Source organism: Cellulophaga baltica, assembly GCF_900102165.1.
In the GTDB taxonomy this organism is placed as follows: domain Bacteria; phylum Bacteroidota; class Bacteroidia; order Flavobacteriales; family Flavobacteriaceae; genus Cellulophaga; species Cellulophaga baltica.
This window is the reverse complement of sequence record NZ_FNBD01000002.1, coordinates 466,807-523,904: the sequence shown is the minus strand read 5'-3', so window position 1 is coordinate 523,904 and position 57,098 is coordinate 466,807. Positions and strand designations below refer to the sequence as shown.

Genomic DNA, 57,098 nt, shown 5'->3' with positions numbered 1-57,098 from the left:
TGGCGCTTCTTTAATGCCTTGTAGAAATGAAAATAATTCCACCCCGATACCATCAGATGTAGCTAAATGGGCAATCTCAAAAGTTTCCCAATTATCACCAAATACATCAATACACATTTGTCCAATGGCCGTATCTGTTTCTTTATCAACGGTAGAGGGTTCCATAATTACATACCAGCCCATGACTTCCGTATAAAAGCTAACGGCTTTTTTAATATCAGGAACGGTAATGCCTATATGTGAAAACGATTTTGGATATTCTTTTTTAGTTGTCATAAGATTAATTTTAATGCAAAATAAATCTATATTTGCCTTAAATACAATAACTTACCTAAAAGTTGCTTAGTTACCCAAACGAGTAAATTGCTGATTTATAGTTATTTAATCTATGTTAAATGAATGCTAATTATTGTCCGCTAGATTATACCATGAATTTAATTGGTACCAAATGGAAGCCAATTGTGTTGTTCCATTTGTTAGAAGGAGCAGAGCGGTCTGGAGTTTTACAGAAGAAAGTTCCTGGAATTTCTAATAAAATGTTTACGCAAACGGTTAGAGAATTGGAAAGAGATGGGTTAATTTCTAGAGAAATATATCCAGTTGTGCCCCCTAAGGTAGAATATGCTTTAACTGCAAGGGGAAAATCACTAGAAGCTATTTTAAAAAGCTTAGATCAATGGGGCTTAGAAGATAAGAAGGGTATCTAATACGTACCTATAATGGTTCAACCCGTTATTAAACCATTATAGATCGTCTAAAATTTAATGGTCTAAGGTAATTGTAAGTTCCTCTTTAACAACTCCTTTTCCGCCAGCCATTAGTTGGGTAATTTTACCTTTTTCAATAGTTAGGTTTACCTTAATTAAACTAGGGGATGGGTGTTTCATAAAATGGCCTTGTAGAATATTGTAGCGTTCTTGGGGTAGTTGCATGACATCATGCAGATAACAAGCCAAAGGCCCTGCAGCCATCCCCGTAGCCGCTTCTTCAGGGATGCCATAACTAGGCGCAAACATTCTGGTGGTGGCGTGACTATTACGATCAGAGGTGTCTACTGTAAAGGCGTAATACCCTATCGCCTCTAGTTCTTCACTCAACCCTTTGATGAGCTCAAAATCTGGTTGTAAATTTTTAAGAAGTTCCGGGTTTTTGATGGGGATAATAACAAAAGAATTTCCAGTATGTACCAGTTGTATGGAGGTATTGGGTAGTAACTCTGATTTTTTGAGCTTTAAAGAATTTAGGATGCGTGCTTCGTAGGTTTCTAAGGAGGTATATTTTGGTGCTAATTGTTCCATGAAGGCATCTTCTCCTATAATTTTTATTTTTCGAGGTCCGTCTATAGTCTCTTTTGAGGAATTTGCGTCTTGTAATAATCCTTTTTGCTTCAAATATGAAAACGCAGCAACCGTTGCATGTCCGCAATGCGCAATCTGTTTGGTGGGTGTATAGAAATCTAATTTAAAGGCCTCTGAGGCAGATTTGGATACAAATGCTGTTTCAGATAATCCTACTTTCTTAGCTATTTCTAATTTGTTTTCAGGGTTGAGGTGGTCCGCATGAAGTACAACGCCCGCAGGGTTGCCTCCTTCGTTATTGGCTGTAAAAGCATTAATGATTTGTACGGTGATCGTTTTTGAAGTGTCCATATAGGTATATTTTAAGGATATAGCTAAGAGACGTAGGCTTTCTTAAAAAGACGTAGTTACTCAGTCTTTTTTTCAAAATTTAACAAAGTCCCCTTAGGATCCGTTTCAAGATTGGGGCAATCCAATAATTCTTTCTTTAGGATTTGTTTCGCTTTCTGTACTCGAGACTTTGTGCCAGAATAGGAAATATTTAACTGTTCTGCGACTTCTTTTTGAGAGTAATCTTGAAAAGCAGTTAAGAGGATTACTTCTTGGTGTACTTTTGAAAGTGATGCTATTTTCTGATTGATACAATTGCTTAAACTGGAATACCCAAAACTATCGACATCGTTTTCCGGAAGCTCTAAATTTGTTAGGCTCAGGTGTGATTTTTTTGATTTTCTAAAATGATCGATGAGGATATTTCTAGCAATTTGATATACCCAACTTGTCAGTTTAGACGTATGCTTTAGTTGGTGAATTTTTATTTGCACTTTTAAAAACACCTCTTGATGCAGGTCTTTGGTAAGATCCTCGTCTTTTAATTGAGAAAACATAAAAGCAAATAATTCCTCGTTAAGATCATCCCAAATTATACTTATGTCGTCTTTCACGGTGGCTTATTTAGCTTAGTTTTTAACCTGAGAAGTTCTGTTTACTTCAGTTAAAGATAAGTAATTGTTCTTCCCTAAAGTCATATAATATACAGGATATAGAAAAGCCATAATCGAAAGTGCCAGTAAAAATTTCAATTCGATATGCAAGAAGGCTTTGGTGGCTAAGAAAATTAATACAGATCCTATAATTAGTGGCATTATGAAACTACCATATTTAAAACCTGATAACCGAAGTGTTTTGGTTTCATTCGCTTTTATGGTAACCGTTAATTTTTGACTGGTACGCGTATTTATTTTAGCAATAACATCATAGCTACCTGGAGTAAGTTCTAGATCTAAGGTTTTACCATTTGCTATTTCCCCTTGCTTTGTGCCATCAATATAGAGTTCTATGAGTCTTGCTTTATTGTTCCATTCAGAAATACGTTGTACGTGTAACTTTGCCATATCTTTTGTAAAATGAGAAATACCTTCTCCGAAGATACTAGAAAAATGAAGAAAGGAAAGGCGACTAAAAAAAAATTATATACGTTCTGCGTATACCATATAATACCTAGGGGTAAATTTTCTAAGTAAAGGCCTAAAGCCTATTTTATTTACAGGATTCGTAAATTTAATACGGTCTACAATTTTCCAACCTGCTTTTTCCAAAAGCCAATCAAACTGCCAATCTTCAAATTCATGATAATGACGGTCCCATGTATCTGTCTTACTTTGGTAGGCCGGTGAAAACCATAAACGCATAGGAATACTAGCCACTAATTTATCGGCTTTTATCTCTCGTAATACATTGAAAGGAGCTATTAAGTGTTCAAAAATCTCGAAAGCAGTTACTACTTCAGCATCAGAGGCAGTTACAGAGGAGAAGTCTAGATCTAAATCTTCTCCTTTTGTATTGGCAATTTTATAGCCATGTTCTACCATGATTTTCGAAAACGGATTCGCTACACCTAGATCAAGAATAGGCTGCGATGTGGAAACATGCTTTTTTAAAAAGTTTAAAGTATGTTCAAATCGCTTGTTCGGAAAGGTGTTTTCGTACATGTAAAAAAAGGCTGTTAGTGTCTGTAAACAATGGCGTTTATATTCATTCCTGCGCCAACGCTTGCAAATATAACAACATCTCCTTTTTCAATCGACTGATTTTCTATTTTTCCGTGTCTTACCATGTCAAATAAAGTAGGGATGGTAGCTACAGAGCTGTTTCCGTTTTCCCTAATATTCATAGGCATAATTCCTTCTGGCATTTGCATCCCATAAGATTTATAAAAGCGTTTTACAATGGCTTCATCCATTTTTTCATTCGCTTGGTGTATGAATATTTTTTTAACATCGGTAATCTCTAGTCCGCTACTATCCAAACAATCTCTCATAGCTTGCGGTACATTAGTTACAGCAAATTCATAAATCTTACGACCATGCATTTTAATGTAGTTGGTACCTGTCGTATTTTCTTTGGAATAAGAAGGGCCAAAAAATAAGTAGTTTGCTTCCTCATAAGCGTAAGTGGCAGAAGCATGTGCTAATATTTCGCCATTCTTATCAGAGGCTTCAATAATTGTAGCTCCTGCACCATCGGCATAAATCATAGAATCACGATCATAATCATCTACAATACGTGAAAGGGTTTCAGCGCCAATTACCAAACATTTTTTGGCAATACCACTTTTGATAAATGCGTTAGCTTGTATTACACCCTCTATCCATCCTGGACAACCAAAAAGAAGATCATAGGCAACACATTTTGGATTCTTTATTTTTAAATGATGCTTTACACGGGTTGCCAAACTAGGCAAGGTATCCCCTTGAGATGTACCGTGTTTTACATCGCCAAAATTATGAGCGAAGATGATGTAATCTAAAGTTTCTTTATCTATTCCTGCATCAGCAATTGCTTTTTCAGCAGCAAAAAAGGCAATGTCAGAAGTATTTAAATCTTCGGTAACATAGCGCCTCTCTTCAATACCTGTTATTGCTTTGAATTTTTCAATGATTACTTCATTGGAATGTCCAAAAGCGGTTCCGTCCGTATTTAAAAAATTGTGGTTGTTAAAGCTACTATTTGCTGTTAAAACAGGTGGTATATATGATCCTGTTCCTGTAATTCCGATTTTCATTTTTTTGGTATTCATTTAATCTGCACCAAGTTACTAAAATTTCGATTAGTTGCTATGCATGCATAGTAAAAATAATGATGTTCAACAGTAATGTTTGCATACATTGAGTACAGAAAAAAAGCCTCTTCATGATGTTGAAGAGGCTTTAAGTATTGATTTTATTGGTGTTTTTACGCTTCCATATAGGCTTCAATAGGAGCGCAAGTACAAATTAAATTACGATCTCCATATGCATCGTCAACACGTCTAACCGATGGCCAGAACTTATTATCAGAGACAAACTCTAATGGGAACGCAGCTTTCTCTCTGCTGTATGGAAATTTCCATGCATCTGCGGTAACCATTTTTAAAGTATGTGGAGCATTTTTAAGTACGTTATCTGCATCATCACCAGAAGCTTCATTAATTTCTTTTCGAATAGAAATCATCGCATTACAAAAACGATCTAATTCTGCTAAACCTTCGCTTTCAGTAGGCTCTATCATAACTGTTCCTGCTACAGGAAAAGATACAGTAGGTGCATGAAAACCATAATCCATTAGACGTTTAGCAATATCCGTAACTTCAATTCCATTTTGTTTAAATGGTCTGCAGTCTAATATCATTTCATGTGCTGCTCTACCTTTTTCACCAGTATATAAAACTTCGTAATTACCACTTAAACGATGTTTGATATAGTTAGCGTTTAGAATGGCAATTTCTGTAGAATGTCTTAAGCCTTGTTCTCCAAGCATTTTTATATAGCCGTAAGAAATTAAGCATACCAAAGAGCTACCCCAAGGAGCAGCAGAAATAGCACTAATGGCTTTTTCGCCTCCTGTTTTAATGACAGGGTTGCCTGGTAAAAAGGGTACTAATTGTTCTGCAACGCAGATAGGCCCAACTCCTGGTCCGCCACCACCATGAGGTATAGCAAAGGTTTTGTGTAAATTTAAGTGGCAAACGTCGGCACCAATCGTAGCAGGATTTGTTAATCCTACTTGTGCATTCATGTTGGCACCATCCATATATACTTGTCCGCCGTTATCGTGAATAAGTTTTGTAATATGTTTTATAGAAGATTCAAAAACACCATGCGTAGAAGGGTATGTAACCATTAAGGCTGCAAGATTATCAGCATGTTTCGCTACTTTTTCTTCTAGATCTGCAACATCAATATTTCCTTTTTCATCGGTTTTGGTAACCACGACTTTCATACCGGCCATGACCGCAGAAGCAGGATTTGTACCGTGTGCAGAAGCAGGAATTAAACAAATGTTTCTGTGGGTCTCATTACGCGATTCATGGTACGCACGGATTACCATTAATCCGGCATATTCTCCTTGTGCACCAGAATTTGGCTGTAAAGAGGTACCTGCAAAACCAGTAATCACATTTAAGTCGGCTTCCAATGCTTTTAACATGGTTTGGTAGCCTTCCGCTTGATCTACTGGAACAAATGGGTGAATGTTGCCCCACTGCGCTGAACTTAAAGGTAGCATTTCTGAAGCAGCATTTAATTTCATGGTGCAAGATCCTAAAGAAATCATCGAATGATTTAAAGCTAAATCTTTACGCTCCAATTTTTTAATGTATCGCATCATTTCAGTTTCTGAATGGTACGAATTAAACACTGCATTTTCTAGGTAAGGAGATGTTCTTTGAGAAGCATTTGCTATGGCAGAAACCTCTTTTAAAGCGTTAATAGCAATAACATCTTTGCCTAAAGCTTCGGCAAATATTTCAACAACTTTTTGAAGGTCTTCTAGAGAGGTAGCTTCGTTTATAGCAATAGAAATGGTTTGATCATCACTATATAAAAAGTTGACTTCATTTTTCTCCGCAACAGGCTTCACTAAAGTCGCATCTGCTTTAACGGTAATGGTATCAAAATAAGAAGTATTTATTTGGTATACGCCTAATTGCTCTAGCGCATCGGCTAGTGTCGCTGCCGAGGTATGCACTTGTGTAGCAATATACTTGATCCCTTTTGGGCCGTGGTATACCGCATACATCCCTGCCATAACTGCTAGTAAAACTTGAGCCGTACAGATATTAGACGTCGCTTTATCGCGTTTAATATGTTGCTCTCTAGTTTGCAATGCCATACGTAATGCAGGATTGCCATCGGTATCTTTAGTAACGCCTATAATACGTCCAGGAATGCTTCTTTTATAAACTTCTTTTGTCGCAAAAAAGGCAGCATGTGGCCCACCATATCCTAAAGGAATTCCAAAACGCTGTGTGGTACCTACCACCACATCGGCACCAAATTCTCCTGGAGGTGTTAACAATGCCAAACTTAAAATATCTGCAGCAACTGCAACTTTAATATCTTGTTCTTTTGCTTGGGCTACAAAACTAGAATAATCATTTACTTGTCCATGCTTACCAGGGTATTGTAAAATAGCACCGTAAAAGTCCGTGCCAAATTCAAAAGTTTCATGGTTGCCAATTACTAATTCTATGTCTAAAGGAATAGCTCTTGTTTTTAGCAGCGAAAGTGTTTGAGGTAAGATTTCTTCGGAGACAAAAAACTTAACCACATTGTTTTTCTTTTGGTCTCTACTTCTTACTTCATACAACATGGTCATTGCCTCTGCCGCAGCGGTGCTCTCATCTAAGAGTGATGCATTTGCCAACTCCATTCCTGTTAAATCACAGATCATGGTTTGGAAGTTAAGTAACGCTTCCAATCTACCTTGAGCGATTTCGGCTTGGTACGGCGTGTATGCGGTATACCATCCTGGATTCTCAAGAATATTTCTTTTAATTACAGAAGGCGTTAAACTCTCATGATATCCTAAACCGATATACGTGGTAAATACTTTGTTTTTTTCAGAAAGATTCTGAATGTGTTCTAAAAACTTATGCTCACTCATAGGCGCATCAAGCGCAAGTGGCGTTTTTAAACGAATATCATTCGGAATGGTTTCGTAAATTAATTGTTCTAGGTTTTCAACACCAACCGTTTTAAACATGTGCTGGAGGTCTTCTTCTCTGATGCCAATATGGCGCGATGCAAACACGTCTGTCTTCATTAATTATGCAGTTTTTCTTAGAATTAGTCACAACAAAAATAACGATTAATTTACTCAAAATAGGGAATTTAGAACGTCCGTTGGCTAAAGTTTTTAACTAAAAAGAGAGGTTATAAACAGTTTGTTTATTTTTGTTCAATGAAGTTTCTTAAGCGACTTTTTGATTTTTATCTAGATGCCAGTATCCACGTTGCATTTGCCGTGTTTGCTTTAATGGAGGTGACCGCTATTTTGTTGAACATTTCCATAGATCGTCACTTGAAGTTTTTTGTGTTTTTTGGGACAATGACTGCCTACAATTTTGTAAAGTATGGTGTCGAAGCAAAGAAATATGTTTTAGTAGCCAATAGATATCATAAGAACATTCAGTTTTTTAGTATCATCGCGTTACTTATTGCGGGGTATAGCGCTTTCTATTTAAATGCAAATGAGTGGTACTTAATGGTGGTATTGTTCTTTTTAACAGGGCTTTATGCCGTGCCCTTGTTGCCACATACTAAAAATTTAAGAAGTTTAGCCGGACTCAAAATATTTATTGTAGCGGTTGTTTGGGCAGGGATTACGGTAGTGTTGCCTAGTTTTGAAAAGCCAAATGTAATTCCTTGGGATGTGGCTATAGAAACCATACAGCGTATTTTACTCGTATTGGTTTTACTCGTGCCTTTTGAAATTCGGGATTTAAAATATGACGATGTGGCTTTAAAAACCTTACCACAGCGCTTTGGAGTTCATAAAACCTTAACATTCGGAGGTTTTTCTGCGATAATACTTTATAGCTTAACCTTTTTAAAAGAAGTTTTGACCCCTTTAGATGCCATATCGAAGGGGATTCTTTTTTTAATACTAGGACACATTATGTTGTATACCAAAAAGAATCAAAGCAAATATTACGCATCTTTTTGGATAGAAGCGATTCCGATTTTCTGGTGGATTTCACTACTCTTAATAGCAAAATTACTTTAAGATACCGTTTCCTTTAATTTATTTTTCATCTCTTCTTTTTCCTTCTCAGACAAATTACTAAGCTTCGCTTTATCACATAAAGAGGTAAGCATAGTATTTTTTTTAGAGTGAACAGAACAGGCTTTACAAATAAGAATATGAAATTTAAGCTTTACCTTTTCGTAAAAAGTAGCTTCATCATATTGGGCTTTGTTGCAGATAACTGCAGCTTTATCACAAGAAATCATATATTGAACCAATTTTGATTAAGGCAATCCATCAAGGCCGTTCTTGACCTATGTATCATTACCCAAAGATTTGACGGATTAATTTCCAATTCATTACAAATATCTTCAGTACTTATTCCTTGAATTGTTTTCATTTTAAAAACTTGCCCTTGTTTTTTTGGTAATTTGCTGATGCAATTATGGATAGCAGCACCCAATTCTTCATTTTCAATACCGTCATTTTCTAAAATGCTATACGGATCTGCTACTTGTTCTTCTAGCCAATCACCATCGCTATCTACACTAGAATTGTAGGTCATTCGTACTTCGGCTTTGCCTTTGTTCGAATTAATTTTTCGATAATGATCAATGACTTTTCGTTTAAGGATAGAGATGAGCCAAGTGCGCTCAGCAGCTTCTCCTTTAAAATTTTTAGCAGATTTTAATCCGGCTAAAAAAGTTTCTTGTACAATGTCTTTGGCTATTTCGGCATCACTAACACGAATTACGGCGTAGTTAAACAAGTAATCTGCATATTGATCAACCCATGTGTCTGGATGCAATGAATGTGAAGTCATAAACTTTTTTAGTGGTTTCAAATTTACCTAATTTTTTTAACAACAAAATAGTGTACTTTTAACTTTAAACAATATTTATGAAATACACAGTTTTTTTATTCTTTTTAGCGTTCATTAATTATAGTTGTTCGCAAATAAAATCAAAACCTATCACAGAAGTTTCACAAGACGAACTTAAAACTATTGTCTTAGTAGATGTAAGAACTCCAGAAGAGTTTAACGCAGGGCACTTAGAGCATGCACTAAATATAAATTGGTTTGATGCTAATTTTCAGACACAGATAACAGAGCAGATTGCTAAGGATAAAACGGTTTATGTGTATTGTAAAGTTGGCGGTCGTAGTACCAAAGCAGCAGACAAGTTAACAGCTTTAGGGTATACGGTGGTAAATTTAGAAGGTGGGTATGATACCTATAAGAAGGCTAAGCACTAGCTTATATTAAATCCTTTAGAGCACTTTCTATCGTGGTATATTTAAATTTGAATCCTGCATCGGTTAGTTTTTGAGGAAGTACATTTCTGCTTTTTAAAATTAATTCTGTTTCGGTCTGTATAATTTTTGCTCCTATTTCTAATAGAAATTTAGGTAAGGGAATGCCAAAGGGTATGTTTAGTTGCTTGCGAATGCTTTTCATTAAAATAGCATTGGTAACAGTTTCTGGTGCAACACAGTTCACGACGCCTGTTAAGTTGTCGTTTTCTATAATAAAGTTGATGCTTTCCAGAAAGTCAGCACAATGTATCCAACTAAATTGCTGATTTCCTTTTCCTTGTGTTCCTCCAAACCCAATTTTTGCAAGTTTTACAATGGGCACTAAAGCCCCGCCATGGGTCGCCAAGACAATAGAAGTGCGTAAGGCTACTTTCCGCGTGTTTGGTGTCGTACTCTCATAAAATGCTTCTTCCCAAGCTTTAGCAACAGCTACAGAGAATCCTGTTCCAATTTCTCCTGTTTCTTCTGTCATTTGTTGGGTAAGAGCGTGCCGGTATATGGTAGCTGTAGAAGAATTGATCCACACTTTTGGAGGGCATGGACTTTGCGCAATTGCGTCTCCTAATATTCTCGTGGCAGCTACTCTAGAGTCTAAAATTAGTTTCTTATTTTTTGGGGTGTACCGGCAATCTACAGAGCGTCCCGCCATATTAATGAGTACCTCGCAAGAAGCAAATTCTTCTTTCCAAGGACCCAGTGTTTTGCCATCCCAAGTTACATAGCGACAGCCATTTTTGGTTTCGGTAGCACCTCGGGTAAGAATAACAATAGCAGTAAATTTTGACGCAAAATAGGTGGCAATCTCTTTTCCTAGAAAACCAGAACCGCCAGCAATAATCAATTTTTTCATGGATAATTTATTTCGTACAGGTGATGATATAATAACCGAAGCTGCGCATATGTAAACCAGATAATAAAGCAAAGAATGATCCTTTTAAATTGTGATAGCTTTCTTTTTTTAAGTGCTTGTTTTGGAATAAACTTTGTAAAGCAAAACCAATAATAGCAAAAGGTACATGAAGCACAGAAGGGGCAACTCTAAAGGAAGCATCTTCGACTTCAACCTTAGAAAAACCTTGATCTTTTAATTCTTGAACAATCGTAGTTAGTGTTCCCAGTCTTTCTAAACTCCAGTGGTTGCATAGTTTTTGGTAGGCATATTTCCCACCGTGACATAGATCTTCTTCATTAATTTTCAAAAAGGCATCTGCAATCACCAGTTTTCCATGTGGTTTTAAAATACGATACGCTTCTTTAAAAGATTGGCTGCTGTGCCCAGAGTGGCAAAGGCTTTCTATGGCGGTGGCAGCATCAAAAAAATTGGAAGGGAAGGATGTGTGGTTGTAATTTTCTTTAAGGATAATGCCCTTCATTTTTTTTAGCAACTGATTTCCTTTCGCCACCTGAAAATTGGATAAGGTGACTCCAAAGGCTGTTAGTTTGGGATGTTTTTTTAGCGCATATCGCATCGTGCCGCCCATACCGCAGCCTAAATCTGCAAGCGTATGTGATGCATTCGTAAGTGCTAATTTTTTAAGTACCTGATGGTTCATTTCGTTCAGCATGGCATCTCTTTTAAAGGGGTTGGTTTTAAAAGGGATAAAATAGCCAAAATGCATGTTGTAATCTGTACTCCAAAACTTATAATCTGCCGTGGCACCATTATAAAAACGGACCATCTCCATGCTGTTTTGCGTTGTTTTAGGTGTTGTAATATCTGCTATTTGTAGTAGTGAGGTTTCCATAGAGGTGCTTTTAAAGATTAAAAAATTGCATACAGTTTACGATTAATAACCAAGTAAATACGACAGCAAAAAGCGTAAAAAGGCCGTTCATGAAATACCCGCCAATTCTAAAGAGTGCTTTTTTAGGAATTTCATACATAGGGTAGTACGCAACTTGCGTGGCTACTTTTCCGATCCAATAGGCGGCAATTAATCCCGTAATGGCAATAGCTAGGTTACTTCCGTTTTGTAATTCTTGGGTTAATAAAATAGCAATCAACCCAAAAGAAAAATTAAGTCCTTGAATATACCTGCCATAGGTTTTTGCAATTTCTTGGTTTAAGGGCTTTAATTGTTTTACATCCGTATACCAATCAAATACTTTATGGCGTATGTAAGGGTAAATTAATGCCGTAAATATTTGGCCTAAGCCTCCAATAATAATGAGCCAATTTGGAACGTTATATTTCATAATTTATATATTTAGAACTTTCAGAAAACACTGAAAGTATAGTTTAAATTTTTTTTAGTTAAGGTTTTCAGTAGCTTCTTCGGTTTCGGAGCTGGCTAAAAGAAACATTTCATTTTTCAGCGTTTTTGTGATGTATACAAAGTAGCCCGCTAAAGCCATAGGAATTACAGCTAAATAGATCCATATTAAAAGTTCGTTAGGATTTATATTGCTGTTGGAGAAGATAAGGAGTAAGAGGAGGTAAGGAATTACATAAGACCAATACGTTCGAATAGCTTTATGAACTAAGCCATTTTTATTCATTTTATAGGTTAGATACAGGGCTATAATTACCTGAATTATTCCTAAAATAAATTGAGCTATTAATCCTCCGAAAATGGTAATGTAAAGTAGGACTGTTATGATAAAACTCCATCTATTAATGGTATGTAGGATTTTCATAATCTATGTATTTAGAACTTTCAGAAAATAATGAAAGTTTAGATTAAATTTTTTATTTAAAAATTTTGAATATTGATTTTGTTAACCAGTTTTGATTTTGGTTCACTAATTTGTTCAACATCATATCTGCAGTATCTGCCAAATCGTGTAAAGCCTTAGTTTGTTTAATTAGCTCTCTAGTTTTTTCAGTACCGTCATCTTTAATCGTAGAAACTTCTTTAAGTGTTTTTATAACAGGTTGAATTTCTCTGCGGCTACGTTCTTTTGCAATAACACGGGCCAATTCTTGTACATCTTTCTCTGTCGTAAAATATTCTTTACGCTCTCCAGGTACCAATTCTTTCGTGACAATTCCCCAATCTATCAACTGTCGTACATTCATGCTTGTATTGCCTCTAGAAATCTGAAGCTCTTCCATGATCTCTTCTGTAGATAAGGGTTTTGTAGAAATAAAAAGCAAAGCTTGTATCTGCGCCATGGCTTTATTAATGCCCCAAAGCGTACCAAGGCTACCCCAAGTACTAATGAATTTATCTTTTGCCTCTTTGTATTCCATGAAACAAAGATATACATTATTTTTAAACTTTCAATGATTTGTGAAAGTTTATTTATAGAAAGGCTATTTCCGGTATTATGAGGTGGTTATGTACTAATTCCTAAGCTTAGGTCGTTCTATTTTAGAATTTAATAGCGAATATCCCTTAAAACAGGGTATTGTAGTCAAAAACAAGCTATTAACTTGCATTCCATTAAAAGTAACGAAACAAGCTACATGTCAAATCCTTTTAAGAAAATTACAACAAATGCAGAGACTTCTAAAAGTGCCATGCATACGCGAGGGCAACAAACCGAAACGAGCACAAGTTCCGAGAGTTGTAAAACTTGTGGCGCACCACGGCCAAAAAAAACCAATTTGGTAACCTGTGATTATTGTAGGCAACCTTTTATGGCACATGTTGATTTTTTTAAAGAAGACTCTTAAACTATGGCAAGCAAAGAAGAACTAATACAACGTTGGGATTCCTTTTTACAAAAAATAGAAGTCCGTTTTAATGAATCTTTAGGGCATGCAGAAGAAGCCTGTCATGAACAATTAGTAGCGACCACTTATGAATATGACACTGTGATGCGTTCTTGGAGCGGTATGAAAGCACAAGTGCATGTATTGATAGAGAAAATTGATGAGGTTTGGGCCGGAAAAGTAGCGCCAGAAATGGAAGCTTTGGGCGATTTTGCGCATGACGAAGGAAATAAAGCCTATGATTTAAGCCATAAGCTGCTGTATTCTTTAGAAGATTTTCAACGCAAATTGGAAGGAGAACTTTCGCAAAAATTCTATGATCATGCCATACAAGTCGCTAATAAAAAAGCATCCTGTAGCCAGTGCAATGCTGATTTAGAGATTAAAAAAGACATTTTCAGGGCACAATATATTTCTTGTACATTTTGTAATACGGTAAATACAATTGCCCCAGAGACTAAGTTTATAAAAATAGGTTGGGGTATTGTAGATCATATAGCGGCATTGAAAACTACAGCTCAATATAAGGCCATGACTGCAGCAGAAGAAGCTATTAGGGCATATAGAGGCAAAGCACCAGACTCTTATTGGACAGATTATTACACAGTTTACAACACCTATTGGAGTGCCTATTTTACAGAACGGATGGCTCTGAATACAGATTTGAAAGAAAGATATGATTCAGACATGGCACGGAAACATAAGGAATTTGAAAATTTTAAAGAAATACAAACCAAATAAATACTAAAATTATGGAAGCAATAAACGGAGTAACTTTTGAAGATTGGGGTGCAGCCAGCGGTAATATCGCTATGGGAATGAGCGCCGAAGAGGTCTGTGAAATATTAGGAATAGAACTTCCTGTATGGCAAAAAACAAATGAAGAGTGGGGTGGCAAATTAGGCGATTTAATGGCGCAGGATATGTCTATCGCTACTACCTATGGTGGGTATTTTACAAATCCGAAAGTAGGGAAGTTTGCAGGGATAAAATCAGACGTACCTTCGTTAGCTTCGCTCTTAGAAAAAGTACCAGATTTTGACGCCTACCAGAAAATATTCAACCATCAGTCGGCAGCTTCTGAGCATGGCCATGATCCTGTCTCTGCCTTAGAGCAATATGGTTTTAATCTGCAAGAATGGTCACAGATAAGCATGCATTATTCTACGTGGTCTAATGAGTATTTAAACCCCAATGGTGCGGAATATGAGCAACGATTCAGAGAAATATCTGCTATTATGGATAAATGGAGTCAGTACTGGAAAGAAAACTTTAAGGAGGATGCTGTTGATTTAGGTGGCGATATTGATTTTTAAACACGAATAAAACAACAAGTATGGATTTTAAAAAGCAAATGCGTTCAGTTATTCAATGGGAAGATCCCAAAGATTACCAACTGTTTTTCAAATTCACCGATAGGGGTGATGAGCTAAAAAATGCCTCTAAATTAATTCTACAACCGGGACAAGGGTGTATTTTTACCTACGAAGGTATAATTGAAGGATTTTTTGAAACGGAAGGTATTTACGATTTAAAAACATCGAATACTCCTTTTTGGACCACCATTAAAAAGTTTATGAACGCTTTTGAAAGTGAACATAAAACAGGACTTTGGTTTTACAGAAAGGCGGAGCTATTAAATGTGCGTTGGGGAACAAGAATTCCAATCACCTATAATGATCCTGTCTATAGTTTTCCTGTAAAGCTTAGAGCTTATGGCAATTATTCCCTGCGGATTACCAATGCAAAGGAATTTTTTATCAACATTTTAGCGGGCCAGACAGATTATTTTGTAGACCAATTGCAAGAAGTATTTCTATCGCGTATTACACAGCCCATTTCATCTTACTTAGCCAATGCTAAGTTCTCTTACGCAGAAATAGATGGACATATAGAAACCATTGCGCAACAGGCACAACTAAAAACAACTGAAATCTTTGAAAAGCTAGGTTTTCAATTAACAGATTTTAGAATAGAAGGCACTTCGTTTGATCCAGAGACCAACAAACGGATTAGTGAAATTAGTGATGTGCAAGCCGATGTTAATGCGGCAAGCATAGCGGGAATAGATTTTGCAGAACTGCAAAGGTTGCGAGCCATGCGTGATGTTGCCAAGAATGAGGGAATGGCAGGAGCTAGTATGGGAATGCTTACCGGTATGGAAATGGGAAAAGCAATGAGCGGTACTACTGCTGCTCCGCAAGAGGCGCCTAAAAATAATATCAAAATAAAGCTTAAAGAACTCAAGGAACTTTTTGAAGAAGACTTAATTTCAGAAGAAGAGTTTCAAGCCAAGAAGCAACAATTATTAGATCAATTATAAACAGATGAAACAGCTATTCTTATTTCTTTTTATCACACCATTTGCTATGGCGCAAGCTACTTTTGTTCCTGTAGAAAAAGAGCGTTTAGATACTTGGCTTACAGAAGCCAAAGAAAATGGCGAGGTAGATATAAAACAGTTGGAAAAATTAGATGCAGAATATGCGGATGTTTTAACAACACCTGCAAGTACCAATCGTATTTTTGATTATGGACGTATTCTTACCATAGCATTACAACCTGGTTTGGCATCGGCGAGTGAAAAAGAACTTTCTGGAGCAGGTCAAAAAATTATTGACGAAGCAGAGAAGGCATACAGAAATGCCATTAGCAATTGCGATTGCCATGGTCGTGCAAATATTATGTTGGGCCTGTTATACAATCAACAGGGTAAATATTATATTTCTGAACCTTATTTAGAAAAAGGCTTGGAATTAGAAGAAGGCGGTGAAGACTGGATGATTGCCGCTAATCAATATCTATTAGCGGGTGCCTATACCTATAATACCGCTGAAGAAAAATATGTAAAGGTGTATGAGCTTTTTAAAAAATATGCTAAAACGGTCACCAAAGATGCCGCCTATTATCAAAAAATGGCGGGTTTATATGTGAGCTATTATGAATAATCAACAACAACCAAGGATGAACTCATTTAAGAAAACACTTTTTGTGTGTGGTATTTTTGCAGCATTAACCTCCTGCAATTTTAATAAATCGGTCCGTAAGGATTTAGTAACAGGAATTACCACCAAAGGAGATGGCCTCTCTGCAGAAAAGGTATATGTTACCATTAATGATGAAAAAGTGAGTGATAACGAGTTCTACTACGGCCAGAATATCTACACCATCTTTGAAAACATGAGTGGTTTCATGGTAGAAAACAATAGGTATCACCCACAAATGGAAGTGGTATTAATCTCTAAAGCAGGAGATACGATTATGCATGAAGCTAATTTATTCCAACAAAATCCGGGTTTTGGTGCTGAGATGAAAACCTTGCAAGGTAATATGCTTTTGGCTAGGCCTATTTATTCTTCAGAAGACTATACGTTACATTATAAGATCTCGGATGAGCATGGTGAGGGGGTATTTAATTCAACCCTTCAGTTTGATCTTCTTCATGATCCGGCTATAAAGGTGGATAAGAAGGGATTAGATTACAAAGAAGGCTATTTATTGTCTTTGACCAAAAATGCGGTTATCACAGATAGTAAAGTAGCTTTTGAGGAACTTATTTTGATGGATTTTCAGGATGTGTCTGGATATACTAGAGTAGATGGCGCTGTAGCATTAGGTTTAAAAATTAAGGTTACCGATGCTAATGATACAATGATTCTAAATATGGAAGATGTATTTGGCGAGAGTACACTTAGTGAAGAACAAATAAAAAGTGGCTTAGGGGCGCAGCTCAAAATTACGAAAGGCGCATTGAAAAACCCCGTTACTTTTAAAGTAACTATTTGGGATAAAAATAGTAATGCTCGTTTAGATGCAGAAACAGAACTGATTGTAGAGTAGGTTGGGTTTTATTTCAACTAACCGCTGAGGTCCTTGTAATAATGCTTGTCACTTCGAGTGAATTATTTTGGAGCGTTAGTGGAGCAATAATTAGTATCGAGAAGCTTTCTGTGCTTTAAAAAGTTCTCGATACAACGTTTGCTCCGTTTCACTTTTCACTACTCGAACGTACTATACCGCTACAGCACACAATCTTTAAAAATGGTCTCTAATTCTTGCTCAGGATCTGCGGTTAAACCAGAGTGGGTTATAGAACTTTGGATGATGGTACTACGGGAGGCGGTTAACCAACGGAATCGATCCGTGATATCTAATTTTCCTATAGCGCCACCAGTAGCTTCGCCTTTACAGACCAAATCCCATCCTTTTAAATAGGCGTTCAGAGCCTCAAAATCTTTCTCGCATACAAAGCTGCCTAGTTTTTTCTGGTCTATATGGTATTTCATCTTTAAGAACTTTTTAGGTCTAGAGAATACAATGACGCCCACGTTAAAAAATTCTTCGCGCTCTACTTTGGGTACGATGCGTATTATGGCATACTCATACTTCGCTCTATCTTGCATCTTCAGCTTCTTTAACTAATGAATCTATAAGGGCAAGTTTAGCTTTAAAATAGTCTAAATACGCCGCTCGCATTTGAGTGGGAGTAAGGTCATCACTCTCGCTTTCCAACCATTCTTCAGGGATTAAAGCTATAATCTCTTGCAGCTTTTCAGCTGTGAATGCTTTTGTTATAAGTAGTGCCGCTTCTTTTAATTGCGTAGCACGGTCTAGCAGTACGTGGTCTTTTATAAGCGGAAATGTACGCGTAAGATGATTTTTATAGGTATTCCAATTATGGTGAAAATAGAAACTAGCCCCATTATCAATAATCCATAATTCATTATTCCAATCTAAAAGATTAGGGTTTTTTGCGGTACGGTCAATATTACTCATCAGGCTATCTAGCAATACTACTTTAGAAGCCGTTAATCCATCTACTTTAGAAACTAAAGGATCAAAGGTAATGGCGCTAGATAAAAAATGAAGTCCTAGATTAAGGCCTACGCTAAATTTTAAGAGGTCTTGAATCTCTTCATCCGGTTCGGTTTTACTAAAGGTATCGTCTAGATGCATAAATACCAATTCGGGCATTTTTAAGCCTAGGGTACGGGCCAGTTCGCCGCCCATGAGTTCTGCAATTAAAGCTTTTTTACCTTGGCCAGCACCTCTAAATTTAAGTACATAGAGGAAACCATCGTCTGCTTTTACAATAGCAGGCATAGAGCCGCCCTCGCGTAGTGGCTTTATGTATTGCACCACATTTACCGTCCGAATATCAATCTTATTCATAGGAGCGAAGATAAAAAAAAGTTCCTGCAGGTTATGAGGTTGTGTTTGTTTATTCTGATACTATTTCAATAACTCCAGTAATGCTGCACACCTCTTTAACCGTATTGTAAATGGTGCCATGCTTTTCAATATTTTTTTTCAGCAAGCTAAGATTCAAGTGTTCCTCGTTGCTGTGAATGGTTAACACATATTGAATCTCATCCATCCGTGGTGGTTTCTCTAAACGGGTAGCTTCAATAGTTATTGCTGCGCTTGTATAGGTAAACCCCATAAGCAATGAAAAACGTTCTACATTTTTTAGCATACAAGCCGATAGTGATCCTAAAAATAACTCGGCAGGGTTGGGTAAGGTGGTTGCGGTAGCCGCTGTAATCCCAAAAGCTACTGTAGCTTGTTTAATTTGTATCGTAGCACCTTGTTTAGCAACAGAAGTGGCTGAAGTAGCATAATTCATGATTATTTTTTAGTATGAGTTTACGCATTTTCAAGCATCAGTATGGAATAAACTTTAAGTTTAGTCTCGCAATACGGTATATGGGATATATCTCTTCTAATGTCTACTAGTTGAGAAATAATTAATAAAGGCTTCACATGCACCTCCAAAGCCTTTATTGTTCTCAGTTTGATAAATTGTTATTCTAAAATAGTTACCCCTTTTTCTATCCCACTATCCAAACCCGTATTAAAATCTTCAGTACTTAAAAAGGGTACCTTATTCTCTTGAGCAGGACCTATTCCAATTCCTTCAAAAACAGTCCCAAAAGTGTCTGTATATACCTGATTTGATAAATTTATATACGTACCGTTTGGTAATCTATGGGTAAGAATGGAAGAAAATATTCCCATAGTATGCTCACCAACAATAGTTACATTAGGCAAATCTTTTAGTGACAAAACAAAAATTTCTGCAGCGCTAGCCGTAAACGGACTCGTAAGTAAAACTATTTCTCCAGAGAACTGATAGTCTCCTTTAGGGTTTAATGTAATGGCTTGCTCCTCTATAAAACCTGTTCTACTTTTAGATTTTATAGTAAAAATAGGACGTGAAATACTTGTAAATCGTGAGGCTATTTCTAAGGCGATACCATCAAAGCCACCACCATTAAATCTTAGATCTATTATGATCTTATCAATGTTAGCTTGCTGAATATCATTCATTACCTGATCCATCACATGGTTTACAGCTGTTATTTCGTCCTCTACGGGTGCATAGCCACCCATATTTGCGATATTGAAGTATCCTATTTCATCCGTGACAAGTCCCCAAAACATATTGCCATTGGGATCGCTATTAAAGGTATCGTCTAAATATTTTGAATGGATAATTGGCACCCGTGATCTAATCGCAGTGAGTAATTCAGGAAAGGTTTGGCTTTGAAGCTCTGCGGTTAAATGTGCATTCATATGTTCAAGAATGCGTGCTTCACCAGAAGTAATATTTACTTCTTGATTAAAGATCCCGATATGAAAATCGTTTAAGGGCTGTACCATTTGTTCTAAAACTGGGTATAAATTTTCGGAAGTTACTGTAGGAAGTAAAGACAAATTAGCTTCCCAGTTTACGCCTCTTAAATCAAAAAAAGCATAATAGTCATTAAATAGATTCCAAAAATGCTCGGCATTAATTTTAGGATCTACTGAGAAGTCAATACTGGTACTATCAAATACCGTAGTGGTATCCGTAAGTTTATAAAAATAGACTTTATCTATAAATAGATCTGAAGTACCAACGAGCTGATCTCCTTCTTCTGTAAACACCAGATTTGCATAATTTTCTGGCAATACATTAGCGTCTATAAGAACATTTCCTGCAGCAGAAACACCATATAATTTGTTCGTACCTTCAACAGACTCTAATACATACCCCTTTGAAGGAGCATGCCAGTAAACAGGTTGGTTTTCGGGTTTTTGTGGTGTATTCTGACTTTTAGAACAACTGGTAAAAACTACCATTAACACTAAAACTTGGAAATAGATTTTTTTGTTTGACATCACTTTAAATTTTAAGTTCAGGTCAAATAGAAAGGATCCTAGTATACGCTTAGTTTTGATTTGTTAGATTATAATAAATCGGTACTCATCCATATTTCTCCTTATAGGTTTTAGGGGTCATATTTGTACTATTCTTAAAAGCTTTGTAGAAGGTCGTTTTTGAAGAATATCCAGCTTCAAGTCCAATCGCCTCAATACTATACTTGTCAAAGGTAGCATCGCACAACATTTTTTTTACCTCCGTAATTCTATATTGATTTATAATACTTGAAAAGTTATCATCACTGTTGGTAGTAATAACCTGTGATAGATACCCTGCGCTAATATCCAATTGTTGTGCAACAGATTCTCTTGTAATGTTTGGGTTTCTATAGATATGTTCTTCTTTGAAAAGTGCCTCAAATTTCTCAAAAATGGTCTGCGTAGAAACGGAAGGTTCAGTGTTGGCTACACTAGCTTCTTGATTACGGAGTATCTTATTAATCTCGCTGGCTTGGTGCAGCATTTTATACTTATATATTATGGTGTAAGAAATCCAAAATAAAGAAAAAGAACCTGCAATAAGAAGAACTAAACCATAATACTTGTTAATCTCATGAGGGAATATGCCACGTATAAAATCTACCATAATCCAAAATATAATGATCAGACTTAAAACAAGGTGTAAGTTCCGGATGGCTTTATTTGCTTGTTTTGAAGGCGAATTTTTTAAGATGAAGAATAACCAAAGCATTAAAAAAGCAATGTATATATAAATTAATTTACTTTCAAACATAAATAGATTATGCCTTAACCTTAAGATAGCGGCACTTTTAAAAGTAAATAATCGAAAATCTCTTTCCAGGCAATCAATGGTATTTAGAAGTAGGGAGAAAATGAATGGAAGGTAGAGCAATTTTAATTCCTTATAAGAAGAAAGTTTGTTGTCTATACTTTTTATACTAAATAGGAACAGAAAAACAGGAGCTAATAGAATCCATTCAATATTGCAAATGATATTTAGTTTTTGATGGGTACGGAAATAATCAAATTCTGGTAGTATTAATTTTACTAGCAGCATACAAATTGTCAGTACCGTAAATCCAAGGTATTTATTGGTATTACTTTTAAAAGAAGGCTTCATCAGTATAGAAAAGCCAAGTAAGAAGCCAATGATGATGATACCACTAAAAACAGTCAGAATAATTTCCATTAAATTTTGTGCTATACAGATGGTAATTAAGTGTGGGATAAACCTTGTTATGAACCTTAAAAGTAAGCAACTTCAGGTTAGCACCAAATTCATATTACATATAGTTAACTGCTATAATCTATATATAAAGGCGATTATTTTATAAACAATGCAATTATGTTCTATATTAGCACTTGTATTTGTCGTTTAAATGCGATATTAGGAAGTGCTTATTGCTCCTTTAAACTTATACTTTCTTAAAGAGAATATGTTGAGGATGCTATATTTTTCACACTTTCTACACTGTTGATAATCAGGGTTATAAAATTATGATGAGAACAAAAAAATAACAATTTTAAAATTAATTATGAGAAACAATTTAAGTATTAAACCATCTACGCTTTTAAAAGGTATTATGCTATCGGTTATAATAACCATTACCTCAAGTTGCGCAAAAGAAGAGGAGCCTAGTGCAGTTTCTACGGCAGATTTATCTATAGCAACACTTGTAGCAAAAGTAAATTCTGAAACGTACAAGGCACATAATTTTAATGACGGACAGTTAGACCCTTTCACCGAAGATCAAGGATTTACAGGCACGGATATTTATGGGGAAGGTATGAGTTTTCAAAAAGATTTTACTGGAGGAAAAAGGCTTAAACTTGTCTGGAAAGAATCTGAATATGATGGTAGCCGCAGAGAGCGTGGCCATGAAATTAAATTAGGGGTAAATAATAATGATGAGATTTACACTGGATTTTATCTTTTTATTCCTTCTGGGCAAAACAATAATTTGCTTAACAAAAACACGATTGTTTGGCAGTTGTATAATTGGAATACGGATGGGTGTAGTAATTGGACAGCGCATCTTGAGCTAAAAGGAAACGCGCTTTACCTTAGCTACCGTAATGCTTGTGTGAGCCCTACAGTAGTTAAAATTCTTGATGCTATAGAAACGGATAAAGAATTGGCATTTCAAATTAGAGCGGTACTTTCAGGGACGAATCACGGAACCCTTGCCGTACTATTGGATGGCGAAATTATAGCAGATCTAAAAAATATTAATCTTGGTTTCGGCAGCTTTGATGCAAATGACAATGCAGAAACTTCTGTAGCTGGCGTAAAAATGGGCATGTATTGTTTTGACACGGCTAATTATTCATTAGATGAAACACGAATTTTATACCTTGATAATGTAAGTTCATCAGCCCGTAGTGGTTCTGTCGCAAACAGTCTAGATAAGGTAGACCCTAGAAAGTAGTAGGTAACAAATAGTTCTAGTTCATGATGATTAGCATAGCGCTATTGTTCTTATACAATAGCGCTATTATATTTTATCTCTTGGACTACTTCTTATAATATGCCAGAGCGAAATTTATATGCGAGTCTTTATGATCAAGATAATCGCTATGGCTTTGAGTTATTTTAATATCTGGGATAATACTATCACCAAATTTCCACCAGGTAATTGAGTTACATCTTGCTCCAAATTTATAATTGAAAAACTTAAACGGAGTTTAAACTTGATGGTTCTTCTTTCCATCGTTTGTATTGGCAACTATCTTATGTATGCAGCATGGTTTTGGTTTCCATTAAAATTTTGTAAAGTTTTCTGACTTAATTGAGTTCCAATCTTCTTTTACAATACTAAAATATACATCATTCCTACTTTCTCCGTTGGGAGCGATGTAGTTATTTCTAAAAACACCCTCTTTTTGCGCTCCAAGTTTTAGAATTGCTCTTTGCGATCTTAAATTTTCTTCGTCTGCGCTAAATTGAATTCTTCTAAACCCAATGTTTTCAAATCCGAATTTCAGTAATTCATATTTACATGCTTTGTTTAGTCCGGTTCCTTGAAACTCTGTTCCGTACCAAGTCCATCCAATTTCACACTTTTTACTCCCTTTGTTTATATATCCAAACCGGGTACTTCCTGCAACTCGGCCACTTTGCTTATCAATGATCAGGAAAGGGTAACAAATTCCGTTTGCTTTGTCCTTAGCCGTATCTGCTAAATAGCGGTCAAATTCCTCTTCATTTTTCATAGTCATTCCCATAAATTCCCAGATGCTTTTTTCGAATATTATTTCCTTTAACTCTTGGTTTCTTAAATCGTCCAGTGGGAGCAGGAGAACGCGGGCATTTTCTAGTTGAATCTTTGTATTTAACAGCTCAGTATTCATTTACTTTTTAAAGTTTTGCAATATCTAAAAATAGGGATAAAGTTTTAGAGGTGTAGCCGTTAGGGTTACTTTATGAGGTGGTTTCACCTCAATTCTTTGTTCCAAGGCATTATTTATATTCACCGTCTGTGTACTTTAGTACGTTATATTTTAATTCGCTATTTTCTTGATAGGTACATTCATTATTTTCATTAGTGTAATATGTTTCTGTACTAATTTTATTTTTAGCGAGTATGTCAAAGTAACCATTGCTTTGGCTAGTTTTCATAATTAAAATTACGTGTTTATCTACATAATCTGTTGAACAATTAAACTGCACATCTTCTGGATCCCATTGCCCATCGGTTTCTTCAACCACATAATTGCTTAATACCTTTTTTAAAGTATTAGGGTTTCTAACATATAATGATAATGTAGTTTTATATGGATTAGGTTTACTACTGCCCACGTATTCAAGCCTGACACCAAATGCTCTGGTATTTTCGGTCAATAGATAAGGAGCTGTATCAATTTTTATTTTTTGAAGTTCCTCTGAGTCTATATGCCAACCATTCTCTTTATAGTCTTCAAAATATTGTTGAATAATTTTTCCAGTTTTAGTATTCACAATAATTATATAAGAATTTACAGTATAAGAGGATATACTAATTTCTTCTACCCGCTCTGCAATTACTATAATTGTTTCATCTTTATTACTTGGATTTTCTTTAGCTTGGGTTAATTTAATCGAATGGGTATCTATTCCTAACTCTCTGATAGTATTACCTATTAAACTATTATCCTCTTGTGAATAGAAATAATGTGAATTAATTAAAATAATTAAGAATATAATTTTTTTCATAGTAGTATGCTTTGTGCTGGCTTATATAAGAAATGTAGGGTAGAAGATAAGCACTGTCGATCTGGTTTATTCCTTAGCCGACTGTACATATTTTAATTTTATATTTAGTAGACTTAGTTAGTAAATATAAAAGCCCAATATTTTTATACCTTGTTAACTACAGTATTTATCCTGCTCCGTTTATTCTTTCAAACTTATAAGAGCAATTGGCTTCTATGACATACTCAAACATTATTGATTGTTCAGATGCGTGTATAACCTCGCCATCTTCATAAACTAACGAACAATTATTTATTTGAATTCTGAAGGTATTAGTATCCACATCAAAAATTAAAAAAAATTCGTCTTCACAATCGTCATTTTTAATATAGTCCAAATCCCAATTTCTATGTAGTTTATAGGTTTTAGAATAAGTATCATCTTGAGATTTCATTAACTCATCTATATTTATGTTTTGAACAAAATCTTTGAGTTCTTTTTTAAATATACTATAGCCACCTAAATAATTAGGAATACCGTATTCAAATTCGAGTGCTATTTTTTCTATAATTGCTTCCCTGCAATCTCTAAATTCACCATAATTGTAATCTGGATATTTATCTTCACCAAATTCATCACCTATGTTCTCTAAATAACTGTAAAGTTTATCATTAATTAAATTCGGAGTTATTAGTTTAGTTTGCTGTGTTCCTTTATTCTTAGTTTTAATTATTTTTGAAGGGTCATATATAGGGTTAATTTCTTTGGTGACCTCATAAGTTCCGCTTATTAAGTCATATTTCTTAGATATGTGTCCAGGATATGCTCTATCTGCTGAAGCATAAGCTGTTAATTGGAGTTCCTTAATTTTTGAATTAAACTTAAGTTTAAACTCTCTATAAGACGTACTGCCACCCAGATAAAAACTAAATACAATTATGTTGTTTTCTAATTTTACTTCATTTGGAGGTATTTCATATTCACCTCCTTCATCTAAAACTATTTTATATGTTTTACTATTTGCAGTTAAATAAATAAAGAGAACTTTTTCATATGAACTGGTATTACTTGCTACTTGAATTACATCTTTGATATTGTCACCGTCTAGGTCTACAGAAAGATTATACTGTTTTGGTAGATTACTAGTAGTTTTTTCATATCCATATGGTAATTCAAAAGGTTTTAATTTTTCTTCAATACTTTTAATTAATTCTATATTCGTTTTTTCGATTGTATCTAAAACTATTTCTACATCTTTATCGGGTTTATACCATTCTTTTTTTTCAAAATAGGCATTTAAAGTTTCGTCTTTAAATACATATCCTTTTCGAGCAAAAATTTCATTCCTTAAAATGTGCAGTTGTTCATAGGTTTTACCTTCTAGTTCCTCTATTGTAAATACTTTCTCAGAGGATACTAAATTAGTATTATCAAGTATAGTATTCACTTTGTCTTCATTTTTACAAGCAATTAAAAAAGATAATATAAAATATAGGATTATAGTTTTTTTCATATTGTAGTTAGCTTTTGAGTGTATAGTTAGTGGCTTATTTGAATAGCTTATCTAGCAAATACAAACCGAATAGTATTTTCATAAGTAAGCTTTAACTAACCATTAATGATACACCGTGTTGCCTACAGTATTTATTTTCTATATATAATATAAAAATAGTACTCGGCTGGTAAGGCATCAGTTTTAATTGTTTGTTTTCCTAAAAGTTCATGTTTACTGTTTTCAACGGTTTTTTCAGCATTTTTAAGTTCATCAATTAAGGTGTTTTTCCAATTTATTTTGTCATCCTTTAACTGAAATTGAGAAAGTGAATTAAGATTCCATTTTTTCTCTAAACTACTAAAATAACTCTTATTTGTTTCACAAACAATTTGAAGAAAAGCATCAACTTTTTGACCATTTTCATTATATATTCTATTTATGAAATCCTTATTTAAATTGCCTTTCGCACAGAATTTTAAAATATCTTTTGGGAAATTATATTTTAATTCCATTGTGAAATCAGTAATTTCATTTGTACAGATTGAGAAGTCTATTGTAGCTCTTTTTTTGGTTGCTTTATTCTTATATCTTGGATGTTCAGCAAAAGCTCTTTGATTAGTGTTTTTTTGCTTGTTGTAAAGTTCAACTAAAGTATTCCTTATATGACTTTCGTGTTTTTGATTTGGGAAATTCAAAAGGGTTATTTTTAATCTTTCATTAAATTCGGTTGATTCTATTGTTGTCTTTATATTACCTATAAATTCCTTGATATTCATTTTTTTTATATTGTAGATAACAAGCGCATATACGCATGTTCCATATTATTTTTTTTGTGGGGGGGAGGAATACTAATCATAAAATAACTTTTATTTCCTATAGTTGTCTTCGGTTTCCACACTATTGTTGACAATTTAGCTATTATTCTAAAAAGAATTTAATTTAATAGGTAAATGGTTGATTTTCAAACAAGTTTGAAAGGGCGTTACAGCTTTGTAGTTATGTTAGTATAACCCTAACGCTACGAGAGTCGGGAGCAGTGTAAGAGGTCGAGCTAGAATAAGGAAGGTCGGTAATAGAAAGCTTCGGAAGCTATTGTTTTTATGTTCTTTCAATGCTTGTATACACAACAAGGCATTTATAGAGGTATATAAGTGAATCGTAAACAAGGAGCAGCGCAATAAACTGGCACTGACAGCAGTTGCGAACAAACTACGTAAACAGTTCATTGCTAGTGCAAAATCTGGCAGATCCTGTGATGAAAGGTACGTTTTTGTATTTCCTAGATAAATAGCAGATAAATACAATAAAAAAAGCTCAAAGATTCTGATTTTAGAATCTTTGAGCCTAGAATACTAGTGTCTCAGATTAAGGAAGCATTTACGTGTTTTTCACCTCAGTTCTTTATTATGCCTTCGCCTTTTATTTTATTCATTCTGGATTTGTCGTAATTCCATCATAAAAATAGTCAATTATGTATTTGTCGAACGTATCTATGTAATCGTATGATTTAATCGTCTTTTTCCCTATTTTGTGAAAAATTTCTATTGTATTATGGATATTCAAATTTTCATCCAAGAAATTAATTATACCATTTTGATGCAGTTTTCTTGAAATCATTCTCGGCATTCCATATTCTTCTAATTGATAAACAACTGATGGTAGGAAAGCGTGAGAAACCCTAGAAATAAAAGGAGCAACATCCGTTCCGTTGTCAATTATTTCTTTTTGAAGTATGTTTATATCACTAATTAAAGAAGACAGATTAAATGCTGCCGTTCTTTCCAATTTGAAAAATTGTTCAATGTCAATATCAAACTGGTCTAATTTATCCAAAAGTTCGGGAATTGTGCTTCCCCAATTCTCGACTAAAATCTTTACAAATTCAACAAATTTTTTGTGTTGGATACCATAACGACCATCACCCCATTCACCTGGCTGTAAACTGATTATTTGCCATAGTAGTCTGTCCCAAGATTCAGGTTCATTAGAATTTAGATACGAAAGTCCATTCCAATCTTCTGGATTAGATTTCATTTGTCTAGCTGTCTCCTTAATAAACTCTGAATTATTAGATTGGAATATATTTTCTTTTAAAAGTCTATCGAACGTTTCCTTTCCAAGTATATCGTACATTTCATTTTTGAAAGTTACGATTTTGGCGATTTGCTCACTATCTAAACTTGAACTGTAAATGTTTTCGTCCAAGTCTCCTAAAATGGTGTCTGGAAAAGGAATATCAAGTTGTGTTGTTCCTTCTGGTGGTGGTGGTTCGAGCAAATAAATTTTACCAATGAAATACTTAAACATTCTACCACCTCTGCCGATAATATTTTTATAAGTAAAACTGTCTAAAAGACTGTTGCCTCCACTTTTACGATTTCGCCAAATTATAACGTTTTCAGCAGATGTATTTACACCTTCTATTATTGATGAAGTAGAAATAATATTGCTTAATCCTTCTTGTTCTTCGAATAGTTTTACTTGAATTTGACTTATAGATCGGTGCAATTGCCCGTTATGAATACCAACACCCCTTTTAACTAAATTGGTTAGTTTCCAATTAGCTCCATAATTTTTAGTGAGCCAATTAGCAAATTCTATCAATAAGGGTTTGTCGGAAATTGAAAGGTTTTCATTTAAGAGATTTGAAACTTTGTCGATTTGCGGATATGACGCTGCATAAATAAGTGATTTGGTTTTTGTTTCGGCAAGAATTTTTAGGAGTACTTCACTTTTTTGAAGTTCTTTTTCAATTTTGTCTCCTTCAATTTCTTTGTATGGCTCAAATCGTTCAAGATAAACTGTACTAAATCCTAATTTATCCTCAAAAATCATATCTTGAGTGAATATATTATCGCCAATCGAAGTTATGTTAGGAGCTAGAAAATATTTTTGTTTTGATTTAAGTCCTAATTTAATAATTGCCTTTAACAGAGATGGAGACCTTGATTTATCGTAAAAAGAACTTGCTTTATAAAATTCATCAATTATTAATATATCTATACTGTCGATTTTATTCACGTAGTTCATTGCCCTTTCTTGCGGAAAAATGAAAATGTTTCTATCTGCAGGCTCAACTTCAGTGGTTGTAATAATTTTATATCTTTGAGCAAATTTCTTGTACAAACGTCTACGTGTTTCGTCTGTTAGAGCTATTGTAGGCACAATTATTACTACATTATTTGGATTTTTGATGGAAATAAAAGCATCTATAACGAAGCTTTTCCCAAAGCTTGTCGGAGCACTTACGGCAATGTTTTCTCCATTAACTAATCGTTTTAATAATGATGACTGTTCTCTATGTAATGTAGCTTTTTTACCTCCTATATCAACTTTGAATATTTCATATACAAATCTATCCTCCCAATTAGCAGTGTCTGCTTTGAGATAAGGATATAAACCTGTTTCACGAATTAAATGGTTAACTAATTGAGAATATTCAATTTCGTTTCTTTCGTGGTAATCCAATAGTTTAATCAATTCATTTCTTGCTTGAACCTCTTTATTTCCAATTAAGTATTCATTAATTATATGGCAAGTGTCAAATATTTCCATTGCTTAAGAATTTTTATAAAAGTCAGCCATTGAAACAAACTTATCTACAATGGTTTTTTTGAGTGGAACAGGAAATAAAATCAAATGAAACTTGATTTGCGAATAGTGTGGTATACCTCCAATTTTATTCAATTGCTTTTTGAAAAATGATTCAGCTCTGTTTTTATGGTAATCAATCAATTCATTTTTATATTCATCAGAAATTGCACTTTGTTTTTGTGTTATTTCACATTCGTGTAATAGTAATATTGGAATATGTAATTTGGGTTTTATCAAATCGATAGATTCTCTTGGTGATAGTGCTGATTTAATCGAATTTCTTAATGTCTCATCACCAATTAAGGAATCAATATCTGGTAGATTTGTAACAATACTATTTTCTTTTTTGAGTTTCTCAGTTAATAATGAATTTGCTACAGATGTAATTATTTCAGGAATTCTTGCATCCTCAATGCTGTTATAAAATTTCGCTTCTCCAAACCATATAGAAAAATCTGTATCGTTTTCGATAATTATATGAACACTATCAGCTCCTTTAGCATTGTCTTGTGCATTTTGCTTGTAAAATATTTTTGGGACAACGGGTAATGCATTGAAATGATGCTTCATTATAGCATATAGAACAATTTCCGCAATTTCACTTCCTTTACTAATGTCACCTGATTTGTCAGAAAGTCTTAAGTTTTTTGCTGCATAGGTCAATAATGAATGGTGATGATTAACAAGGCTTTCTCTTTCTCTGTGTGATAATGAGGTTTCAGCAATATTGTCCCAAATGAAATTTTGAAAATGATTGTACCTCCATTCTGTTGCTTCAAAATTATTAATCATACTTATCACACTCTTATTTGCAACTGGATTTAAAGTAGCGTCAGTATTAATATCTGTGAAAGTATTATTTATAAGTATTTCAAAATCCATTTTCTTTATTTACGTGGCTACACGGTTTGTTTTTAGGTGAGGCATAACAAGCGCATATACGCATGTTCCATATAATTTTATTTGTGGGGGGAGAAATACTGATTATAAAAATAGCTGCTATTTTCTATAGTTGTCTGCGGTTTTCCACACTAGAGGTCACTATTTAGTGATTATTCTATAAAGTGTTTCATATAATCGGTGAATGGTAGGTTTTTAATGTCTTTTTTTATAAAAAAAAGAAGAAGAAGTTTAATAGCTCCGTTTTAGTGTACATTAAATACCCAATTAAAATAGAATGAACATGAATTAAAGTTTTGTGTATGTAGGTTATGATCATAATCTTAGAAATATTATTATATTTCTATCGTTACATAATGGATATAAAAAAGTATAGCATGATTTGGATCTATAATAGAATAGTTAAGCATAAAAATCATATTCAATTTTCTAAGCAGAATATAGATGTGCAACTAAAAAAACGCTTTGAGGCTTTGCCCAATATTGCGGCAACGGCTAAAAAATTTATGGCGCATGAAAGTTCTGTGCACACAAAAATTGCACAATTACGAAGTGGTTATAGTGCTGCAAAAGGTTCCGAGAAAGTTGCTTTAGAAAGTGACTTATCAAAATTATTAGGAAACCTATCTATTAGTTTTGAAAACTATCCAGAATTAAAATCTAACGAATCTATTATTCATTTGCAGCGTTCTATCAATGAATTTGCGGAACAAATTTCTGCATCGCAACGCGCTTACAATAATTCTGTCCTTACCTATAATGATGCTGTTTCTACTTTTCCAAGTAATATTATAGCCTCGCTTTTTGGTTTTAAAGAAGAAGTTTATTTAAATATTATAACGAAAGAGGAGCAACGAGAGAACCCAGATATGAATAGTTTATTGTAGCTTTATGAATCAGTTTACAGAACATTTTAACAAAGTAAAAGTCTTAGCAGGTCAAATTTCACCTCCTTCGCGGCTGCGTCTAATTTTACCGTCATTTTTAGTAATTTCTTCACTATTTACATTCATCATATGTCCAATATTTTTTGTGTTGTATGTGCTATTTTTGATTTTCACGGTCGACAGTCATTTTTTATGGGGAGTTACAGAATTTTCTTTTTACTATTTCTTTGTGAGTGCAATTTTAGCAACAATCTTGTTTAAGTCGTATTTAAAATCTAATCAGAACTACAAGAATACAACCGTGCTACGTAGGGAATTTAAGTTAGACATATTACCAAAAATTATTTCTTCTAAATATGATAACTTGAATTATAGGTTTGATGGAATGATAGATGAGAAACACATCTTAGCATCAGATTTTTTTTCGCCCTCTTTTTTGGGCAATTTGAAGAATCGGGGGTTTTTTGGAGATGATCATTTTTCTGGAAAAATAAATGATGTTGATTTTGAATTTTGTGAGCTTTATTATAAGACGGAGGGTATGACCATCACGGGGTGGGCTTTACTTTTTATTGTTATTGCATTGCCATTTGCCTTTCTTCCCGATATAGATATCCCTTTTTTAGAAAGCGATAGTGGGGGAGACTCTTTATTCGAAAGTTCGGGGAGTAGGAGTACATCAAAAAATAACGAGGTTGATAAAACTAAGGTGAATGAAAAAGCATTTTTATATGGTATAAGTACCAACTTCAGAGGGTTTTTCTTGTATGCAGATTTTCATAAACACTTTGAGGGTCAAGTAAACATTAGAACCAAGAAAAAGTTTAATAAGAAAATGTTTGGCGGCAATGATCTAAAAACCATTAGAGTGGAAAATAGTATTGTTACTAAAAAATATACAATTACCGCTACTGATGAGCAGATGGCATACTACATTTTAAGTCCAAAAATTATTGATGCTATTGTGCAGTTAAATCAAAAATTAGGAGAAAAATTATCTTTGACTTTAAAGGATGGGAAGCTATTTTTAATCATGCCTATGAGCAATGATTTATTTGAAAATATTACGGTAGAAAAAGATAAGGTAAAGGTCAATACTTTAGAAGAAATTCAGAAGGACTTGAATATTATAGCCGATTTAATTAGCGAATTAAATTTAAATACGAAAATCTGGTCCAAGGTGTAGTCTAGCTTGTTAGTATCGAGAAGCTTTCTGTGTTCCTAAAGGTTCTCGATACAACGCTTGTTCCGTTGCACTGCACAATCGCCACTCGAACTGACATAGGAGTGGCTTTTATAGGAGAAATGTCACTTCGAGTGAATTATTTTGTAGCGTTAGTGGAAGAATAATTAGTATCGAGAAGCTTTCTGTGTTCCTAAAGGTTCTCGATACAACGTTTGTTCCGTTGCACTTCTCAATCGCCACTCGAACTGACAGCAGGGCTACTCGTATTGATGCACCTGTGCTATATTGTTTTTTTGATAGATGTTAGTATCGTATTTTCAATACTGTACATCAACATTGATCGAGGCAGCTCCATTTAGTTTTTCCCAGGTACCTAAGCTGCTTTCTCTTCGATATCCTTTGCCTTTTGTTAAAATAGCACCTAGATCTACTATTGTTGGAGTTTCGAAATTAGGTATAAATTCAATTCCGATAAAAAAGTCTTGTTCGATATAAATAGCGTCTTTATTTAAATCAATTCGGATCCAACCCGATTCCCTATCTGTAGGTAATTCGTGCACTATGCTTTTTAATATTATTTTTTCACTAGGCTTATTGTCCCTATTCGTATAGAAATTTATTCTTACTATAACATCGGTCACTTCTGATGATTTAAAGACCTTAAAATTAACTGCTTTCACTTTAACTTCCTTGTCCGGAATATTGATGAGTTGGGCAACCTCTATTATATCGTTGTCTCTTGATGCAACACGCATGGATAAAAGTTTGCCGTAAGATTTAACGCCTATTTTTTTATTCTTTATTTTTCCTTTGGAAACAATTACCTCATGGAGTTCAGTAGTTTTAGGCTCCAAAAGAATTTTTTGATCAGAGAAGTTTGTTGCTAAGATTTTTATAGGATGGTAATTTATATGGTTTATGGTAATGCTATCATTCTTAAACTGTTTTGCGACTGTTAAGGAAAATTTACCTTTTGTGTTGGTAATGGTTCCTTGGTTTTTATTCAAGATTCCGATATTGGCATAGGCTATAGGTTCCTGGTTTTGTACATCGAGTATCATTCCCTGCATTACAATTTCTTGGGCAACTAATGGTGCACTTAATAACTGAGTTAGGAGTAGCAGGTAAAAAAGTGATTTCATTTTTTATATTTTAATAACGGGTTCTTATTCATGGTGGCTCTTCTATTCATTTTTAAGCAATGCAAATGCTTTTTCAATGGCCTTATCTCCATTTTTTAATTGATTGGATAGCTCTTGAATAAATTGATCTTCATCTCTAGCATAATCAATTTTTATATCTGGAGGAACACCAACCCCTTCAAAACAATCGCCTTTATAGTTTACTAGAATTTCATTAGACAAGAATAAGTCCCATCCATTCGGTAATTTTTTTTCTAATACATCTGATGTGATTCCCATGGTCCTTGAGCCTATAACTTTGATATTTTCATAGGGCATGGCTGCAATAACTAAAGATTCTGGAGCACTAGAAGTTTGGGGGCTTGTTAGAAAAAATACAGGTTTCTTATATGCTTTTCTTGTGGGTATGATATAATGAGATTGAGCGCTTGTAAAACCGTCAATAGTTTTTGCTTTTTTACTGAATACTTTTTTCTTAGTGTCTATAAAATAGTTCAAAATTTCTAGCGAGACTACATCATATCCGCCGGTATTAAAACGTAAATCTAAGATAATTGCATCTGTATTTTTAAATCGATCCATAATGGAATCCATTTGATATTTGATTCCCTTAACTTCATCTTCTTGATAGCTTGGGTTTTTATTTGAGGCATCTAAATATGCAAATAAAAAGTCATAGTCCGTCAAAGTATCTGGTAGTTTGTAATCTGCGAAGAATATCATATTATTCACTTGAATATAGCCTACGTTATTTGCGGTAACACCATAATTTAGTAAGCCATTACCGCTTAAGCTTTTGCCATATTTAATGGGATTTTCTACATATTTGTGTACTATAGTCTCACTTAATTCTGATATGGAAATATGAGGTATGCCATCATTCTCCTCCTGTATATCCATTAGTTCTTCATGTGCTTTTCTAATAGCATCGTTTGGGATTACAGTAGTATGTTCATCATTTAATTTCCCTGTTATTTCTAGGAAGACGTCATAAAGGTCTTGCTCGTTTGTGAGCGTATCTACTCGGTTGCTGTATTCCGTGTAAATATGCTTCCAGTTCATTTTTCTCTCTTTAAAAAAAGAATAGTTCTCATTTAAAGTATGCCAGAAAACATCAAAATTTAGTTTTAGATTTTTTGATTGAATAGAGTCAGTTATGATTTGTCCTGGTGGTAACTTTTTAATTCTATGCAAATAGTAATGGGTGATACCAAGTTTTAGATGTAAGGAGTCTTTGTGCGTTAGATTAAATTGTCCTAATTGGTTAATATCAGCTCTACTTAATTTTGAATTAACAAGACACGAAATTTTAGAGATGTCATAGGCGCTAACTTCAAGATCGGAAATTTCAATGATTCTTCCATAGCCGTTCATTTCCCAGATTCCGTTAATTGAATTGGTTGTGTCTCTTTGCGAGAAAGCTAAGTGCAATTGAAACAGCGTGATAAATATGCAAAGAAGAATTTTCATTTTTTAAATTTTAAAAACGGGTTCTCATATATTATTCAGAAAGTTCTCGATCCACCGCTTGTTTCGTTGCACTGCACAAACGCCACTCGAACTGACACCGGGGGTACTTTCAAGAATGCTTGTCACTTCGAGTGAATTATTTTGGAGCCTTAGCGGAAGAATAATTAGTATCGAGAAGTTTTCAGTGTTCCTAAAAGTTCTCGATACAACGTTTGTTTCGTTGCACTGCACACACGCCACTTGAACTGACATTGGAAGTACTTACAAGAGGGATAACAGCACTTAAGACAGTTTTTTTAAGGCTTCAAGAATTTCCTCGGGTTCAGCACGTGTTCTATAATCCACATCAACATAACTCCATTGCACTAGTCCATCGGTTCCTACGACAAAGGTGGCGGGTATGGGTAGTATACTTCCATTACCATTGTTTATTTTTTTCAAGTCCAGCTTACGATCTACTTCCATATGGTCTATTAAAAAAGCGGGAACTTCCCAAGCAACACCATAGTGTAAGGCCACGGTTGCATCTTGGTCTGTTAGCACACTAAACCCTAGTGAATTAATTTCATTCGCAGACATGGACTCATCTGGCACTTCTGGACTAATGGCAACTAATGTGGCTCCCAGTGCATGTATCTCATCTAATCTGGCTTGCATAGCCCTAAGTTGTACATTGCAATACGGACACCAACTACCTCGATAAAAAGTAACAACGACAGGACCTTTATCTAGTAAGGTAGCTAAAGAAATTGTTTTTCCCTCAGGATTAGGTAATTCAAAATTAGGTGCCTTTTCGCCAATCTTTATGGCATTTTTACCTTGTTGAAACTCTTTTTCTTTCTTGATAATAGCATCAACTCCCTTCATGAATTCAGGATTGTTCTTTCTTCCTGCGGCAATTTTAGCATCAGTTTGTTCTCTTAATTTTTTCAATGAATATCTTTTTAGGACGTTATTGTCATAGTGAATGACCTATAGCTAATAATTCTATATGCAGCCGTTCATAAATATATAGAGATCATTTTAATTAAGACCTAACTTTATATTTTGTTTAAGTTTTAACGTAGTAATCTTTGATGTTCCCATTCGGTTTTCTGAAAGCTTTTTACGCCATTTTAAACTCATAATTTAAAATCAGCACAGGAGATACCTAGCTATGTCTACTGTTACCACTTTATAGAACCTTCTCTTAGACTGCAAAAGTTAATTACTGTTTTGTATTGGCTTGCTCTTTCCATGCAGCGGTTACCACACTTCCTTTTGAAACTTGGTTCCAAACTTCCTCTAAAGACACGGGGCATTCATATAAAATATATTGGCTAGAATCGTAATTATATTCTTTGGTTACAATTTTATTATCGGAAGCATTTACGCCTGCGTCCCAAAAAATAGGGCAAACTAATTTACCATTAATACTTCTTCCTTTGTAAGCAATTAAAAGTCTAGGTTTATTTTTTCCTGTTAATTCTTTGTCAATATTGGCCCCCATTTCATACATTTCGCAGCTACTTCCAAACGGTCCGTACTCATAGACTTCATAGTCTTCATTAATTTTTATGGAGGCATCGGAACTGCGAATAACTTCAAATTTTGAGGCATGGCCCTTTTCTGTGGTGGGCAGAAAATAACCTTCAACGATGATAAACCTTTCGGCATCATACCTATGTAACCATTCATTAAATGGCGTAAATACAGGAGAGCAAACTGGGCGTTTGGGGGTTGCTCCAAGACAACAAAATAATAGGAAGGCTAATACGGTGGTTTTCATAGTTTTTTAATTTAAGCTATTGATACAATTCGCAGGTTTTTAACTTTCGGGTTAAATCTTTTATGTGATATGCCGTATTTCCAATTCCTTGAAAATTGGCAATAATATAATTTAAATCAGTTTGAGCCTTTTCACATTGGTCATTCCCAAGATAGTTTAATGCTCTGTGCACATACGCGGTAGATAAGATGTCTATATCATCCGTGTTTTCAATAACATAGTTGGTGATGCTAATTCCCTGGTCAAATTCTTTCCGATAGAAGTACGTTAATCCTAAATTTATGGCAGCAATATGATAGGTAGAATCTGAAATTTGGTAGGATTCTCGGTAATATTTTACCGCAGAATCATAGTCGCGTTCTAGGTGACTATTTAAGCCTAAATTACTCAAGGTTGTTGGGTTGTTAGGCTCTAATTCTAGTGCTTTTAAAAAAAATTCATTCCCTTTTTTATAATCTCCATTTTGACTGAAGGTTATTCCTTGGTCGTTTAAATCTCCGGCACTATTGTTTTCAAAATAGTCTCCAGGAATAGACTTATTCTGTTCCGCATTAATGGGCGAATTTTTAGCGTCCTTGCAACTATTTAAGCTGATGATCAATAGGGTGAAAAGCAATAGTTTGTGGAGCATCATTCTAGGTGTAATTTTTTTTGGCCTTGTTGTTTATAAAAATAGGAACTATTTTCTATAGTTGCCTGTAGTTTTTCATATTTAGTTGTCACTTAGATGACTATTTCTTCAAAGAATGCTATAGGTCATACATAAAAAATGTTTCTAGAGTAGGTAGCGTTATGCTAAAGAGGAGCAATAGAGGGTACTGATTTGGTTCTTTCTTGAGCCATGGCAACAATTTTAAAGATAGGGTAGCGGTAACTTCATTTCCATAGGCTATAAGCATGCTATGATCAAGGTATTTTAACTATTTTTGCATTCTGTCATGAAAGTATGTATCGCCGAAAAGCCAAGTGTTGCCCGTGAAATTGCTACTGTAGTAGGAGCAACCAAAAAATGCGATGGCTATTATGAAGGTAACGGCTATGCGGTAACCTATACTTTTGGTCATTTGTGTACCTTATTTGAACCAAATGATTACAAGCCTCATTGGAAAAGTTGGGATCTTAATAACCTCCCCATGCTCCCCGATAAGTTTAAAACCAAGGTGGTAAAAAACTCTGGAATCCAGAAGCAATTTAACATTGTAAAAAAATTATTTGACCAAGCTAGTGTTGTCATTAATTGTGGTGATGCCGGGCAGGAGGGAGAGCTGATACAACGTTGGGTGATAGACCAAGCGGGGTATAAGGGTGAAGTGCAGCGTTTATGGATTTCTTCTTTAACAACAGAGGCTATAAAAGAAGGGTTTGAAAAACTACAACCTTCTGCCCAATACGATAATTTATATTATGCAGGGTTTTCTAGGGCTATAGGCGATTGGCTTTTAGGAATGAATGCCACCCGATTATACACCTTAAAACATGGAGGGTACAAACAAATGCTATCTGTTGGTCGTGTGCAAACACCTACACTGGCGATGTTGGTTAACCGGTTTAAGGAGATTGAAAATTTTAAGCCACAACCGTATTGGGAATTACAAACGCTTTATCGGGAAACCTTATTTAGCTATGAAGAAGGGCGTTTTCTTAAAGTGGAAGACGGAGAAAAGCTTGCAAATATTGTAAAAGAGCACGATTTTGAAATTGTCTCTACCACAAAAAAGGCAGGTAATGAATACGCACCTAAGCTATTTGATTTAACAGGCTTGCAAGTGTATTGCAACACGAAGTTTGGGTTTAGTGCCGATGAAACCTTAAAGATTGTTCAGAAACTATACGAACAAAAAGTAGTGACCTACCCTAGAGTAGATACCACATTTTTACCCAATGATGTATTCCCTAAAGTCCCCGGGATTCTTAAGAAACTGAATAAGTATGCTACTTTAACGCAACCGCTTGATGGGAAGAAATTAAAGAAAACAAAAAAGGTTTTTGATGATAGTAAGGTTACAGATCACCATGCTATTATACCAACAGGCCAGCAAATAAACTTGCAGTATGCCCAGCAACAAGTGTATGATATTATTGTACGCCGGTTCATAGCCGTTTTTTATCCAGATTGTAAAGTCTCTAATACGACGGTACTTGGGAAGGCAGAAAAAGTAATGTTCAAAGCCACTGGAAAAGAAATTTTAGAAAAAGGATGGCGCGTTGTTTTTGAAAACCCGGAGGCAAAAACCACTACGGAAAAAGGCCTATTACCTACTTTTGTAAAGGGAGAAAAAGGCCCGCATGAGCCTTCGTTTTTGGAGAAAGAAACCAAACCACCAAATCAGTTTACGGAAGCAACCTTATTGCGTGCTATGGAAACGGCAGGGAAGCAAGTAGATGATGATGAACTTCGGGAGCTTATGAAAGAAAATGGTATTGGCCGCCCTTCTACACGTGCCAATATTATTGAAACATTATTTAGAAGAAAGTATATAAAACGAAATAAAAAACAGGTACTTCCAACCGTCACCGGTATTCAGTTAATAGACACCATTCAAAACGAAATGCTAAAATCTGCCGAGCTCACCGGTAAATGGGAGAAGCAGTTAAAAGATATAGAAAAAGGGACTTTTAGTGCGGGTAGTTTTATCAAGCAGATGAAGCGAATGGTAGATCATTTGGTGTATGAAGTACGTAGTGAAACAAAAAAGGCGAATATTTCGGCAGTGAATAATAAACCGGCAACAGCTCCTAAGAAAAAGGCGGTAAAGAAACCGGAAGGCTTAACCTCCGAAGCTTGTCCTAAATGTAAAAAGGGAACGATCCGTAAAGGGAAATCAGCTTATGGTTGTTCGGAATTTAATAAAACCTGCGATTTTGTATTGCCCTTTAAATTTGAAGGTAAAACTATTTCAGAAAAACAGTTTATTAGGCTATTTCAAAAAGGATCAACAGTAAATTTAAAAGGGTTTAAAATTAATGATGCTTCGGTAGAAGGCTTACTAAGGTTTGATGAAAATTATAAGCTCAAGTTAGAACCTAAAAAGGGTAAAGTAGCCGTAAAAAGTACTCCGGAAGATAATAGCTGTCCGAAATGCAACAAAGGCACCATTTTAAAAGGGAAGACCGCTTATGGCTGTAGTGAGTATAAAGCAGGTTGCGCTTTTAGATTTAGTTTTGATGACATCCGAGAAAAAGCAAAAGGGCAGCCACTAACCAAAGAGTTGGTCTTTAAAATATTTAGAGAAAACTAAGTGTTTAGGTTTTTAGGAGAAAGTGAAAATAAAAAAAGTGCTAGCTATGGTTCTATCGCACGCTTCTTAAAATAGTTTATAATGCCAAAATTTAATAATCCTAGTATTATTGAAACCGGGAAGAACATTATATTTCCCATGATACCCATGAGTAGTGCTGCGGGGATATTTCGGAAGAATTCTGCTAAAGGTTCTTTAAGTAGCACGGCTAAGAAACACCCTAAAAGTATAATTACCATACAACTTAAAACGGAGAGAAGAATTAGTTTTAATTTTGAGTAGGTCTCATATTTGGAATAATAAAAAAACAAACTGTAAAAAAGAATGCATGCGATAGATATGCCTCCCATTAAGGGGTAGTTTACAGCTTCGGTAAAAGAACTTTTACCGCCTATAAACAAGATTCCGTTTCCGAGAATTAGATTGATTATAAGAATAGCAAATGCTGTTTTTGTTCTAATGTTCTTTAACATGTTCCGTGTGTGGGTGTCATTTTTTTAAGAGTTGCGCGATGTAGGTACTTATTCTTGTCTGACCGGTCACCTATTTTTCTGCAGTTTCCCCATCAATCAGCATCGCCTGTGGTGTGGTTTAGACGCTCTATAAACTTCTCTACATTAAACTTAATATCATCTTCACCTATTTGATCAAAAGGGTTTTCTAGATGCTCTTGAATGTTTTCTAAGCTCACAAGAATCATGGTGAGTAAAATAGGAATTACAAACTCTAAGCCCCAAGACATTTCTTCTGCTTTAAAGGCAAAATAAGGGCCGTAAATAATGGGGAGTATTTTTATGAACAGGGAGCTAAACGCGCGTAAGGTTCTGGGAGTTCTGTATTGGTAAATATGTTTGATAGATTCAAAAGAAACCATCATTTTTTGTAAATATTGATTGGTTCTAGAGCATTCTCCCGCAGATAAACCTTCTTCTCGCAATTCATGTTTTATATACAATGAGAAATCTGAAAAATTATCATAGACCTTTTTTTCGTTCTCTATTAAATTCGATTTTGAATCGGTAAACATGATTCTAAAATTATTGAAGAAATCATAGATTAATGAAGACATTTTGGTCACATTCTCTGGTTTTGGCTGATCAATCCAATCTCTAGACACAAAGTAAATAGCGCGTAAATAGCCTTTGATAGCAGCATATTCTTTCAATGCTGCTTCTCTTCTTTTATAGGCGCCGCCAATAGAAAATACGATAGGAAAAATAATAGAAGTCGCGACTAAAGTAAGTGGGAACTCCGCTTCATATTTGTAATGTATGCAGATCGCGGTAGAAATTACGGCTAAGCCAGAGATGATAACCGTTTGAAGGTTAACAATAAGTAGAAATCTTTTGATGTGGAGTTTCATGGGTTGTGGTTAAATAAAAAGATGCGAAACTATGAAAATTAATGGCATTGGTAGTATACACTAAAGAACGCTTACCATGCTTTTAATGCGAAGATGCTAGTCTTCTCTTTAGCATGTTTTTCAATGTACTTTTTTACGTGTTAGCACTAGAATAAAAAACACTAGCGCGTAGTTGCCCAATTAGTTCTTTTCATTCGTAGAAATGATAATAGTTTCTTCTGGGAAGGAAGCCTGTAGGATTCCATTTTTTTCTTTCGATATAAATTCTGAAGCTGTTTTTTGATACCAGTGCAAACCGTTGCCAATTGTTTTTTCTAAAAATAATACCGTATGTAGTTCCGCAATAAATGTGACAAAATCTGAATGCATATGTTTAAGAAAATGAGCTACATATGCAGTGGAAGTTGTCTGTTTATTAAAATGAAATCTAATTCCCTTTTCTTTACAAACGGTAATGAGCAAACTAGTATTTTCTATGGCTAAAATTAAAAAGGTTTTTGGAACTTCAGGCAAATCAGGTCTATGAAATTTATGAATATCAGGTAGTTTCAGTTTTAAAAGCAGGTAACCATATACATAATTTTCGTAGTCATTTATAAGCGTATATATAGCATCTAGATGTTGTTTGGTTGGAGAATTATAAAAGGTTTTTTCAGCTTCTGACGGAAACCACATCGCGTACGCTGTTTCTTTCTGAGTAAGAAGTTTTTGAAAATCTTCCTGTGCGATCAAAGAAAGGTTTTCAATTTGAAAAGGTTCAATACAGCTTAAACTGCTGTTTACATAGCTATAGTCATTCGCGCTTATGAATAGTGCATTAGGGTGTGTACCGTTTTTTATAAATTTTTTAGCCGCATTAAATTTTCGAGCATCATTCTCATCGTAAAGTAGAAAGAGGCTATACTTTTCTCCTTTTGCTTCAAAGCGTATAGAAATATAAAAAGTACCTTCTTCGTAGAGTTTTGAAAACGAGCCGTGGGAGGTGTATGGTATGAAGTGCGTGTTCATTACCTCTTTTAACTTGGTCTCAATAGCTAACCTGTCAAATACATCTGTTGCAGAAATGCCAGTACTCTGGGTGAATAAACTGCCAAGAAGCTTATGCTCAATATTGGGCAGGCCAAAATCAGATAGGTTATTGTAATTGGTTTTTTCTTAAATAAATTTTTAAAAAAGCTCATTAATTGTAGGTGTATTAACCCATGAAGTAGGTGCTGTAGCTATTACAGGATACTATATTTAATAAAAAATATAATTTCTATAGCAAACGCAACAAATAGAAAAACTTTGGCTTTTTGATGCGGCATTAATATAGCTGCAACTAGCGTAACTACAGGGACCACCAAGTTGGTGATCATTCTCAAAGGCCGTATGGAATACACATCTATAAATTCTAGTATGTTTATAACAAAGTAGAATAAGCTTACCACTAAGCCAGAGCCTATAATGAGCAGAAATAAATTTACCACTTTATCTACGTCTACAGTATCTTGATTTTTTGAAGCGATTAATTTGGCGCCACATTTTTTGCAAAATAAGGCCGATGGATCATTTTCTGTTGTACAAGCTAAACATTTCATAGGATAAGGTTTTATTAGTTTTTAGGATCTCTCCCATATTCGTTTGTGCCTCTTTCGCCTTCTTGAAAGAGTAAAAAGAGTCCGTAAAAAGGAATTAATTGGTACCAGCCGCTATTGCCTAAATCATGGCAACGTTTAGCTGCTTGTGCCCAAAGGATCCAAATACATGGAATTAGTAGAAGTAAAATAACGAGGCCAGCTCCGCCACTTCGTGTACTTTCAACAACAAGAATTAATAAAAAATAAAAGACTATATACATCAAGATTGTAAGGCCATATTCTGTTCTTCTTATTCTTCCTTCAAAGGAGAACATGCGTTGAAACATACCACTATTATCTAGCGTAGGATGAGGAACACGGTTAGAGCGTTTTGGAATATATTTTACTTCTCCGCCATCAATAGGGCAAAAGGTGGTATCATCTGCGTAGCTCTTAAAGCACTTAACACATCTAGGGGTTTTATCTTCTGGAGTTAGTAACCTTTCTCCGTCTTTTTCGCAAAATAAAAAGTCAGACGTATACGTAGTTTGGCACGTAGGGCATGTATTTACCTTCGCTGATATTGTTTTGTTTTCTGGGACTACGGTAGCTGCTGTGCCACATACTTGGCAAAAGCTAGCACCTTCCGTAATAAGCGTAGCACATTTTGTACAAATGTTTTTCATAGATTAATTTAAGGTTGGTCGGTAAGGGTATAACGGTAATTGTGCTTATCTATTTTATTGCCTTTAATTTTAGGAGATATAATAGCCTGCGAGAAATAGCAACATAAGGCCAAAACCTATGAATAAAGCTATTTTTGCTTTTTGATTGCGCATTAATACCGCGGCAATTAATAGGGTTAGTGTAGGGATCAACGTCATAAATGACGATAGGTTGATCATATCATAGATAAAATCTAGCTGAAAAGTGCTGATCACAAAATAGCCTAGTTCTACAACGACAAAGGAGGCAATTACAGCAATTAACAACCAAATGGTTTTGCTGGAACCAGCATCCGGAGCTTCATTTGTGGGATACAGCGAAGCGCCACAATTTCTACAATATTGAGCTTCTTCTGTGTTAAGAACGCTACAGGTAGTACATTTCATACGTATAATATTAGTTGCTAGTTTTAACCTAAGACCTAGTTGCACACATACTTACTTAGCTTTTCACCAATATGAGAATACACCATAAAGGTAGCTAGGTAAAGGGCCGCCGCTCATTCTCATAAAGTACAAGATTTAGACGCTTGAGGTAAAAGATTTTATATACAACGGATACGGAAGAGATGTATTTTATAGTTTGTTAAAATTTACCATAATCTAGCGCAGGTAAAAGTGTTTTTGAGTAGGATTTAGTCTTGATAATTAAGACGTTTTGGTTACTTCTCTCGAAAGAAAATATAAATATTCTGTGGGTCTAAAGGGGTCCAGTCTGTACCTTGAAAAGTATGGGTGTCCCAATAAAAATTTGCAGTTATATTTTTTATTTGACTCAAATCGCCATCGTAGGTACTCATATTGGTATGGTTACCATCATATGTTATGCCAATAACTTCCCAATAGCCGCCTTTAGCACTTACTTTTGCTGTTAGTGCTGCAATTGCGTTTTTTTCACTTTCTACAGTGGTGCTCGTTATAAGTGTTTGCCATTGTTTTTCCATTGTAATTTCGGTTTTAGGTTTAAGCACAAAGAACCATAAGCAAAAGCCTATGAGGGCAAGTAAGGCAGTTAATACCATAGAAGTTTTCATTTTATTTGTTGTTTGGATAGGGTTTTTTCTAACCATTTTAAATAAACGGCATCGTGTCTTTTTTTAATTTGTTCGCCACCATTCATAATAGAATTAAAATCTTTTTCATGAGGTGTACCTTCTTTGTATTCATCAGGTAAGCCTAACATATGGCCAAATTCATGAACAATACCTCTTTGTTTTCCTCCACCATTTTTCATCACGGTCGTAAAATCTTCACTATCTAAATTTACCCTGCTTGTTATGGGGTTGACAGAGCTAGTGCTAAAAGCGCCTTTTTTTATTTTTTTCACATGAACTTCCCAATGCTCTGTGATGGACCATCCGGTGGTAATAAATTCAAAACGAAAATCTATGAAAACCTTTTTGCCTTTGCTCAATTTTTTTAAGACTCTTTTATTGCCCCATTTAGAGTTTACAGAACTTTCAAAGTCTTTTACGAATTTTGTTTTGTCAAAGGCAGACCATACCATAGTTCCGCTATCTTCAAATATGACCTGAATTTTCATAAAAACAATTAAGGTCAAATGTTTTGTAGCGTCCGATACTAAATAGAGGTCATAGGCATCATTTACTCCGCCACCTAACCACCCTATACTCCCGGAAGTATAGTCCGTTTCTTTGGCTATTATTTTTTCTCCAGGCTTTAATACATCCAAAATTATAGCTTCTTTTTATAGTTGAAGAAAGAGAATTATCTCTTACTTTAAAAATTAAAGATATTAATTTATATCCCATTTTCTATAGTTGGTATAAAAAAAAATCAGCATAAGAATTATATCTTATACTGATTTTTTCAAGAACGCGTAGCTAGTTTATAATAACCCTGCGCGCTCTAAAAGTGGTTCAATCTTAGGTTCTGCCCCACGGAATTTCTTATACAATTCCATTGGGTTTTCTGTTCCTCCCTTAGAAAGTACATGTTCTTTAAATTTAGTAGCCACCTCTTTATTGAAAATTCCTTTTTCTTTAAAGTATGCAAAAGCATCAGCATCTAAAACTTCTGCCCATTTATAACTGTAATATCCGGAAGAATATCCGCCTTGAAAAATATGAGCAAAAGAAGTACTCATACAGGTATCTGGTGTGGCAGGGTATAAATCAGTTTCTTTAAAAACCGTATCTTCTTGAGCCTTTACATCAGTAATATCTGTAGGGTCTGTTCCGTGCCAAGCCATATCTAACAAGCCAAAACTTAGTTGTCTTAAGGTCTGCATGCCTTCTTGGAAGGTAGCAGAAGCTTTTATTTTTTCTACCAATTCCATCGGGATAACTTCTCCAGTTTCATAGTGCGTAGCAAAAAGTTCTAAAGCTTCTTTCTCATAACACCAGTTTTCTAATACTTGACTAGGCAGTTCTACAAAATCCCAATATACCGAAGTACCCGATAATCCTGGATATACCGTATCTGCTAACATGCCGTGTAAACCGTGTCCAAACTCATGAAATAAGGTAGTTACCTCATTAAAAGTTAATAAAGAAGGCTTGCTAGCGGTTGGTTTTGTGAAATTACAAACGTTAGAAATATGCGGACGCACATTTTCTCCGTTTTCTACATATTGCGATTTAAAAGAGGTCATCCATGCACCACCGCGCTTCCCAGCTCTAGGGTGAAAATCGGCATAAAAAATAGCAACAAGCTTACGATCTTCATCATAAATGCGGTATGTTTTTACATCTTCATGGTATTTGTCTATATCAAAAACTTCTTCAAACTGTAAACCATATAATTTTTCGGCTACGGTAAAAACACCGGCAATTACATTTTCTAGTTTAAAGTAAGGCTTCAGCTTTTCATCATCTAAATTGAAAAGCTTTTGTTTTAGTTTCTCAGAGTAGTACGCACCATCCCACTTTTCTAATTGGTCAACGCCATCTAATTCTTTTGCAAAATCTTCTAACTCTTTAAATTCTCTTTCGGCAGCAGGTTTTGCTTTCTCCAACAATTCATTTAAAAATTCTTGTACTTTTTCTGGTGTTTGTGCCATACGCTCTTCCAACACAAAATGAGCATGCGTTTTATAGCCTAATAAATTAGCACGTTCATGACGTAGTTGCGCTATTTTAAGAACATTCTCTTGGTTGTCTAACTCATCATTATGAAAACCTTTGCTGCCAAAGGCAATAGATAGCTTTTTACGAAGCACTCTATTTTTGGCATATTTCATAAACGGAATATAGCTAGGGTAGTCTAAAGTAATTAACCAGCCTTCTAGTTCTTTTGCTTTGGCCATTTGTGCAGCGGCTTCTTTCTCTCCTTCTGGGAGTCCGTCTAGCGCTGCTTCATCGGTTAAATGCATTTGAAACTTATTTGTTTCTGCTAAGATATTTTCTCCGAAGTTTAATTTTAATTTTGAAGAGGCTGCGTCTATTTCTCTTAGACGTTTCTTCTTATCTTCGGATAGATTAGCGCCATTACGGCTAAAACCCTTATATTTTTTATCTAGAAGAGTCTGTTCTTCCGTGGTTAAATCTAAATTTTTCTTCTGATCATAAACTGCTTTTACACGTTTAAATAAATCTTCATTTAGAGTGATATCATTACCAAATTCAGAAAGAATAGGAGAAATTTCTTGGGCTATTTTCTGAATGTCTTCATTGGTTTCTGCCGAATTTAGATTGAAGAATACACTAGAAACACGATCTAATTGTTTGCCAGAATAATCTAAAGCGGCAATCGTATTTTTAAATGTTGGTGCTTCAGAATTGTGAGTTATAGCCTCTATTTCTTCACGAGCATCTGCTATTGCTTGCGTAAAAGCAGGCATAAAATGTTCGTTTTTTAATTTAGAAAATGGTGCGGTATCAAATGGGGATAAAAGTGGATTCATTGTATTGTTGTTATTTTATGGTCTATGGTTGTTAGTTGATGAAAAAGCAGTGGCAGTAAAAAATACCAACAACAATCAACAGGCAACCGTCAACTATTTTTTATTTAAAGATTTAGCGCCTTCAATTACCTTTTGTTTTAATCCTTCTTTATAAAGAATTATTTTATCTAATACACATTTATCTGAGCTACCAATAATTTGAGCAGCAAGAATACCAGCGTTTTTTGCACCGTTTAAGGCTACTGTGGCAACAGGAACGCCACCAGGCATTTGTAAGATAGATAACACAGAATCCCAACCGTCTATAGAGTTACTGCTTTTTACGGGAACCCCAATTACAGGAAGGGGAGACATTGAAGCTACCATTCCAGGTAAATGTGCAGCGCCACCAGCACCTGCAATAATTACAGTATACCCATTAAGGTGTGCATTTTTACTAAAATCAAACAGTTTTTCAGGAGTACGGTGCGCAGAAACAATATCTACATCAACCTCTATATCAAAACCTTTTAAAATATCTATGGCATCTTGCATTACGGGCAGGTCACTTGTGCTCCCCATTACTACGGCTACTTTACTCATATTGTTTATTTTTTCGTGGTGATTTTATATTTGTCAGATCCCATTTCTAGTAAGATTTGATCTTCAAAATTATCAATTTCTTTAATAGGATAGGCCGACTTAAATTTCGTGATTTTATCGTTTAACCTAAACTCGTAATAATATAATTTATTAGAAGATACGCCCATTACAAAATGATTACTACCTTCTAAATGATAAGCTAAGGTAATTTCGTCTTCTAGTTTTAAATGCTTCGTACCAAAATAGTCTGTTTCATCTAAAGAAACATTCGCTAACGTACAATCTTTCATATCGTACTTTTTACTTTTCAAAAATGATCCTTTAAAAAGTAACGGATTGTTTACATACACTTCTTTTGAAGGATATTTCAGAATCAATTCATAAGAGCCATACAATTCCATAGCGCAGTTTAGTGAGTCTACAAATGTGGTTTGAATAGTTTTATTTCGAATTTCGTTGATTAATTTATCGGCTGCAGCTTCGTCCAGTTTTTTTTGAGCGATTTCAGAAGCGTACGTTACTTTTAAACTTTTGTCCGAGAGCTGATCTAAGGAAACAGTCTCAAGCTGTTTTTTGTCAAATAAAGGCGCTTGGTAGGTGAAAGCTTTTTCTGATTCATTATGGAATCCAAAAATAGTTCCTCCACGATCTATAACAAACTCAAGATTGTCTATGTCAAGAGTTTTTAATCGCTCTTTGCTTTTTTTGTTATAGATGATGAGCTCCTTTTTTGGGGCCGAATTATCTGTCTTGAAAAAAACATATTTTTCGGTATCCCTGTAATAATTAGGTTTATTTCCAACGTTTTCTATAGCAAAGTCTTTTTTTAAGGCTTCTTCGAAAAACAACATTTCAGGGTGCTTATCTTCTTCTGTTTTGCAAGAAAACATTACTAATAGCAAAAAAATGATGCCTGTATACTTCATATAAAAGTCGTGATCTAGTGCTTTGTTATTCACTAATCACTTTAATTGTTTCTTTTACTTCTTGTGCTATTTTTCGGGCAACGGTAATATCTTTATTTACTATGGTCACATGCCCCATTTTTCTAAAAGGTCTTGTTTGCTTTTTACCATATATATGCGGGGTAACCCCTTCAAGCTTTAAAATGGCTTCCATGTTTTCATACACGACAGCACCACTATAGCCTTCTGCGCCTACAAGGTTTACCATAATACCGGCAACTTTACTTGCGGTACTTCCTAGTGGAAGGTCTAAAATAGCCCGAATATGTTGCTCAAATTGGTTGGTGTAGCTAGCTTCTATACTGTAGTGTCCGCTATTATGTGGGCGAGGAGCAACCTCGTTTATTAGTATTTCATCATCATGGGTCTGGAACATTTCTACGGCCAGGATGCCAATATGTTGCATTTTTTCGGATACTTGAAGCGCAATTTCTGTGGCTTTTTGCGCCACTTTAGCATCTATTCGCGCAGGGCAAATTACGTACTCTACTTGGTTGGCTTCAGGATGAAACTCCATCTCTACCACCGGGTAAGTAACTACGGCTCCAGAAGGGTTGCGAACAACAATAACGGCCAATTCATTTTTAAAAGGAATCATCTTTTCTGCAATACATTCCCCTTTCGGTAAATTTTCAAGATCGCTAAAGTTCCGCACCACTTTTACACCTTGTCCGTCATACCCAAACTGTGCTGCTTTCCAAACAAAAGGAAATGCTATTCCGCCATTGTCAACACTATCTTTAATTTCACTAGCATAAGCAAAGCGCGAGAATTCTGCGGTTGGAAGGTTATGGTCTTGGTAAAAAAGCTTTTGCCTTGCTTTATTTTGTATCGTTCTTAATGTTTTAGATGGTGGATATACTTTTACCCCTTCGGATTCTAACTTTTCTAAGGCATCAAGATTTATATTTTCTATCTCAATAGTAAGCACATCTACCTGTTTACCAAAATTATAAACGGCATCAAAATCCATTAAATCACCCAGAACAAATTCATCACAAGCAATCTTAGAAGGCGCATCTTCTGTTGCTTCTAAAACCTTTGTATAGATATCAAATTTTCGGGTTTCATAAAGCAGCATTTTACCGAGCTGTCCGCCACCTAAAATTCCCAATTTAAAGTCAGATGAAAAATAATTTTTTGATTCTTTGTTTGACATGGTCCTGTGTGAAATCTGAATGAATTACAAAAATACACCGATTTCTTAAAACCAACGAGCTTACAAGTAAAAAGAGAAATCAAAACGCTATATTTGTCACTTCAAAAAAAATAAGCGTGATACAGCTCCACGATAAACAATTCAAACCATTTTTAAGTCAGGCTCAGGTTTTGGCTGCCGTAAAGAATGTTGCAGATAAAATTGCGGCCGACTATAAAGACGAAACGCCTTTGTTTGTAGGGGTTTTGAATGGTTCGTTTATGTTTGTTTCAGATTTATTAAAAGAATACCAACATCCTTGTGAAGTATCTTTCGTGAAATTAAGCTCCTATAGTGGCTTAACTTCTACAGGAATTGTAGAAACGCTCTTAGATCTTCCTGAAGATATCAGTGGTAAAAGTGTTATAATTCTTGAAGATATTATTGATACGGGTAGAACCTTAAAAGAACTAGTGCATTTGTTTTCGCAAACAAATGTGAAAGAGTTTAAGATAGCCACCTTGTTTCATAAACCATCTGTTTATAACGGCGAATATAAAATTGATTACATTGGCATGGAAATACCCGATAAATTTATTGTAGGGTATGGACTAGATTACAACGAATTAGGAAGAAATTTAAAAGAAGTATACCAATTAAACCAAAATACTATGATTAATCTTGTGTTATTCGGAAAACCTGGTGCTGGCAAGGGCACACAAGCAGAATTTTTAAAATCAGAATACAATTTAAAGCATATTTCTACAGGAGATGTTTTTCGATACAATATCAAGAATGGTACTGAATTAGGAGTTTTAGCCAAATCTTTTATTGATAAAGGAGATTTAGTACCGGATGAGGTTACTATTAAAATGTTGCAAGATGAGGTAATCAAAAATGCAGATGCTAAAGGATTTATTTTTGATGGATTCCCAAGAACAACATCGCAAGCAGAAGCTTTAGATGCTTTTTTGGATTCTAAAGACATGAAGATTAATGCGACTATTGCTTTAGAAGCAAATGATGAAATTTTGATTCAGCGTTTATTAGAGCGTGGTAAGGTTAGTGGTAGAGCAGATGATCAAGACGAAAGTAAAATTCGCAATCGTTTTGAAGAGTACAATTTAAAAACAGCACCCTTAATTTCTTATTATGAGGGTAAGAATAAATTTTTCAGTGTAAACGGAATTGGAGAAATTTCTGAAATTACGGAAAGATTAAAGAAAGTGATAGATACGCTTTAAGCGCATAGGGCACGTGGTCTTATTTTTTTTGATGGATAGCTAAAATGAGTTACACACCTAATGCAAGTGAAGCAAAATTTTTAACTGTTGAACGTTTTAAGTATTCTAGGTTAGAAACACAAGCGGTCATAGAAAAACTTAAAGCTGCCAATTTTGCAGATTTAGCCCTTTTAGATCAAATTGAAAAAGAAGATTTTTTTTAAAAATAAGGGCAAGAAGTTATCGTCGCTGCAAAGTGCAGTTTTTAGTTGCTATACCTATAATCTTTTTAGGGTTGGTTTTTAAAGATGAATTCAGTGTTTTTTATTTAACAACAGCAATAGCGACCTATTTTTTAATCAGTTCTTTTTTTGGACTACAATCCAATAAGATTTCAAAATTAGAAAAGAAGTATAGTACCAATAGTACACAAAATTATTAGAAAGAGATGACGGAAGGCAATTTTGTAGATTACGTAAAGATAAATTTAGAATCGGGTAAAGGCGGAAAAGGATCCGTGCATTTGCATCGTGAAAAATTTATTACCAAAGGAGGTCCTGATGGTGGTGATGGTGGTCGTGGTGGTCATGTTATTGTAAGAGGAAGTAAAGATCTATGGACCCTTTTAAATTATAAATTTAAAAGAAGTTTTAGAGCAGGACATGGAGGTCATGGTGCTAAAAGTAGAAGTACTGGAGCAGATGGCGAAGATGTTTACTTAGAAGTGCCATTAGGTACGGTTATCAAAGATGCAGACACAGAAGAGGTGCTTCTTGAAATTACAGAAGACGGGGAAGAACAAGTTTTAGTTCCTGGTGGTTTAGGGGGGCGTGGAAACTGGCATTTTAGAACCTCTACCAACCAAACGCCTAGATATGCGCAACCAGGTATTCCTGGGCAAGAGTTAGCCGTGATCATGGAATTAAAATTATTGGCAGACGTTGGTTTAGTGGGTTTTCCTAATGCAGGAAAATCTACCTTATTGTCTGTCTTAACAACAGCAAAACCAAAAATCGCCGATTACGAGTTTACTACATTAAAACCAAATTTAGGGATTGTAAAATACCGTGAATTTCAGAGTTTTGTAATGGCAGATATTCCCGGGATTATAGAAGGAGCTGCAGAAGGTAAAGGATTAGGCTATTATTTTTTAAGACATATAGAACGTAATTCTACCTTGTTATTTTTGATTCCTGCAGATAGTAAGGATGTTAAGAATGAATATGAAATTCTTTTAGACGAACTCCGTAGGTACAATCCTGAGATGTTAGACAAAGAACGTTTAGTCGTTATTTCTAAAAGCGATATGCTTGACGATGAGTTAAAGAATGAGATGAAAAACGAGCTAGAGAGTCAAATAAAAGATGTACCATTTATGTTTATTTCATCGGTAGCACAATTAGGTTTAGTGGAGCTGAAAGATAAACTCTGGAAGATGCTAAATGATTAATTTGTTTGGTTTTCTTATTTTTTAGGTATCTTAGTGTAAAGTAGTATATATGAAAAAGATAGGTTTTTTAATGGTCTTATTTTTTGTGGTTTCTTGTGCGGCCGTACGTGTAAATTATGATTACGATACCAAAACAGATTTTACATCCTATACAACCTATAATTATTATCCTGATTTTGAATCGGGATTAAGTGGTCTTGATGAAAAACGAATTCTAGTACTTATAGATTCTACCATGCAAGCCAAAGGCATTCAACTTTCAGAAGAGCCAGATTTTTTTATCAATGTACAAAGCAACGAATTTCAAGCTCCGCAAAGCAATAATGTTGGCGTAGGTTTGGGCGGTACCGGTAGGAATGTTGGTGGAGGTATCTCTATAGGACTTCCGGTTGGGCAGCCAAAATTAGAACGCGAAATTCAAATTGATTTTGTAGACAGCCAGAAAGAATTTTTATTTTGGCAAGCAGTAAGCGCAAGCGGATTTAAAGAAAATGCGACGCCAGAAGCACGCGAGCAAAAACTGAGGCAAATTGTTGACAAAGTGTTTGATAAGTATCCTCCAAAAGCCAATTAAAGTCTTTTTTCCTTCCTTAAGAAGCTATTCCTTTGCATGGAATACATTTTAAGTTTTTTTTAGCTTTTTTCCGAAGTCTTTTTCTAGATACCTAACGTATCTATGTAGTATTTCCCCCAACACCCCATTTCGGAGAAAAAAAATAAACAATAATTTGTAGTAGCGGTAATATGTCGTTTTTTATGGTGAAGCGTGCGGAGTTTTATATTGAAAATAATAAAGTTGAAGTTTTTCATTCTTTATGGAAACAATTTGTGCATTTAAATGGCAAGCGTGTTTCTGAAAAGTTTGGCTTACTGCAGTCAGAGCATTATTTTAAACTTAATGGGAGCAATTATGATCTTAGATTAGCCCCTAACTTTATTAAGCCCGTAGCAAAAACCTTAAAGGTACATAAGAATAGTGTACCCGTAAATTTAGAAAACTCTATTGTACGTAGCTCTAGAACCTTATTGGTACTTGTCATAGCAGTAGGTATTTGGTTAGGGTTTATGATAGGAATAAATTTATATTCTGCTATCTGGGGTTAACAATCCCATCATCCACTTACAACTTTAATTTTACCGTTCCCCATAATTTCAAATAATGGGGAGGCTTTCGTGTGTAGATTTGTTTTGAGAAAAAAATGAATCTTCTTCTTTATAACAAGTTAAGTAGTTGTATTACAAATAGCTAAGGAGATTTAAAGAGCATATTAATCTTTAATAACACACCGATGAAAAAAATTAACCACAAAATTAGTCTTATGCTACTTGTTGCTTTTACAGCCTTAAGTATGCAAATTACCAGAGCGCAAGATGTTGTAGGCTCATGGAAAGGAACACTTGCTGTTCAGGGTACAGAAATGCCACTAATCTTCACTATTTCCGAAATTGAGGGTATACTTAGTAGTACTATGGATAGTCCGTCTCAAGGCGCTACAGATATTCCTATGGATGAAACTACACTCGTAGAAACAGAGCTTACCATTCAATTTAAGCAGGCAGGTATTAAATATGTTGGATCTGTCGATGGCGTTAAAATTACTGGGATATTTTACCAAGCAGGAATGGAATTTCCTTTAATTTTGGAGAAAACAGAGAAAATGATTCCAGGAAATACGGCTTTACCTACTTCTGATGAAGCGTTAACAGCATTAGCACAAGCTGATAACGGTAATTTTAAGTATTCAGTTTCAGATTATTTTGCAAAACCAAAAGCATCATCGTTTAATTATGCGCCTAACGGAAAGTATATTTCATACATGGAGAAAGATGATGATGGGAAACGTCATGTGTACGTAAAAGAAATTGCGACAGGGAAAATTACCAGAGCTATTGAAGAGAGAGAAGAATTAATTAGAGGATACGGTTGGGTAAATAATAACCGATTGGTATACTTAATGGATCAAGGGGGTGATGAAAATTACCATTTATATGCTGCAGATTTAGACGGTGCAAACCAAAAAGATCTTACTCCTTTTGAGGGCGTTAAAGCAAATTTTTTAGAGCTTTTAAAAGAAGATAAAGATCATATTATCATTTCTTTAAATAAGAACAATCCTCAAATTTTTGATCCTTATAAAGTAAATATTGTTACCGGAGCATTAGAGCAATTGTATACCAATGAAGATGTAGCTAACCCAATTATGGGCTACAATTTTGATAAAGATGGAAACCTAAAAGCGTTCACAAAATTACGTGATGGGGTAGAGCAAGATTTATATTATGCAAATGCAGCTGGTAAGTTCGAAATTATCAATAGCTTGAATTGGAAAGATGCCTTCTCTATTTTAAGTTTTGATTATGCTACTGAAAATACAGATGATGCCTATGTAGTTTCTAATTTGCATAGCGATAAGTCTGAAATTGTATTGTATGACTTCAAAGAAAACAAAGTTATAAAAAAGGTATTTGCACATGATATGTATGATGTATCTAACCTTTCGCTATCCAGAAAAAGAAATTATGAATTAGATTATTTCCAGTATGAAGGTGAAAAATCTGTGATTGTACCAATAAGCAATTATTATAAGAAGCTTCATAAGAAATTTGAAAAAGAATTTAAAGGAAAGCAATTTGGAATTGCAGATGCTACGGATGATGAAAACAATTATTTGTTGTACGTGACAAGTGATAAGTTAGCGGGAGTTTACTATTCTTATGATGTAAAGAAAGACGAGTTCCAGATGGTTTATAATATCATGCCGCAATTAAAAGAGGAAGATATGGCCGATGTGCGTCCTATTACTTTTAAAAGTAGAGATGGTCTTACCTTACACGGGTATATCACCTTACCAAAAGCTGCTTTGAACGGAGAAAAAGTTCCTGTGATTGTAAACCCACACGGGGGGCCACAAGGCATACGTGATTCTTGGGGTTTTAATCCGGAAGCACAACTTTTTGCAAGCAGAGGCTATGCCACTTTACAGGTGAATTTTAGAATTTCCGGCGGATACGGTAAAAAGTTTTTAGAAGCTGGTTTTAAGCAGATCGGAAGAAAAGCAATGGATGATGTAGAAGACGGTTTAGCTTATGTCATTGAACAAGGTTGGGTTGCGAAAGATAAAGCGGCCATTTATGGAGGTAGTCATGGTGGCTATGCCGTATTAAGAGGATTAACAAAAACTCCTGAGTTATATGCTTGTGGGGTAGATTATGTGGGTGTTTCTAATATTTTTACGTTTATGAATACAATGCCTCCTTACTGGAAGCCTTATGTGAAAATCATAAAAGAGATTTGGTATGATGAAGCTATTCCAGAAGAAAAGGTTATCATGGAAGAAGTTTCTCCTGTATTTCATATTGATAAAATAAAGAAACCATTATTTGTGGTGCAAGGTGCTAATGACCCTCGTGTAAATATAGATGAGTCAGATCAGATTGTGAGTGCACTAAGAGCTAAAGGAGTAGATGTTCCTTATATGGTAAAGTATGATGAAGGGCATGGCTTTTCTAAAGAAGAAAACAGAATTGCTTTGTATGAAGCTATGCTGGGCTTCTATGCAAAACATTTAGTTCAGAAGTAAAATAATCTAAAAATCGATAATTAAAAGGGAGCCCAATGGCTCCTTTTTTTATGCGTATTACTTTCTATAATATTAGCGTAAATCGATTCAGTTTTAGATAATCCCCGTTCGCTCTTGAAAAACTACCGTTGGTCATAAAGTAGTTTTAAATACTTGATAATCACTATATCTTTACCTCATAATAGAAAACAAATCATCAATCTTTAAAATAATCATCTTATGAGAAATTTAGTTTACACCTTCGGAATTATTGCTACTATGACCTTATCAAGTGTTGCAAATGCACACGTACATCCTACTGATAAAAGTGCAAAAGTAGAAACGACGAGCATCAAGAATGTGGCACC

Annotated in this window: 61 protein-coding genes and 1 pseudogene (1 of these 62 running past the window's edge); 21 read left to right on the top strand and 41 right to left on the bottom strand. The window is 34.9% G+C overall.

Features of this window, described 5'->3' with window-relative positions:
• Positions 1 to 276 carry the 5' portion of a VOC family protein gene (locus BLQ19_RS05505; RefSeq protein WP_074537653.1) on the bottom strand. Its footprint begins 237 nt before the window's first position, so 276 of the gene's 513 nt are visible here — the first part of the coding sequence; the start codon lies at positions 274 to 276; its stop codon lies off the left edge, out of view.
• 119 nt (positions 277 to 395) lie between these two features.
• On the opposite strand from BLQ19_RS05505, the gene BLQ19_RS05500 reads away from it, so the two are divergent.
• Positions 396 to 707, top strand: coding sequence for a winged helix-turn-helix transcriptional regulator (locus BLQ19_RS05500; RefSeq protein WP_024479244.1), 312 nt, complete (start codon positions 396 to 398; stop codon positions 705 to 707).
• Between the two features lie 54 nt (positions 708 to 761).
• Here the strand turns inward: BLQ19_RS05500 and BLQ19_RS05495 are convergent, their stop codons facing one another.
• The 6 genes from BLQ19_RS05495 to gcvP form a co-directional block, all read right to left on the bottom strand.
• Positions 762 to 1,649 (bottom strand): PhzF family phenazine biosynthesis protein, encoded by an 888-nt coding sequence (locus BLQ19_RS05495; protein WP_074537652.1) that lies wholly within the window; start codon positions 1,647 to 1,649, stop codon positions 762 to 764.
• Between the two features lie 56 nt (positions 1,650 to 1,705).
• A complete protein-coding gene (locus tag BLQ19_RS05490) occupies positions 1,706 to 2,242 on the bottom strand; it encodes a sigma-70 family RNA polymerase sigma factor (RefSeq protein ID WP_074537651.1) in 537 nt (178 codons plus the stop codon).
• 15 nt (positions 2,243 to 2,257) lie between these two features.
• The gene (locus BLQ19_RS05485) at positions 2,258 to 2,692 is read right to left on the bottom strand and encodes a hypothetical protein (protein ID WP_074537650.1); all 435 of its coding nucleotides are present in this window, start codon (positions 2,690 to 2,692) and stop codon (positions 2,258 to 2,260) included.
• Positions 2,693 to 2,767: 75 nt separating this feature from the next.
• The gene (locus BLQ19_RS05480) at positions 2,768 to 3,289 is read right to left on the bottom strand and encodes a methyltransferase (protein WP_024479248.1); all 522 of its coding nucleotides are present in this window, start codon (positions 3,287 to 3,289) and stop codon (positions 2,768 to 2,770) included.
• A 14-nt stretch (positions 3,290 to 3,303) separates the two neighbouring features.
• Positions 3,304 to 4,362 (bottom strand): 3-oxoacyl-ACP synthase III family protein, encoded by a 1,059-nt coding sequence (locus tag BLQ19_RS05475; protein ID WP_024479249.1) that lies wholly within the window; start codon positions 4,360 to 4,362, stop codon positions 3,304 to 3,306.
• Between the two features lie 170 nt (positions 4,363 to 4,532).
• Positions 4,533 to 7,382 (bottom strand): aminomethyl-transferring glycine dehydrogenase, encoded by a 2,850-nt coding sequence (gene gcvP, locus BLQ19_RS05470; protein WP_074537649.1) that lies wholly within the window; start codon positions 7,380 to 7,382, stop codon positions 4,533 to 4,535.
• Between the two features lie 138 nt (positions 7,383 to 7,520).
• Between gcvP and BLQ19_RS05465 the strand changes: the two genes are divergently transcribed.
• The gene (locus BLQ19_RS05465) at positions 7,521 to 8,345 is read left to right on the top strand and encodes a UbiA prenyltransferase family protein (RefSeq protein ID WP_074537648.1); all 825 of its coding nucleotides are present in this window, start codon (positions 7,521 to 7,523) and stop codon (positions 8,343 to 8,345) included.
• Here BLQ19_RS05465 and BLQ19_RS05460 read toward each other — a convergent pair.
• Together BLQ19_RS05460 and BLQ19_RS05455 are read right to left on the bottom strand one after the other, a co-directional pair.
• Entirely contained in the window at positions 8,342 to 8,572 is a 231-nt protein-coding gene (locus BLQ19_RS05460; protein ID WP_024479252.1) for a hypothetical protein, read from the bottom strand. The two genes, BLQ19_RS05465 and BLQ19_RS05460, sit on opposite strands and share 4 nt — an antisense overlap.
• On the bottom strand, positions 8,569 to 9,129 hold the full coding sequence (locus tag BLQ19_RS05455; RefSeq protein ID WP_024479253.1) for a sigma-70 family RNA polymerase sigma factor: 561 nt from the start codon (positions 9,127 to 9,129) through the stop codon (positions 8,569 to 8,571). Before BLQ19_RS05455 ends, BLQ19_RS05460 begins: the two co-directional genes overlap by 4 nt.
• Positions 9,130 to 9,206: 77 nt before the next feature.
• On the opposite strand from BLQ19_RS05455, the gene BLQ19_RS05450 reads away from it, so the two are divergent.
• Positions 9,207 to 9,563: a rhodanese-like domain-containing protein gene (locus BLQ19_RS05450; protein WP_074537647.1), complete on the top strand. Its 357-nt coding sequence runs from the start codon at positions 9,207 to 9,209 to the stop codon at positions 9,561 to 9,563.
• A gap of 1 nt (position 9,564) precedes the next feature.
• Here the strand turns inward: BLQ19_RS05450 and BLQ19_RS05445 are convergent, their stop codons facing one another.
• Genes BLQ19_RS05445 through BLQ19_RS05425 form a run of 5 tightly spaced genes read right to left on the bottom strand, consistent with a single transcriptional unit; the run spans position 9,565 to position 12,816 of the window.
• The gene (locus tag BLQ19_RS05445) at positions 9,565 to 10,473 is read right to left on the bottom strand and encodes a TIGR01777 family oxidoreductase (protein ID WP_074537646.1); all 909 of its coding nucleotides are present in this window, start codon (positions 10,471 to 10,473) and stop codon (positions 9,565 to 9,567) included.
• A gap of 7 nt (positions 10,474 to 10,480) precedes the next feature.
• A complete protein-coding gene (locus BLQ19_RS05440; protein ID WP_074537645.1) occupies positions 10,481 to 11,368 on the bottom strand; it encodes an SAM-dependent methyltransferase in 888 nt (295 codons plus the stop codon).
• A gap of 10 nt (positions 11,369 to 11,378) precedes the next feature.
• Complete coding sequence (locus BLQ19_RS05435) at positions 11,379 to 11,819, bottom strand: hypothetical protein (protein ID WP_034666222.1); 441 nt, start codon at positions 11,817 to 11,819, stop codon at positions 11,379 to 11,381.
• 54 nt (positions 11,820 to 11,873) lie between these two features.
• Positions 11,874 to 12,260, bottom strand: a complete 387-nt coding sequence (locus tag BLQ19_RS05430; RefSeq protein WP_074537644.1) for a hypothetical protein — start codon at positions 12,258 to 12,260, stop codon at positions 11,874 to 11,876.
• Between the two features lie 52 nt (positions 12,261 to 12,312).
• Complete coding sequence (locus BLQ19_RS05425) at positions 12,313 to 12,816, bottom strand: GbsR/MarR family transcriptional regulator (RefSeq protein ID WP_025613959.1); 504 nt, start codon at positions 12,814 to 12,816, stop codon at positions 12,313 to 12,315.
• Positions 12,817 to 13,032: 216 nt separating this feature from the next.
• On the opposite strand from BLQ19_RS05425, the gene BLQ19_RS05420 reads away from it, so the two are divergent.
• Genes BLQ19_RS05420 through BLQ19_RS05395 form a run of 6 tightly spaced genes read left to right on the top strand, consistent with a single transcriptional unit; the run spans position 13,033 to position 17,121 of the window.
• On the top strand, positions 13,033 to 13,242 hold the full coding sequence (locus BLQ19_RS05420) for a hypothetical protein (RefSeq protein WP_013549541.1): 210 nt from the start codon (positions 13,033 to 13,035) through the stop codon (positions 13,240 to 13,242).
• A 3-nt stretch (positions 13,243 to 13,245) separates the two neighbouring features.
• Positions 13,246 to 14,022, top strand: coding sequence for a hypothetical protein (locus BLQ19_RS05415; protein WP_025613960.1), 777 nt, complete (start codon positions 13,246 to 13,248; stop codon positions 14,020 to 14,022).
• An 11-nt stretch (positions 14,023 to 14,033) separates the two neighbouring features.
• Entirely contained in the window at positions 14,034 to 14,597 is a 564-nt protein-coding gene (locus BLQ19_RS05410) for a DUF6620 family protein (RefSeq protein ID WP_025613961.1), read from the top strand.
• Between the two features lie 20 nt (positions 14,598 to 14,617).
• On the top strand, positions 14,618 to 15,604 hold the full coding sequence (locus tag BLQ19_RS05405; protein WP_074537643.1) for an SPFH domain-containing protein: 987 nt from the start codon (positions 14,618 to 14,620) through the stop codon (positions 15,602 to 15,604).
• A 4-nt stretch (positions 15,605 to 15,608) separates the two neighbouring features.
• Positions 15,609 to 16,229, top strand: a complete 621-nt coding sequence (locus BLQ19_RS05400; protein WP_029447939.1) for a tetratricopeptide repeat protein — start codon at positions 15,609 to 15,611, stop codon at positions 16,227 to 16,229.
• A 16-nt stretch (positions 16,230 to 16,245) separates the two neighbouring features.
• Complete coding sequence (locus BLQ19_RS05395) at positions 16,246 to 17,121, top strand: hypothetical protein (RefSeq protein WP_139150201.1); 876 nt, start codon at positions 16,246 to 16,248, stop codon at positions 17,119 to 17,121.
• A gap of 179 nt (positions 17,122 to 17,300) precedes the next feature.
• Here the strand turns inward: BLQ19_RS05395 and BLQ19_RS05390 are convergent, their stop codons facing one another.
• From BLQ19_RS05390 to BLQ19_RS05370, 5 genes are all read right to left on the bottom strand, one after another.
• Positions 17,301 to 17,684, bottom strand: coding sequence for a DUF3037 domain-containing protein (locus BLQ19_RS05390; protein ID WP_074537641.1), 384 nt, complete (start codon positions 17,682 to 17,684; stop codon positions 17,301 to 17,303).
• On the bottom strand, positions 17,674 to 18,453 hold the full coding sequence (locus BLQ19_RS05385; RefSeq protein ID WP_074537640.1) for a HipA family kinase: 780 nt from the start codon (positions 18,451 to 18,453) through the stop codon (positions 17,674 to 17,676). Before BLQ19_RS05385 ends, BLQ19_RS05390 begins: the two co-directional genes overlap by 11 nt.
• A gap of 49 nt (positions 18,454 to 18,502) precedes the next feature.
• On the bottom strand, positions 18,503 to 18,907 hold the full coding sequence (locus BLQ19_RS05380; RefSeq protein WP_034666213.1) for an OsmC family protein: 405 nt from the start codon (positions 18,905 to 18,907) through the stop codon (positions 18,503 to 18,505).
• 179 nt (positions 18,908 to 19,086) lie between these two features.
• Positions 19,087 to 20,445 carry a S41 family peptidase gene (locus tag BLQ19_RS05375; protein WP_074537639.1) on the bottom strand — a complete coding sequence of 453 codons (1,359 nt, stop codon included), beginning with the start codon at positions 20,443 to 20,445 and terminating at the stop codon, positions 19,087 to 19,089.
• 85 nt (positions 20,446 to 20,530) lie between these two features.
• Positions 20,531 to 21,637, bottom strand: a complete 1,107-nt coding sequence (locus BLQ19_RS05370) for an AraC family transcriptional regulator (protein WP_074537638.1) — start codon at positions 21,635 to 21,637, stop codon at positions 20,531 to 20,533.
• Between the two features lie 346 nt (positions 21,638 to 21,983).
• Here BLQ19_RS05370 and BLQ19_RS05365 point away from each other — a divergent pair, with 346 nt between their 5' ends.
• Positions 21,984 to 22,877, top strand: coding sequence for a hypothetical protein (locus tag BLQ19_RS05365; protein ID WP_074537637.1), 894 nt, complete (start codon positions 21,984 to 21,986; stop codon positions 22,875 to 22,877).
• 331 nt (positions 22,878 to 23,208) lie between these two features.
• Here BLQ19_RS05365 and BLQ19_RS05360 read toward each other — a convergent pair whose 3' ends face one another.
• The 4 genes from BLQ19_RS05360 to BLQ19_RS05345 all read right to left on the bottom strand — a co-directional run bounded on the left by BLQ19_RS05360 (position 23,209) and on the right by BLQ19_RS05345 (position 26,890).
• Positions 23,209 to 23,799 (bottom strand): GNAT family N-acetyltransferase, encoded by a 591-nt coding sequence (locus BLQ19_RS05360; RefSeq protein WP_074537636.1) that lies wholly within the window; start codon positions 23,797 to 23,799, stop codon positions 23,209 to 23,211.
• Between the two features lie 109 nt (positions 23,800 to 23,908).
• Entirely contained in the window at positions 23,909 to 24,640 is a 732-nt protein-coding gene (locus BLQ19_RS05355; RefSeq protein ID WP_074537635.1) for a PA3715 family protein, read from the bottom strand.
• A gap of 166 nt (positions 24,641 to 24,806) precedes the next feature.
• On the bottom strand, positions 24,807 to 26,132 hold the full coding sequence (locus BLQ19_RS05350; protein ID WP_074537634.1) for a YARHG domain-containing protein: 1,326 nt from the start codon (positions 26,130 to 26,132) through the stop codon (positions 24,807 to 24,809).
• A 131-nt stretch (positions 26,133 to 26,263) separates the two neighbouring features.
• Positions 26,264 to 26,890, bottom strand: coding sequence for a hypothetical protein (locus BLQ19_RS05345; protein ID WP_074537633.1), 627 nt, complete (start codon positions 26,888 to 26,890; stop codon positions 26,264 to 26,266).
• A gap of 188 nt (positions 26,891 to 27,078) precedes the next feature.
• Between BLQ19_RS05345 and BLQ19_RS21845 the strand changes: the two are divergent.
• A pseudogene (locus BLQ19_RS21845) lies at positions 27,079 to 27,401 on the top strand (transposase); the annotation flags it as partial.
• A gap of 141 nt (positions 27,402 to 27,542) precedes the next feature.
• Here the strand turns inward: BLQ19_RS21845 and BLQ19_RS05335 are convergent.
• Positions 27,543 to 29,669 carry a DEAD/DEAH box helicase gene (locus BLQ19_RS05335; RefSeq protein ID WP_074537632.1) on the bottom strand — a complete coding sequence of 709 codons (2,127 nt, stop codon included), beginning with the start codon at positions 29,667 to 29,669 and terminating at the stop codon, positions 27,543 to 27,545.
• 3 nt (positions 29,670 to 29,672) lie between these two features.
• Positions 29,673 to 30,590: a HamA C-terminal domain-containing protein gene (locus BLQ19_RS05330; protein WP_074537631.1), complete on the bottom strand. Its 918-nt coding sequence runs from the start codon at positions 30,588 to 30,590 to the stop codon at positions 29,673 to 29,675.
• Between the two features lie 395 nt (positions 30,591 to 30,985).
• On the opposite strand from BLQ19_RS05330, the gene BLQ19_RS05325 reads away from it, so the two are divergent.
• Together BLQ19_RS05325 and BLQ19_RS05320 are read left to right on the top strand one after the other, a co-directional pair.
• A complete protein-coding gene (locus BLQ19_RS05325) occupies positions 30,986 to 31,495 on the top strand; it encodes a LemA family protein (protein WP_175444399.1) in 510 nt (169 codons plus the stop codon).
• A 229-nt stretch (positions 31,496 to 31,724) separates the two neighbouring features.
• Positions 31,725 to 32,681 carry a DUF3137 domain-containing protein gene (locus BLQ19_RS05320; RefSeq protein ID WP_175444398.1) on the top strand — a complete coding sequence of 319 codons (957 nt, stop codon included), beginning with the start codon at positions 31,725 to 31,727 and terminating at the stop codon, positions 32,679 to 32,681.
• A 317-nt stretch (positions 32,682 to 32,998) separates the two neighbouring features.
• Here the strand turns inward: BLQ19_RS05320 and BLQ19_RS05315 are convergent, their stop codons facing one another.
• The 5 genes from BLQ19_RS05315 to BLQ19_RS05295 all read right to left on the bottom strand — a co-directional run bounded on the left by BLQ19_RS05315 (position 32,999) and on the right by BLQ19_RS05295 (position 37,695).
• The gene (locus tag BLQ19_RS05315; protein WP_074537628.1) at positions 32,999 to 33,823 is read right to left on the bottom strand and encodes a carboxypeptidase-like regulatory domain-containing protein; all 825 of its coding nucleotides are present in this window, start codon (positions 33,821 to 33,823) and stop codon (positions 32,999 to 33,001) included.
• Positions 33,824 to 33,865: 42 nt separating this feature from the next.
• On the bottom strand, positions 33,866 to 35,293 hold the full coding sequence (locus BLQ19_RS05310; RefSeq protein ID WP_074537627.1) for a S41 family peptidase: 1,428 nt from the start codon (positions 35,291 to 35,293) through the stop codon (positions 33,866 to 33,868).
• Between the two features lie 282 nt (positions 35,294 to 35,575).
• A complete protein-coding gene (locus BLQ19_RS05305) occupies positions 35,576 to 36,226 on the bottom strand; it encodes a peroxiredoxin-like family protein (protein ID WP_074537626.1) in 651 nt (216 codons plus the stop codon).
• Positions 36,227 to 36,500: 274 nt separating this feature from the next.
• The gene (locus tag BLQ19_RS05300; protein WP_074537625.1) at positions 36,501 to 37,061 is read right to left on the bottom strand and encodes a hypothetical protein; all 561 of its coding nucleotides are present in this window, start codon (positions 37,059 to 37,061) and stop codon (positions 36,501 to 36,503) included.
• A 16-nt stretch (positions 37,062 to 37,077) separates the two neighbouring features.
• A complete protein-coding gene (locus BLQ19_RS05295) occupies positions 37,078 to 37,695 on the bottom strand; it encodes a tetratricopeptide repeat protein (protein WP_139150200.1) in 618 nt (205 codons plus the stop codon).
• Positions 37,696 to 37,999: 304 nt separating this feature from the next.
• Between BLQ19_RS05295 and BLQ19_RS05290 the strand changes: the two genes are divergently transcribed.
• Positions 38,000 to 40,300 carry a DNA topoisomerase 3 gene (locus BLQ19_RS05290; RefSeq protein ID WP_074537623.1) on the top strand — a complete coding sequence of 767 codons (2,301 nt, stop codon included), beginning with the start codon at positions 38,000 to 38,002 and terminating at the stop codon, positions 40,298 to 40,300.
• A gap of 81 nt (positions 40,301 to 40,381) precedes the next feature.
• Positions 40,382 to 40,582: a hypothetical protein gene (locus tag BLQ19_RS21205; RefSeq protein ID WP_175444397.1), complete on the top strand. Its 201-nt coding sequence runs from the start codon at positions 40,382 to 40,384 to the stop codon at positions 40,580 to 40,582.
• A 283-nt stretch (positions 40,583 to 40,865) separates the two neighbouring features.
• On the opposite strand, the gene BLQ19_RS05280 is transcribed toward BLQ19_RS21205, so the two are convergent.
• The 11 genes from BLQ19_RS05280 to BLQ19_RS05225 form a co-directional block, all read right to left on the bottom strand.
• On the bottom strand, positions 40,866 to 41,663 hold the full coding sequence (locus BLQ19_RS05280) for a hypothetical protein (protein ID WP_029445304.1): 798 nt from the start codon (positions 41,661 to 41,663) through the stop codon (positions 40,866 to 40,868).
• A 180-nt stretch (positions 41,664 to 41,843) separates the two neighbouring features.
• Entirely contained in the window at positions 41,844 to 42,671 is an 828-nt protein-coding gene (locus BLQ19_RS05275) for a hypothetical protein (protein ID WP_024479298.1), read from the bottom strand.
• A gap of 215 nt (positions 42,672 to 42,886) precedes the next feature.
• Positions 42,887 to 43,243: a zinc ribbon domain-containing protein gene (locus BLQ19_RS05270; RefSeq protein ID WP_024479299.1), complete on the bottom strand. Its 357-nt coding sequence runs from the start codon at positions 43,241 to 43,243 to the stop codon at positions 42,887 to 42,889.
• Between the two features lie 14 nt (positions 43,244 to 43,257).
• Positions 43,258 to 43,908: a DUF805 domain-containing protein gene (locus tag BLQ19_RS20900; protein ID WP_083332190.1), complete on the bottom strand. Its 651-nt coding sequence runs from the start codon at positions 43,906 to 43,908 to the stop codon at positions 43,258 to 43,260.
• A 69-nt stretch (positions 43,909 to 43,977) separates the two neighbouring features.
• Positions 43,978 to 44,334, bottom strand: a complete 357-nt coding sequence (locus BLQ19_RS05255) for a zinc ribbon domain-containing protein (protein WP_074537621.1) — start codon at positions 44,332 to 44,334, stop codon at positions 43,978 to 43,980.
• A gap of 275 nt (positions 44,335 to 44,609) precedes the next feature.
• Entirely contained in the window at positions 44,610 to 44,981 is a 372-nt protein-coding gene (locus BLQ19_RS05250; RefSeq protein ID WP_139150199.1) for a hypothetical protein, read from the bottom strand.
• A complete protein-coding gene (locus tag BLQ19_RS05245; protein ID WP_029445310.1) occupies positions 44,978 to 45,640 on the bottom strand; it encodes an immune inhibitor A domain-containing protein in 663 nt (220 codons plus the stop codon). Before BLQ19_RS05245 ends, BLQ19_RS05250 begins: the two co-directional genes overlap by 4 nt.
• Positions 45,641 to 45,796: 156 nt before the next feature.
• Complete coding sequence (locus tag BLQ19_RS05240) at positions 45,797 to 47,812, bottom strand: M3 family metallopeptidase (protein ID WP_074537619.1); 2,016 nt, start codon at positions 47,810 to 47,812, stop codon at positions 45,797 to 45,799.
• A gap of 93 nt (positions 47,813 to 47,905) precedes the next feature.
• Entirely contained in the window at positions 47,906 to 48,394 is a 489-nt protein-coding gene (purE, locus tag BLQ19_RS05235) for a 5-(carboxyamino)imidazole ribonucleotide mutase (protein ID WP_024479305.1), read from the bottom strand.
• Positions 48,395 to 48,399: 5 nt separating this feature from the next.
• Entirely contained in the window at positions 48,400 to 49,353 is a 954-nt protein-coding gene (locus tag BLQ19_RS05230; RefSeq protein WP_139150198.1) for a hypothetical protein, read from the bottom strand.
• A complete protein-coding gene (locus BLQ19_RS05225; protein WP_025613997.1) occupies positions 49,346 to 50,518 on the bottom strand; it encodes a 5-(carboxyamino)imidazole ribonucleotide synthase in 1,173 nt (390 codons plus the stop codon). Before BLQ19_RS05225 ends, BLQ19_RS05230 begins: the two co-directional genes overlap by 8 nt.
• 116 nt (positions 50,519 to 50,634) lie before the next feature.
• Between BLQ19_RS05225 and BLQ19_RS05220 the strand changes: the two genes are divergently transcribed.
• The 6 genes from BLQ19_RS05220 (at position 50,635) to BLQ19_RS05195 (ending at position 56,751) form a co-directional block, all read left to right on the top strand.
• Positions 50,635 to 51,741, top strand: a complete 1,107-nt coding sequence (locus tag BLQ19_RS05220) for an adenylate kinase (protein ID WP_074537617.1) — start codon at positions 50,635 to 50,637, stop codon at positions 51,739 to 51,741.
• A 44-nt stretch (positions 51,742 to 51,785) separates the two neighbouring features.
• Positions 51,786 to 51,944: a hypothetical protein gene (locus BLQ19_RS21200; RefSeq protein WP_175444396.1), complete on the top strand. Its 159-nt coding sequence runs from the start codon at positions 51,786 to 51,788 to the stop codon at positions 51,942 to 51,944.
• 224 nt (positions 51,945 to 52,168) lie between these two features.
• Positions 52,169 to 53,170, top strand: a complete 1,002-nt coding sequence (gene obgE / locus BLQ19_RS05210) for a GTPase ObgE (protein WP_025613999.1) — start codon at positions 52,169 to 52,171, stop codon at positions 53,168 to 53,170.
• A 49-nt stretch (positions 53,171 to 53,219) separates the two neighbouring features.
• Complete coding sequence (locus tag BLQ19_RS05205; RefSeq protein WP_024479311.1) at positions 53,220 to 53,744, top strand: DUF4136 domain-containing protein; 525 nt, start codon at positions 53,220 to 53,222, stop codon at positions 53,742 to 53,744.
• A 182-nt stretch (positions 53,745 to 53,926) separates the two neighbouring features.
• Complete coding sequence (locus BLQ19_RS05200) at positions 53,927 to 54,274, top strand: hypothetical protein (RefSeq protein ID WP_025614000.1); 348 nt, start codon at positions 53,927 to 53,929, stop codon at positions 54,272 to 54,274.
• A 215-nt stretch (positions 54,275 to 54,489) separates the two neighbouring features.
• Positions 54,490 to 56,751, top strand: coding sequence for a S9 family peptidase (locus tag BLQ19_RS05195; RefSeq protein WP_074537706.1), 2,262 nt, complete (start codon positions 54,490 to 54,492; stop codon positions 56,749 to 56,751).
• The last annotated feature ends 347 nt before the right edge of the window (positions 56,752 to 57,098 follow it).

Bases quoted from the DNA above. Each gene is read 5' to 3' on its own strand.
- BLQ19_RS05500 (WP_024479244.1), top strand. From the start codon at position 396: ATGAATGCTAATTATTGTCCGCTAGATTATACCATGAATTTAATTGGT.
- BLQ19_RS05495 (WP_074537652.1), bottom strand. From the start codon at position 1,649: ATGGACACTTCAAAAACGATCACCGTACAAATCATTAATGCTTTTACA.
- BLQ19_RS05485 (WP_074537650.1), bottom strand. From the start codon at position 2,692: ATGGCAAAGTTACACGTACAACGTATTTCTGAATGGAACAATAAAGCA.
- BLQ19_RS05480 (WP_024479248.1), bottom strand. From the start codon at position 3,289: ATGTACGAAAACACCTTTCCGAACAAGCGATTTGAACATACTTTAAAC.
- BLQ19_RS05475 (WP_024479249.1), bottom strand. From the start codon at position 4,362: ATGAAAATCGGAATTACAGGAACAGGATCATATATACCACCTGTTTTA.
- gcvP (WP_074537649.1), bottom strand. From the start codon at position 7,382: ATGAAGACAGACGTGTTTGCATCGCGCCATATTGGCATCAGAGAAGAA.
- BLQ19_RS05465 (WP_074537648.1), top strand. From the start codon at position 7,521: ATGAAGTTTCTTAAGCGACTTTTTGATTTTTATCTAGATGCCAGTATC.
- BLQ19_RS05460 (WP_024479252.1), bottom strand. From the start codon at position 8,572: ATGATTTCTTGTGATAAAGCTGCAGTTATCTGCAACAAAGCCCAATAT.
- BLQ19_RS05455 (WP_024479253.1), bottom strand. From the start codon at position 9,129: ATGACTTCACATTCATTGCATCCAGACACATGGGTTGATCAATATGCA.
- BLQ19_RS05450 (WP_074537647.1), top strand. From the start codon at position 9,207: ATGAAATACACAGTTTTTTTATTCTTTTTAGCGTTCATTAATTATAGT.
- BLQ19_RS05445 (WP_074537646.1), bottom strand. From the start codon at position 10,473: ATGAAAAAATTGATTATTGCTGGCGGTTCTGGTTTTCTAGGAAAAGAG.
- BLQ19_RS05440 (WP_074537645.1), bottom strand. From the start codon at position 11,368: ATGGAAACCTCACTACTACAAATAGCAGATATTACAACACCTAAAACA.
- BLQ19_RS05435 (WP_034666222.1), bottom strand. From the start codon at position 11,819: ATGAAATATAACGTTCCAAATTGGCTCATTATTATTGGAGGCTTAGGC.
- BLQ19_RS05430 (WP_074537644.1), bottom strand. From the start codon at position 12,260: ATGAAAATCCTACATACCATTAATAGATGGAGTTTTATCATAACAGTC.
- BLQ19_RS05425 (WP_025613959.1), bottom strand. From the start codon at position 12,816: ATGGAATACAAAGAGGCAAAAGATAAATTCATTAGTACTTGGGGTAGC.
- BLQ19_RS05420 (WP_013549541.1), top strand. From the start codon at position 13,033: ATGTCAAATCCTTTTAAGAAAATTACAACAAATGCAGAGACTTCTAAA.
- BLQ19_RS05415 (WP_025613960.1), top strand. From the start codon at position 13,246: ATGGCAAGCAAAGAAGAACTAATACAACGTTGGGATTCCTTTTTACAA.
- BLQ19_RS05410 (WP_025613961.1), top strand. From the start codon at position 14,034: ATGGAAGCAATAAACGGAGTAACTTTTGAAGATTGGGGTGCAGCCAGC.
- BLQ19_RS05405 (WP_074537643.1), top strand. From the start codon at position 14,618: ATGGATTTTAAAAAGCAAATGCGTTCAGTTATTCAATGGGAAGATCCC.
- BLQ19_RS05400 (WP_029447939.1), top strand. From the start codon at position 15,609: ATGAAACAGCTATTCTTATTTCTTTTTATCACACCATTTGCTATGGCG.
- BLQ19_RS05395 (WP_139150201.1), top strand. From the start codon at position 16,246: ATGAACTCATTTAAGAAAACACTTTTTGTGTGTGGTATTTTTGCAGCA.
- BLQ19_RS05390 (WP_074537641.1), bottom strand. From the start codon at position 17,684: ATGCAAGATAGAGCGAAGTATGAGTATGCCATAATACGCATCGTACCC.
- BLQ19_RS05385 (WP_074537640.1), bottom strand. From the start codon at position 18,453: ATGAATAAGATTGATATTCGGACGGTAAATGTGGTGCAATACATAAAG.
- BLQ19_RS05380 (WP_034666213.1), bottom strand. From the start codon at position 18,907: ATGAATTATGCTACTTCAGCCACTTCTGTTGCTAAACAAGGTGCTACG.
- BLQ19_RS05375 (WP_074537639.1), bottom strand. From the start codon at position 20,445: ATGTCAAACAAAAAAATCTATTTCCAAGTTTTAGTGTTAATGGTAGTT.
- BLQ19_RS05370 (WP_074537638.1), bottom strand. From the start codon at position 21,637: ATGGAAATTATTCTGACTGTTTTTAGTGGTATCATCATCATTGGCTTC.
- BLQ19_RS05365 (WP_074537637.1), top strand. From the start codon at position 21,984: ATGAGAAACAATTTAAGTATTAAACCATCTACGCTTTTAAAAGGTATT.
- BLQ19_RS05360 (WP_074537636.1), bottom strand. From the start codon at position 23,799: ATGAATACTGAGCTGTTAAATACAAAGATTCAACTAGAAAATGCCCGC.
- BLQ19_RS05355 (WP_074537635.1), bottom strand. From the start codon at position 24,640: ATGAAAAAAATTATATTCTTAATTATTTTAATTAATTCACATTATTTC.
- BLQ19_RS05350 (WP_074537634.1), bottom strand. From the start codon at position 26,132: ATGAAAAAAACTATAATCCTATATTTTATATTATCTTTTTTAATTGCT.
- BLQ19_RS05345 (WP_074537633.1), bottom strand. From the start codon at position 26,890: ATGAATATCAAGGAATTTATAGGTAATATAAAGACAACAATAGAATCA.
- BLQ19_RS05335 (WP_074537632.1), bottom strand. From the start codon at position 29,669: ATGGAAATATTTGACACTTGCCATATAATTAATGAATACTTAATTGGA.
- BLQ19_RS05330 (WP_074537631.1), bottom strand. From the start codon at position 30,590: ATGGATTTTGAAATACTTATAAATAATACTTTCACAGATATTAATACT.
- BLQ19_RS05325 (WP_175444399.1), top strand. From the start codon at position 30,986: ATGATTTGGATCTATAATAGAATAGTTAAGCATAAAAATCATATTCAA.
- BLQ19_RS05315 (WP_074537628.1), bottom strand. From the start codon at position 33,823: ATGAAATCACTTTTTTACCTGCTACTCCTAACTCAGTTATTAAGTGCA.
- BLQ19_RS05310 (WP_074537627.1), bottom strand. From the start codon at position 35,293: ATGAAAATTCTTCTTTGCATATTTATCACGCTGTTTCAATTGCACTTA.
- BLQ19_RS05300 (WP_074537625.1), bottom strand. From the start codon at position 37,061: ATGAAAACCACCGTATTAGCCTTCCTATTATTTTGTTGTCTTGGAGCA.
- BLQ19_RS05295 (WP_139150200.1), bottom strand. From the start codon at position 37,695: ATGATGCTCCACAAACTATTGCTTTTCACCCTATTGATCATCAGCTTA.
- BLQ19_RS05290 (WP_074537623.1), top strand. From the start codon at position 38,000: ATGAAAGTATGTATCGCCGAAAAGCCAAGTGTTGCCCGTGAAATTGCT.
- BLQ19_RS21205 (WP_175444397.1), top strand. From the start codon at position 40,382: ATGCCAAAATTTAATAATCCTAGTATTATTGAAACCGGGAAGAACATT.
- BLQ19_RS05280 (WP_029445304.1), bottom strand. From the start codon at position 41,663: ATGAAACTCCACATCAAAAGATTTCTACTTATTGTTAACCTTCAAACG.
- BLQ19_RS05275 (WP_024479298.1), bottom strand. From the start codon at position 42,671: ATGAACACGCACTTCATACCATACACCTCCCACGGCTCGTTTTCAAAA.
- BLQ19_RS05270 (WP_024479299.1), bottom strand. From the start codon at position 43,243: ATGAAATGTTTAGCTTGTACAACAGAAAATGATCCATCGGCCTTATTT.
- BLQ19_RS20900 (WP_083332190.1), bottom strand. From the start codon at position 43,908: ATGAAAAACATTTGTACAAAATGTGCTACGCTTATTACGGAAGGTGCT.
- BLQ19_RS05255 (WP_074537621.1), bottom strand. From the start codon at position 44,334: ATGAAATGTACTACCTGTAGCGTTCTTAACACAGAAGAAGCTCAATAT.
- BLQ19_RS05250 (WP_139150199.1), bottom strand. From the start codon at position 44,981: ATGAAAACTTCTATGGTATTAACTGCCTTACTTGCCCTCATAGGCTTT.
- BLQ19_RS05240 (WP_074537619.1), bottom strand. From the start codon at position 47,812: ATGAATCCACTTTTATCCCCATTTGATACCGCACCATTTTCTAAATTA.
- purE (WP_024479305.1), bottom strand. From the start codon at position 48,394: ATGAGTAAAGTAGCCGTAGTAATGGGGAGCACAAGTGACCTGCCCGTA.
- BLQ19_RS05225 (WP_025613997.1), bottom strand. From the start codon at position 50,518: ATGTCAAACAAAGAATCAAAAAATTATTTTTCATCTGACTTTAAATTG.
- BLQ19_RS21200 (WP_175444396.1), top strand. From the start codon at position 51,786: ATGAGTTACACACCTAATGCAAGTGAAGCAAAATTTTTAACTGTTGAA.
- obgE (WP_025613999.1), top strand. From the start codon at position 52,169: ATGACGGAAGGCAATTTTGTAGATTACGTAAAGATAAATTTAGAATCG.
- BLQ19_RS05205 (WP_024479311.1), top strand. From the start codon at position 53,220: ATGAAAAAGATAGGTTTTTTAATGGTCTTATTTTTTGTGGTTTCTTGT.
- BLQ19_RS05200 (WP_025614000.1), top strand. From the start codon at position 53,927: ATGGTGAAGCGTGCGGAGTTTTATATTGAAAATAATAAAGTTGAAGTT.
- BLQ19_RS05195 (WP_074537706.1), top strand. From the start codon at position 54,490: ATGCTACTTGTTGCTTTTACAGCCTTAAGTATGCAAATTACCAGAGCG.